The organism is Micromonospora aridisoli, from assembly GCF_056150025.1.
The window spans coordinates 230,687-287,477 of the sequence record NZ_JAXCFK010000008.1 but is presented as its reverse complement, the minus strand read 5'-3'; the positions used below and the strand labels follow the sequence as shown (position 1 = coordinate 287,477).

Genomic DNA, 56,791 nt, shown 5'->3' with positions numbered 1-56,791 from the left:
TTCGTAAGCGTCGTTGGGTGTCTACGTGATCGCTGCTCCGGTTGGTGTCGTTGCCCCTTATGAGGTAAGGCCGGCGTGGTTGGCGAGGCGGGTGAGGTCGGCGGGGGTGGGGCCGGCGCGTAGGACGGTGGTGAGTGCGGCGCGGGCGGTGGGGCGGGCGCGGGTTTCGGCGGGAGCGATCTGGTCGGCGGTGACGAGGATGCGCGCGGCGGCGTGATGGTCGCCAAGCGCCAGGTACGTGTGGCTCATGTCGATGAGGTGGGCGGCACGGTGTTCGGCGGGGAGCCGGTGCCAGCCGTCGGTGCGGGTGGCCGTCCGGTGGATGGCGACGGCGAGTGCGTGGTCGCCGAGGATGGTCGCGGCCAGGGCGCGAGCGAGGTTCACGGCGGTCGGCCCGAACCCGTCGCCGTCGGGGTACCCCTTGGCGAGGTGGGCGGCCCGATCGGTGAGGTTGCCGGCGGTGGTGGCGTCGCCGTGGCTGGCGGCGGCGAGGGCGGCTTCGATCATCAGAGTGCCCGCGAGAGCGGCGTGTTTCGGTGGAGCGTCGGACGACAGTGCCGGGTCGAGGTTGCGCAGTGCTGTGGTGGCCACGGCCAACGCCAGTCGGCCCCGTCGCTGGGCACGTAGGGCTTGAGCGAAGGGGATCACGGCGGCGGCGGTGCGTCGCGGGTCGCCGTGGGCGGTGGTCATAGCGCGGTCGGCGGCGAGCCAGGCCAGGTCGGCCTCGCCGAGCTTGACCAGAACCTGAGCGGTGAGGCGGTACACCCGTACCAGCAGGTCCACAGTGGGAGCCGGCGTGTGGCGGGCGGTGGTGAGCAGGTCCGGCAGCATCCGCAGCACCTGGGGGTGCTGGGCGTGCCGGTAGGCGGTGTACGCGTAGGCAACCTGCTGGTCCAGGTCCGCGGCGCAGTCGCCGGAGGTGTCGTAGCGGACCAGCGCTTCGCGTACCCGTTCCACGGCGGCGGCGACCTCGGTGACGGCCGGCTGGCGCGCCCGGCGGTCGACCAGGAGATCGGGAGTGACCCCGAGGACCCGGGCGACGGTTTCGATCACGGAGAGCCGGTCGAGTCGTCGTACGCCGCGCTCGACCTTGTCGACCCAGCTTTTCGACTTGCCGATCCGGTCGGCGAAGACCTGCTGGTTCATTCCCCGGCGGACCCGCAGTTGCGCGACCCGCCGCCCGATCGGCAGCTCACGCCGCTCCTGCCGGCCGGGATTGGTCACCGCCGCGCGCCCGGCGGTACGGCGTCGGTGGACGCGCCGCAACGCGGGCACCACCGTGACTTGACCTTGAAGGCGAACAACCCGGCCAGAAAGCCCAGCATCACGGCACCGAGCAGCAGCATCACCGACTCCTTCGCAGTCTGGAAGGGGCCGCCCCGGTTGCTCGCCCAGAGGCGGCCCCGACAGCGCGACCGGCGATGGGGGCTCCACCGGCTGACGCCGCCTCCCGGAACACTGCTAAGAGCTATGGGATCAGTACACAGCGTTCATGTATGGTGCCGAGAGGTCCGGGACGTCCAGGTAGGAGGCGGGATGAACCACGTACTCCAAGTTGCGATGACTGAAGCTGGGGAGACTGCGGAGAGTCTTGCAGCTCAGACCGGTGTTGATCCGAAGACGGCAGCGCGATGGGTCTCTCCGGGACGTGTGCCGCAACCACGCCGACGTGTGCAAGTGGCAGCGATCCTTGGACGGGACGTAGGTGACCTATGGCCCGATGTCCTAAAGCGGCGTGAGCCTCAATGGCTGCGGGAATGGGTCGACTGGGAGCGGGAGACGGTTGCGCTGCGATGGTTCGAGCACGCCTGGATGCCGGGTCTGCTGCAAACGGAGGCGTACGCACGGGCAACCCTCGCTGGGGAGGCACTGACTCCCGCCGAAATTGACGAGCTGGTCGCCTCTCGCATCGAACGTCAAGGCGTCTTGCGTCGGGAACGTCCGCCGCTGCTGACTGCCGTCATCTTCGAAGGCGTGCTCTATCAGTCGGCGTACGGCGACCGGGCGTTGATGCGCGAGCAGACCGAACACCTTGCGCAATGCGCGACCCTACCCATGGTGCAGGTGCACATCGTGCCGAAGGATGTCGGCATGTACCCGGGCCTCGGCGGGGGATTCATCCTCGCCGAGTTGCCGGACGGCGAGCACGTAGCGCATGTGGACAGTCAGGCCCCCGCGCAGATCCTCAAGCAGCCTGCGGACGTTGCTACGCTGAGCCGGAGGTGGGAACGTATCAGGGGCGAAGCCCTCTCCCGGACCCAATCCCTAGACCTCATCAGGGAAGCGGCAGGATCATGGACATGACCGGTGCGCGGTGGCGCAAGAGCACGAAGAGCGGCAACAACGGTGGCTCCTGCGTCGAGGTCGCCGACAACCTTCCTGGCATCGTCGGCGTCCGTGACTCGAAGGACCGGACGGGTCCGGCGCTGGTCTTCACACCGGGTGCTTGGCGTACGTTCGTCGCCCGTGTCATCGAGCAGAGCTGACCAACCAGCAGGCACGCAAGCTCTCGCCTCGGATGTTGGGTCTAGTTTCTGCACTGCGCGCCATCTAACGGATGCCGGTAGTCAGGGCCCTCTCGAGTCCCGTTGACGGGGGATGTCCGGCATAGGGCTCAGGCCGAGCCGGCGATCGGTTGTCCATATCACCAGTCACGGCCGGACAGGTCCTGATCGACTGCTGAGTCAAGCTCGCGGCGGAACAGCTCCACGTCGAGTACGGACGCGGTGGCGAAGGCCGTCATCACCTCGGCGTGTGGCACGTAGGTGCGCCGCCGGAACGGGATCAACTTGCCGATCGGCGTGCCGTTGCGCGTGATGATGAAGGAATCGCCGCGTTCCATGCCTCGCATGATCAACCCGAACTCCTTGCGCAACTCCCGCTGCGTGACCTCCCGGGCGCGTGCTCTGCCACGCCCTAACGTTAGGCGAGGAAGCTACGACCCGCCCGGAACGTGGTTCAGGTGGTGCCCGGGGGTTGGCCGTGCCAGCGGGCGCGGTAGGCGGCCTCGTGGGTCTCGTGGGCGGTGCGCTCCTCGAAGACCACGGCGCGCAGCGTGTGCCGGGCCTCGGCCATGAAGATGACCTCGGCGAAGACCAGGCCGACGCAGATCGCGGTGAGCAGAGCGAGAGCGGCCAGCCCGGGCATGGGCATGGCGACCGGGATGCTGGCGAGGAGCACGACCAGCGTGACGACCCGCGTCCAGCTCAGGGTGTGCAGCGTGCGTAGTTGGAAGAGCATGTTCCCGAGCAGGTACAGGAACACCCCGCCGAACAGCATCGGCACGTCCGGCCCGTGGGCCGGCTCGGTGACCGGAACGCCGGGCTCGGCGACGTCGTGCACGATGCCCTCGGCGCCGAGGGCGAACAGGATGATCCCGGCGATCATCGGCAGGTAGAGGTAGGCGTAGGCGTCGCGGGCCATCAGCACCCGGGCGCGGCCCAGGGTGGCGTGCAGGGCGATCCGGGCGGCCGGCCCGATCAGGTCGTAGTGCACCCACCAGAGGGCGGCGGTGAAGAAGATCCCGAGCACGGCGGCGGTCACCCCGGGCCAGGTCGGTGCCTGGCCGAGCAGGTTGCTGCCGACGCCGACGGAGATCACCGATTCGCCGAGCGCGATGATCAGGATCAGGTCGTAGCGTTCGGTCCAGTGTTCCGCCGAGGTCACCTGCCAGCCCCAGGTGCGGGCGAGCAGGCCGGTGCCGTATTGCAGCACGACCACGGTCACCCAGAGCGCGTCCCGGACGAAGGCGGCGGTACCGGCGTCGGCGATGTGGGTGGGTAGCAGTGCTGCCACCAGCAGCAGCATGGTGCTCAGTGCCAGTTCGGGGGCGTACCGGAGCAGTTGTCGGCGCTCCACCGGGTTGTCGCGGACGACGTGCAGGAACAGGACCAGGTGGATGACACGGATGACCACGTAGCTGACCGCGACCACGACCGGCCCGGCCTCGTTCTTGTGGTCCATGAACGCTTGCGGCAGGGCGAGGGCGAAGCAGAACAGCGCGGCCATCCCGGCGACCATCAGCACCGGCACGAAACCCTCACCGATCCGGATGCGGGTGGCCACCACCGTGTGTACGACCCAGCACCACCAGAGCACGGCCAGCACGAGCGCGGCGTGCAGCAGCTGGCGTCCGTTGATGTTGGCGGCGGTGGCGCGGGTGATGATGAAGAACGAGAAGACGAAGACGAGGTCGAAGAAAATCTCGAACTTGTCGACCCGGGTGCCGGGTGCGATGCCGACGGCCGGCCCGAGCCGTCCCCGCCAGCCCACGTCGCCCACGGCCTGAGTCTCGCAGCGCCGACCTGGGCGTAGTGCCCGTTTCGGATCAGTTCGTCCGGTGGTACCGCAGGCCGTCCATCAGCAGGTCGAGCAGGCGCCGGGCCTGGTCACGTTGCTCTCGTCCACCAGCGGCGAGCGAGACCCCGTTGAGGCCGACCAGGACGTCAGCCGGGTCCACGTCCGACCGGATCGTGCCGGCGGTGGCGCCCGCGGTCAGCAGCCGGGCCACGGCTGCGAGCAGTCGGTCCCGGCTCTGCGCGAACGGGTTGGTCCCGGCGGCGATCACCAGGCGCAGCGCGTCGGCCATCTCCCGCTTGGTGGCGAGGTATTCGATGAAGTGGTCCATCCAGGCCCGGGTCGCCGCCTCGGGAGGCAGCCGTTCGAGCAGTTCGGCCGCGGAGTCGCAGAGCCTTTCCAACTCGTTGCGGTAGGCGGCCTCCACCAGTGCCTCCCGGGTGGGGAAGTGCCGGTAGAGCGTGCCGATGCCCACTCCGGCGTCGCGCGCGATCTGCTCCAGCGTTACCTCCGCGCCGGCCTGGGAAAACGCCCGTACGGCCGCCTCCAGCAGCCGCTGTCGGTTGCGCAACGCGTCGGCGCGCAACGGTCGGGATGCCTGCTCCGGCACGTGTCCTCCTGAAAGTCGGTCTCCGTCCCGGGTGGCAAAGCGGAGGTGCCTCCGGTTAGCCTGGGTAACGGAGGAGCCTCCGCTTCTCATCGTAGTGGCGGGCAGACCCGCCGCACAGCTGAGACAAGGATGGATCATGACCATCGGTACACCTGTCAGCACCCCGTACACCGCGGAGTCCACCGCCCTGGAGGTCGTCGCGGGCGTCGACCTCACCGGTCGCCGGGCCGTCGTCACCGGCGGCGGATCGGGCATCGGGGTGGAGACCGCGCGGGCGCTCGCGGCCGCCGGCGCCGACGTCACCCTCGCCGTCCGCAAGCGCGAGCAGGGGGAGCGGGCGGCGGCGGAGATCACCGGTACGACCGGCAACGACCGGATCACCGTGGCCCCACTCGACCTGGCCGACCAGGCCTCGGTGGCCGCGTTCGTGGCGACCTGGGACGGGCCGTTGGACATCCTGGTCAACAACGCCGGGATCATGGCCTCGCCCGAGATGCGTACCCCGCAGGGCTGGGAGATGCAGTTCGCCACCAACCACCTCGGGCACTTCGCGCTCGCCACCGGGCTGCGTCCGGCGCTCGCCGCCGCACCGGGCGCCCGGGTCGTCTCGGTCAGCTCGGCAGCGCACCTGCGCTCGCCGGTCGTCTTCGACGACATCCACTTCGAGCGCCGGGCGTACGAACCGTGGGCCGCGTACGGGCAGTCCAAGACCGCCAACATCCTCTTCGCCGTCGAGGCGAGCCGGCGCTGGGTCGACGACGGCATCCTCGTCAACGCGTTGCATCCCGGCGCGATCCGCACCAACCTTCAGCGGTACGTGACCGATGAGGAGCTGGCCCGGCTGCGCGCACAGAGCGGCCCGACCGTGCCGGCCTGGAAGACCCCCGAGCAGGGTGCCGCCACCTCGGTCCTGGTGGCCACCTCACCACTGCTCGACGGCGTCGGTGGGCGCTACTTCGAGGACTGCCAGCAGGCCGGCCCGAACCAGCCCGGCACCCGCACCGGTGTGGCTGCCTACGCCCTCGACCCCGAGTCCGCCCAACACCTCTGGGAGCTCAGCACCCGCACCCTCACCCCCTGACCGCGATCTCCTCGTCGATCATGAGGTTGTTGTCGCGCGACGCGGCCCAGGCGACAACAACTTCATGATCAACGCGCTGGGGGGAGTACTGGGGGAGCGAGAAGGGTGCCCCGGTCCGGAGGACCGGGGCACCCTTCTCGCGTGCTGGGGTCAGAGACCCAGTTCGGCTTCGAAGTTGCCGGCCTCCAGGCGCTCCTTGACCGCGGTCAGGAAGCGGGCCGCGTCGGCGCCGTCGATCAGCCGGTGATCGTAGGACAGGGCCAGGTAGACCATCTGGCGTACCGCGATGACCTCGCCCAGATCCGGGTCGTTCACCACGACCGGACGCTTGACCACGGCACCCGTACCCAGCATCGCCGACTGCGGCGACGGCACGATCGGGGTGTCGAACAGCGCACCACGGCTGCCGGTGTTGGTCAGCGTGAAGGTGGCGCCGGCGATCTCGTCCGGGCTGATCTTGTTGGTCCGGGTGCGCTCGGCCAGGTCGGCGACCCGCTTGGCGATGCCACCCAGGTTCAGGTCACCGGCGTTGTGGATGACCGGCACCAGCAGGCCCCGCTCGGTGTCCACCGCGATGCCGAGGTTCTCGGCGTCCGGGTAGGTGATTGTCCCGGCGTCGAGGTCCATGCTGGCGTTGACGATCGGGTACGCCTGGAGCGCCTCGATGGCCGCGAGGGCAAAGAACGGCAGGAACGACAGCTTGACGCCGTGCCGCTGCTGGAACGACTCCTTGGCCTGCGCCCGGAGCTTGGCGACCTTGGTGACGTCCACCTCGACCACGGTGGTCAGCTGCGCCATCTCGTGCAGCGACGACAGCATCCGCTTGGCGATGGCCGCGCGGATGCGGGGCAGCTTCTCGGTGGTGCCGCGCTTGACGCTCGGCTGCGGCTTGGCGGCCGGCTTGGCCGGGGCCCCGGCCGCCGCCGGCTGTGCTGCCGCCGGGGCGGGAGCGGCCTTGGCTGCCTTGGCCTTCTCGGCCGCGTCCAGGACGTCCTGCTTGCGGATCCGGCCGCCGACCCCGGTGCCGTTGACCGAGGCGAGGTCCACGTTGTGCTCGCTGGCCAACTTGCGGACCAGCGGGGTCACGTAACCGGCGGCCTGCTCGCCGCCGTTGGACGGTGCCGCCGTACGCTGCGGGGTCGCCGCCGCCGGCTGCGCCGCCTGCTCTGCCTTGACCGGCTCCTGCGCGGTCTCGGCCTCGGCGGCCGGCTCGTTGTACGACATGCCCGGCGTCGGCTCGGACACCTGCGGCTCCGGCTTCGGCTCAGGCTTCGGCTCGGGCCGGGCCTCGGCCTGCGGCTCGGGCTTCGGCTCCGGCTTCGACTCGGCCGGGGCGGCACCGGCGGCACCGACCACGGCCAGGGTCGCGCCGACCTCGGCCGTCTCGTCCTCGGCGACCTTGATCTCCAGGACGGTACCGGCGACCGGCGAGGGGATCTCGGTGTCGACCTTGTCGGTGGAGACCTCCAGCAGCGGCTCGTCCACCTCGACGGTCTCGCCGACCTGCTTGAGCCAGCGGGTGACCGTACCCTCGGTGACGCTCTCGCCCAGAGCCGGCATCTGCACCGGGGTGCCCTCGCCCGACGGCGCCTGGGCAGCCTGCGCCGGCTGCTCGGCCGGCTCCTCGACAGCCGGCTGCTCCGCCTCGGCCTGCGGCTCCTCGGCCGCCTCGGCGGCCTGCTCCGCGGGGGCCTCCTGCCGCTGACCGGCGGCCTCGCCGCCGCCCGCTCCGGCCGACTCACCCTCGCCGGAGATCACCGCCAGCTCGCTGCCGACCTCGGCCGTCTCGTCCTCGCCCACCACGATCCGGGTCAGCACCCCGGCCGCCGGGGACGGGATCTCGGTGTCGACCTTGTCGGTGGACACCTCGAGCAACGGCTCGTCGACCTCGACGGTGTCACCCTCCTGCTTGAGCCAGCGCGTGACGGTGCCCTCGGTGACGCTCTCGCCGAGCCGGGGCATGGTGACCGATACCGGCATGTTCTCCAGACTCCTTCATTTCCCTGGTGGGGGGAGCGTCGCCCGTCGCCGGACGCCGCGGGTACGTCGTGGTCAGGCGTGTGCGTGCAGCGGCTTGCCGGCGAGTGCGAGGTGTGCCTCGCCGAGGGCCTCGTTCTGCGTCGGGTGGGCGTGCACGAGCTGCGCCACCTCGCCCGGGTACGCCTCCCAGTTGTAGATCAGCTGCGCCTCGCCGACCAGCTCGCCGACCCGCGCGCCGACCATGTGCACGCCGACCACCGGACCGTCCTCGACCCGCACCAGCTTCACGAAACCGGCCGTCTTGAGGATCTGGCTCTTGCCGTTGCCGCCGAGGTTGTAGTTGTAGGTCTTGATCTTGTCAGCGCCGTACTGCTCCTTGGCCTTCGCCTCGGTGAGACCGACCGACGCCAGCTCCGGGTCGCTGTAGGTGACCCGGGGAATGCCCGCCTCGTCGATCACCGCCGGGTTCTGGCCGGCAATCTCCTCGGCGACGAAGATGCCCTGCTGGAAGCCGCGGTGGGCGAGCTGGAGGCCGGGCACGATGTCGCCCACGGCGTAGACGTTCGGCACGTTGGTGCGCAGCCGCTCGTCGGTCAGCACGTACCCGCGGTCCATCTTGACGCCCTGCTCCTCGTAACCGAGGTCGGCGGTGTTCGGGCCCCGGCCGACGGCGACCAGCAGCAGCTCGGCCTCGACGGTGTCACCGCCGGCGATGGTCACCTTGACGCCGTTGTCGGTCTTCTCGACCTTCTCGAACGGCTTGCCGACCTTGAAGTTGATCTTCCGCTTGCGGAAGGCCCGCTCCAGCGCCTTCGACGACTCCTCGTCCTCGGCGGCGACCAGCCGGGGCAGCGCCTCGACGATCGTCACGTCCACCCCGAAGGACTTCCACACGCTGGCGAACTCGACGCCGATCACGCCGCCGCCGAGCACGATCGCCGAGGCGGGAACCCGGTCCAGGGTCAGCGCGTGGTCGCTGGTGATGACCCGCTCGCCGTCGATCTCCAGGCCGGGCAGGCTCTTCGCGTACGACCCGGAGGCCAGCACCACGTTGCGGCCGGTGTACCGCTTGCCGTCCACCTCGACGGCGTTCGGGGCGACCAGCTTGCCGGCGCCGGCCACGAACGTGATGTTCTTGGCGCCGCCGACCAGGCCCTGCAGGCCCTTGTAGAGCCGCGAGATGACCCCGTCCTTGTACGAGTTGACCGCCGCCATGTCGATGCCGACCAGCTCGGCCTTCACACCGAACTGCTCCGACTCGCGGGTCTGGTCGGCGATCTCGGCGGCGTGCAACAGCGCCTTGGTCGGGATGCAGCCGTTGTGCAGGCAGGTGCCGCCCAGCTTGCCCTTCTCCACCAGCGCGACGTTCAGGCCCAGCTGGGCGGCGCGCAGGGCGGTCGCGTAACCGCCGCTACCACCTCCGAGGATGACGATGTCGAAGGTTGCGTCGTTCGGCTCGCTCACGTCCAACTCCCAGGTCGCGTCGCTGCATCGGGGGTCACGGCGGGGTAACACGGACACACCCCACCTCGGCCATCTTGTCACCACCGCGCCGCACCCGCGTACCGAGGTGCCCAACGACACGTTGGGGCCACGTACCCTTGGCACCGAATCCTTTTCAACCTGAACCGCGCGGAGTTCGCGCACCGCGTCCGTCCTTGCAATCCGAGGGCCGTGAGGGGAGGTTGAAAAGGGTTTGCTGCCTTCGATGACGCCACGACTGGGGAGACTGCTCGGTGGGACTGTTCCGGCGACGCAAGCGGGCACGTGCGGCCGATCCTGACCGTACGGCCAATCGTGCCGATCTGGAGCACCTTGAGAACTTCGTCCGCACCCGTAAGGGCGTCGAGGCGTACATCGAGCCCCGCACCACGGTCACCGAGACCACCGTCATCCTGATCGCCGACGACGGCGAGTGGACCCGGCGTCGGATCGACGGACCGGACGGTGCGCGACGTTTCGCGTACCGGCTGAGCATCCCGATCTACGACGTGGCGCTGATGGGTTACCCGCAACGCATGCGCGACTACAACGAACGCCGCAAGCGCCGCCCCGAGCTGTACTGAGTGTTAGGAAGGGCCCCCTGCACCACGCCAGGCGTTAACAAGGGGCCCTTCCTTACCCGTCAGCCGTTGGCGGCGACGTCGTCGATCAGGTGCAGCAGGGTGCGGACCGGGACGCCGGTGCCGCCCTTGGTCCAGTAGCCGGTCGCCTCGCCCGAGTGGTACGCCGGACCGGCGACGTCGATGTGCGCCCAGGCGACGTCGTCGGTGACGAACTCGCGCAGGAACACACCGCCCTGGAGCATGTGACCGGCCCGATCCATGCCCGCGTTGACCTGCGAGATGTCGGCGACGTCGGAGTCCATCCCCTTGCGCACGTCGTCCGGCAGCGGCATCGGCCAGGCGGGCTCGCCGACGGCGTCACCGGCGGTGCGGACCCGCTCGCACAACTCCGCCGTGCCCATCACGCCGGAGATCCGCTTGCCCAGCGAGACGACCTGGCCGCCGGTGAGGGTGGAGGTCTCGAAGAGGTAGTCACAGCCGTCGGCGCAGGCCCGGGCCATCGCGTCGCCGAGAATCATCCGGCCCTCGGCGTCGGTGTTGAGCACCTCCACCTTCTTGCCGTTGAACATGGTGATCACGTCGCCCGGTCGGTACGAGGTCCCCGACGGCATGTTCTCCGCCATCGGCACGTACCCGGTCACCGCCACCGACGGCTTCAACTCGGCCACCGCCAGCATGGTGGCCGCCACCGCCGCCGCGCCGGCCATGTCGGACTTCATCTCCCACATGCCCTGCGCCGGCTTGATCGAGATGCCGCCGGTGTCGAAGGTGATGCCCTTGCCGACCAGGGCGACCCGCTTGCCGGTGCCGCCACCCGCCGGGGTGTAGGTCAGTTTGACCAGTCGCGGCGGGGCCTCCGAGCCCTGGCCGACGGCGGTGATGCCGCCGTACCCGCCCTCGCGCAGCGCGACCTCGTCGAGCACCTCGACGTCGAGGCCGACCGCCCGAGCGGCCTCGGCCACGGAGTCGGCGAACGCCGGCGGGCGCAACTCGTTCGGGGCGGTGTTGACCCAGTCGCGGGTACGCCGGACCGCGCCGGCCACCGTCCGCGCCCGGGTCACCTCCGCCTGCGCCGTCTCGTCCGCGGCGTCCGGCACGGCCACCAGCACCTCGGCGACCGGCTCCCGGCGGTTCGGCTGGGGTCGGGTCTTGTACCCGGCGAAGCGGTAACCGCCCAGCAGCGCGCCCTCGGCGACCGCGCGCACCGCGTCGGCGGCGTCGGCGTCGTCGGGCAGCGGCAGCGCCATCGCCACGCGGGACGCGCCGGCCAGGGCGCGTACGGCGGCTCCCGCCGCCCGACGCAGGGTCTCCGGGGCGGGTGCCGCACCACTCGGCTCCGGACCGAGGCCGACGGCGGCGAGCACCGGCGCGGTGACCGTACCCAGCGTCGCCAACTTGATCACCTCACCGGGGCCGCCGGTCGCGCCGAGCAGCGCCAGCGTCTCGGTCAGCTTGCCGTCGAAGGCGGCGGCGATGCTCTCGGCGCCGCTGGCGAGCAGCAGGGTGCCGGCGAGGCCGCTGGCGTCCTGGTCGCCGGTCGTACTGTGCACGCCGATCACGATCGCGTCGACGGCGAGCTCGGCGGGGTCGGTGTCGACCAGGCTCAGGGTGGTGCTGGGCGATGTCACGGAGGCTGCTCCCGGGCGGGCCGGGCCGGTCGCGTGGTGGCGTACCGGCGGTGGAGTTCCCGACGGATGATTTACCCGCCGGACGTCGTTGCTGCCCCGCCGGGTCATCCGGCGGTCCCGCCGATGCTAACCAGCCCGGTGCGTCCCGGTAAGTTGCCACCCATGACCGACGTGACCACCGACGCCGCCGAGACCCGGCTGCGTCGTTCTCCGCTGGGCGAGCGGCACACCGCGCTCGGCGCCAAGTTCGCCCCGTTCGGTGGCTGGGAGATGCCGCTGGAGTACGCCGGCGGCGGGGTGCTGCGGGAGCACACCGCCGTGCGTACCGGGGTGGGTGTGTTCGATGTCTCGCACCTGGGCAAGGTGCGGGTGACCGGGCCGGGAGCGGCGGAGTTCGTCAACGCCTGCCTCACCAACGACCTGGGTCGCATCGGGCCGGGACGGGCGCAGTACACCCTCTGCTGCGACGAGGCGACCGGTGGCGTGGTGGACGACATCATCGCCTATCTGCACGCCGACGATCATGTTTTCCTCATCCCGAACGCGGCGAACAGCGCCGAGGTGGTCCGCCGGCTGCGCGCCGCCGCGCCGCCGCAGGTCACCGTCACCGACGAACACGAGGGGTACGCCGTACTGGCGGTGCAGGGGCCCCGGTCGGCGGAGCTGCTCGGCGCGCTCGGCCTGCCCACCGAGCACGGCTACATGAGTTTCACGTCGGCGACGCTCGGTGCGGTCGAGCTGACCGTGTGCCGTACCGGTTACACCGGCGAGCTGGGCTACGAGCTGGTCGTTCCGGCCGACGACGCGGTCGCGGTCTGGGACGCGTTGTTCGCCGCCGAGCCGGCCCCGCAGGCCTGTGGGCTGGCCGCCCGGGACACGCTGCGCACCGAGATGGGGTACCCGCTGCACGGGCAGGACCTCTCCCTGGAGATCACGCCGGTGCAGGCCCGCTCGGGCTGGGCGGTCGGCTGGGACAAGCCGGCCTTCTGGGGCCGGGACGCGCTGCTCGCGGAGAAGTCCGCCGGCCCGGCGCGTACCCTGCGTGGCCTGGCCGCCGTCGATCGGGGCATTCCCCGGCCCGGCATGGCGGTGTACGCGGGCGACGCGCGGGTCGGCACCGTGACCAGCGGCACCTTCAGCCCGACCCTGAAGCAGGGCATCGCCCTCGCGCTGATCGACACCGCCCCCGCCCTCTCCGACGGCGCCGAGCTGCACGTCGACATCCGCAACCGCCGCACCCCCGTCCGCCTGACCCGCCCCCCCTTCCTCAACCCCTCCGTCAAATAACCCACCCTCCCTCCCACCTCCCACCTCCGGTTGATCATGAAGTTGTTACCCGACACGCCGTGTGGGCCGGACAACAACTTCATGATCAACGGGGACGGGGGCGGGGAGCGGGGGCGGGTGGGGGGTCAGGGGGTGGGGGGTTCGCCGGCGTCGAGGACGGCCTGGGTCCAGCCGCCCTCGATGACGCCGCTGCCGTCCAGGACGGCCCAGTCGACGACGTCGGTGACCTCCACGACGACGGGGGAGCCGATCCGCACGGTGGGGTCGGTGTTGGCGTCGCTGGCGCTGGCACCGACGATCCGCTCCGGTGAGTCCCAGGAGGTCACCCCGGCCCAGACGTACTCCGGCCCGTCGTCGCCCGGCAGCCCGTACTTGACCACCAGCTGCGTCTCGGGCGGCAGCTGCCCGCCGCGGAACCGGGCCCGGATGTCACCCAGCGCGGCGCGGGCGGTGGCGATCGCGCGGCTCATCGCGTCACCCGACCGGGCGTAGCGCACGTCGGGCTGGATGCCGGAGAAGAGGGTTGCGCAGGCGTTGGCGAAGTAACGCCCGGCCGGCCCGGGATGCCCCGCCGGGGGCCGCAGGCTGAGGAAGGAGTCGGCGTCCGGGTCGGTGGCCGGGTCCAGCTCCAGGCGCAGCAGCACCGGCGCGGTGGCCCCGTGCTGTTCCGGATTGCCGTACGCCACCGCGATGTCGTGCCCGGTCACCGTGGCCAGCACCGGTAGCTGCACGAACGCCGGGACCTCCTCGCCGGCCAGTCCGTCGGTCCAGTCCCGCAGCAACCGCCGGGCGGCGCCGGTCATCACCGCGCCCCATGCCCGGGTGAGATGGTCGGGCACCCCCTGGGTCTGCAACTCCAGCAGGCCGAAACGGCGCAGCCCCTTGGTGGTGAACCAGAGCCCCTCGGCATCCGACGAGTAGGGCACCAGCACCCAGTCGACCAGCCGGACCCGGCCCTCGGCGTCGGGCAGCGAGCGCAGTGCCGCGGCCGGCTCGAGGAACTGCAGGCCGAAGACGTCCACCACGTCGCCGCCCACCGTCTCGGCGACCGCCGCGGCCACCGCCCGGGCGGCCCACTCGTGGGCGGGTGGCCAGCCCGGCCGGTACTCCGCCTGCACCACCACCAGATGGGTCGCGGCGGCCAGCCGGTCCAGCTGTTCCTCGCTGGCCCCGAAGGCGGTGAGCAGATCCGGAGGCAGTTCGGGGAACTCGCTGACGGGCCGGACGTCCACGCTCATCAGCGGACTGTCCAACATCTGCCGGGCCAGCCCGTACACCGGCTCGGCGAGCCGACCGGCCAGCCCCTGTACGGCCGTGCGCGCCGTCACCGACGGCAGTCCCGCCGTCGGCACCAGGTAGGTCGCGCTGAGTGATTCCGGAACCGGTACGGGCAGGAAATCGTCGGTGATGAGCATGTCGTCCCCCGGGTGGCCGCGCCGGTGCTGTCGTCGCAGGTACGCTACCCGGCGCCGACCGGCCGGCTCAGCCGGACAGCACCAGTCCCAGGTAGACGAGCGTGGTGACCAGCTCGACGGTCGCGCCGAGCACGTCACCGGTGATCCCGCCGAGCCGGCGTACCACATGACGTAGCAGCCCGGCCGCGACGGCGAGTGCCACCAGGACGACCACCGGGCCCTGCCACGGCCGGTGCGGCACCGCCGCGACCGCCAGCAGCGCGACGGCGGCCGTGGCGGCGGCCAGCGCGACCGGGCCGACGCTGCCGGCGACCAGCGCGCCCAGCCCGTCCGGTCGGGCCGCCGGCACACCTCGCCGGCAGGCCAGCGTCACCCCGAGCCGCCCGGCCGCCGCGGCCGTCAGCACCGCCACGAACACCGCCGGGCCGGACCGGCCGGCCAGCTCGGCCAGCGCCGCGACCTGGACCAGCAGGACGAGCACCAGGGCGACCACGCCGAAGGGCCCCACGTCGGGCTTCTTCATGATTTCCAGCGCGGCGGGTCCGCGCCGGTACGACCCGAGCGCGTCCACGGTGTCGGCCAGCCCGTCGAGGTGCAGGCCCCGGGTGAGCAGGGCGGCCGCCGCGACCGTGACCCCGGCGGCGACCAGGGGCGCGGTGACCGCGTCCAGCAGCAGCAGGACCCCGGCCAGCGGCACGCCGAGCACTGCGCCCACCGCCGGGGCGAGCGTCATCGCCGTACCGGCCGTGGCCCGGTCGATCCGGCCGGCGCGCAGCGGCAGGATGGTGAGGGTGGTCAGCGCCAGCCGCGCCCCGTCGCCGAGGCGGGGCTCAGCCGGCACGTGCCGCGGAACTCTCCGCCGGCTCGGCCGCCGGCCCGGTGGTGGTGGGGCCGGGGCCCTCGGGCTCCGGCTCGTGGAAGTCAGGCTCCGTCTCCTCGACGGAATCCGGCTCGCCGTCGTCGTCGCTGTCGCCGGTTTGGGGGCGGGCCGGCAGGGCGGCGGCCAGCGCCAGCGCCGACCGCAGCAGCGGCAGGATGGTGAGCGCGTTCGCCCCCTCGCCGAGACCGAGCCGCAGCTGCGTCAGCGACTCCAGGCCGAGCACGTCGGCGGCCAGTCGGACGGCCGGGTGACCGCCGTCGTCGGCCAGCAGGCACCAGTGCCGGGCCTGCCCGGCCAGGTCACGGCTGACCAGCGCGGCGGCCACCCCGACGGGACCGTCCAGCAGCACCGGGGTACGGCGGGCGGTCGCACCGAGCAGGACGCCGGTGGCGACGGCGAGGTCACCGCCACCCAGCTCGGCCAGCACGTCCCGGGCGTCCCGGGCGGAACGACGGGTGCGGTGCAGCGCGTCGCGGACCGCGGCGCAGCGGGCCATCCAGGCCACGTCGTCGATCTCGCCACCCCCGGTGACCACCCGGGCGAGCACGGCGGGTGGTTCGGCGCCGGCGGTCGCGGCCAGCACCGCGGCGGCCGTGGCCTCGGTGCCGGCCCCGCACGCGGCCAGCACCAGCAGTTGTACGCCGGCGTCCGCCGCTTCCTCGGCCAGCCGCCAGCCGTAGCGCAGGGCCGACTCCACCTGCTCGGCGCTCAGCGCCGGGCCGTGCTCGATGGGCGCGGCGGCGGGGGCGTCCACCACCTGCAGGCCCGCTCCGCTCTCGGCGGCCAGCCGGGCGAGTACGCCCTGCCCGGCGCGGGCCTGCTCGGCCCGCCGGGCCGACTCACCGGCCACCGTGCCGGCGGCGACACCACCGGCGTGGTCGCCGTGCACCAGCAGCACCCGCACCGACCGCCACGGTCCGGGGGTGGGGGTGCCCTGGGTGGCGGCGGCGAACGAGACCACCTGCTCCAGCACGCCGAACCCGGTGCCCGGCACGTCCAGGGTCGCCAACCGGTCGACCGCCTGCGGGCCGGCGTACTCGTCGGGCATGGGCAGTTCCATGCCGGACTGGATGACCAGGCCGGACGCGGCCACCGGGAGGGCCATGGTCGCTGCCGTCCAGCCGGTGCCGCCGCTGTCGGCGGCGGAGTCGGCCGGTACCTGCGGGGTGGTCACCGGCGGCGAACCGGGCAGCGCCGGAGCGCCGGAGTCGACCGACAGCTCGCCGGCCGGGCCGGCCTGGGCGGGCACCGCCGCCCCGGCGGCCGGCCGGGCGGGCGCGGCCGCGGGAGCCACCGGCGCCCCGGCGACGGGTGTGGGCTGAACCGTGGCGGGCTTCAACCGGCACGGCTGACCGGCAACCACCAGGACGACCGCGTCGCAGGCGTCCGCGACGGCGCGGTTGACCGCGCCGAGGGCGTCGGTGAACGCCCGGCCCAGCGGTGTGGTGGGCACCAGGGAGAGACCCACCTCGGGGCTGACCAGCACCAGCCGCGCGGCGCAGGAGCGCACCGCCGCGGCCAGTTCGTCGATGGTGGCGATGTCGTCGGCCGGCTGGTGGGTCGGGTCGAGCAGCACGGTCACCCACCCGCCGAGGTCGTCGACGAGCAGTGTCTCCTCCGGCCGGGCGGTGGAGATCACGTCGGCGAGCCGGCGCGGGTCGGCCGCCGTTTCCTCGGTGCTCCAGGTCGCCGGCCGGCGGGCGCGGTGCGCGGCGAGACGGGCGGCCCACTCGGGGTCGTCGCCCGCGTCGCCGGCGGTGGCCACGTAGCGGACCGTGGCCGCGTCGGCGACCAGCGACTCGGCGAACTGCGACTTGCCGGACCGGATGCCACCGAGGACCAGAAGCGTGTTCCACCCGTCTAGGGACATGCTGCGTACCTTACGGCCAGGCGGGTGGCCGGGGCACCGCAGGTGCGGCACCCGGGCACCCGCGCGGCGGTGCGGGTCAGCGCCCGTCGGGGGACTGGTACATGAAGTCGTTGGGGTTGACGTCGGCCGGCTTCGGGTCCTCCTGCCAGGCGCCCTCCCCGGGACGGGCCTGCAGGGCGTCGACCAGTTCCTCCCGGTCCATCTCCCGCGCCCCTTCGATTCCGCCGCGTACCGCCATGTCGCGCAGGTCCGCCGTGTCCATCTCGGGGATCGGTGTCGTCATCGTCGCCTCCTGTGCGTCGGGGTCACCAAGGACTTACCCCGCCACGGCAGGGTCAGTCGCGGTGTCCGAAGGGTGCGACCCGCAACCGGCGCGCCGCCCGGTGCCGGTCCTCGATCGACGCCCGTGGCCCGGTCGCCGGACGTGCGGTACGACTACGCTGGCGAAGGTCCGTCCCACGGGACATCAGCGGCGAGGGGAGACGCGCACATGGCGTGGAGCTGGCGGTACGAGGGTGCGAACGGCGAGTCGGTCGACGGGCCGGCCGAGTCGTTCGGCAGCCAGGCGGATGCCGAGTCCTGGATCGGTCAGACCTGGCGGGATCTCGCGGCGTCCGGCGTCACCTCGGTCGCGCTCCTCGAAGACGATCGGGTGGAGTACCGGATGAGCCTGCTGCCCACGGCGGAGTGATGACTCCGCGGGACTCCGAGCCGCTGGTGCTCGGGGTGCCCCGGGCGGCCTTCCGGCTCAGCCCGGTGTTCCTGGCCCTGGTCGCGTTGCTGGTGACCTGCGCCGTGTTGACCTGGCACGGCATCGGCAACGTCCGGTTCACCGCGTTCGGCTTCGTCGTCTCCGGCTGGCTGGTCTCGCTCTGCCTGCACGAGTACGCCCACGCCGTGGTCGCGTACCGCAGCGGCGACCGGGGGGTGGCCCACCGCGGCTACCTGACGCTGAACCCGCTGAAGTACAGCCACCCGCTGTTGTCCGTCGCGCTGCCGGTGGTCGTGGTGCTGCTCGGCGGCATCGGCCTACCGGGCGGCGCGGTCTGGGTGGACCGGCACGTCATTCCGGGGCGGCTGCGGCACACCCTGGTCAGCCTCGCCGGTCCCGCCACCAACGTGCTGTTCGCGCTCGTGCTGGTGGCGGTGCTGCGGCTGGGCGCGGGTGGCGGCGGGCCGGTGGAGTTCTGGGCGGCCGTCGCGCTGCTGGCCTTCCTTCAGCTCACCGCGAGCCTGCTCAACCTGTTGCCGGTGCCGGGGCTCGACGGCGGGAACATGATCCAACCGTGGTTGTCCCCGCAGTACCGGCGGATGTACGACCTGTTCGCGCCGTACGGTTTCATCCTGCTCTTCGCGTTGCTGTGGAACCCGACCATCGGCGGCTGGTTCTTCACCGCCGTCTTCGCGATCGCCGACGTGCTCGGCCTGCCACCGTGGCTGTACGCCACCGGTCTGGAGCTGATCCGCTTCTGGCGGACCTGACCGAGGTACGCGCCCCACCCGCCCGGCCGGCGTACGGCACGCCGGCCGGACGGGGCCGGGTCAGGGCCGCTCGGCCGGCGACTCGGTACGCGCGGGGTCCCGCTCGGTCACCGGGTCGACGATCTCATCGATCGCCTTGAGCAGGCCGGCGTCGAGCTTCACGCCGGCCGCCTTGACGTTGTCGTGCACCTGCTCGGGGCGCGACGCCCCGATGATGGCCGACGACACGTTGGGGTTCTGCAGCACCCAGGCGATGGCCAGCTGGGCCATGCTCAGCCCGGCCTGGTCGGCCAGCGGCTTGAGCTGCTGCACCCGGGTCAGCACGTCGTCGGTCAGCCACTTGGCGATGAAGCCCGCGCCGGACTTCTCGTCGGTGGCCCGGGAGCCGGACGGCGGCGGCTGGCCGGGAAGGTACTTGCCGGAGAGCACGCCCTGCGCCATCGGGGACCAGACGATCTGCCCGATGCCCAGCTCCTCGCTGGTGGGGATGACCTCGGCTTCGATGACCCGCCAGAGCATGGAGTACTGCGGCTGGCTGGACACCAGCGGGATGCGCAGCTCCCGGGCGAGGCTGTGCGCCTCACGGATCTGCGACGCCTTCCACTCGGATACGCCGATGTAGTGCGCCTTGCCGGAGTGCACGACGTCGGCGAACGCCTCCATCGTCTCCTCCAGCGGAGTGCTGTAGTCGTACCGGTGGGCCTGGTAGAGGTCCACGTAGTCGGTCCGGAGCCGGCGCAGCGACCCGTTGATCGACTCCATGATGTGCTTGCGGGACAGGCCCCGGTCGTTGCGACCCGGCCCGGTGGGCCAGTACACCTTGGTGAAGATCTCCAGACCCTCGCGCCGCTCCTGCTGGAGCGCCCGGCCGAGCACGTCCTCGGCGCGGGTGCCGGCGTACACGTCGGCGGTGTCGAAGGTGGTGATGCCGGCGTCGAGGGCGGCTCGCACGCAGGCGAACGCCGCTTCCTCCTCGACCTGCGAACCGTGGGTGATCCAGTTGCCGTACGAGATCTCACTGACCATCAGGCCGGAGCGGCCCAGGTGTCGGAATTCCATGGTCCGACCCTAGCCCGCCCCTGGCCGGCCCGCTCAGCCCGCCAGCAGGGCGTATCGCATGGTCCGGCCGAGCCAGTCCCGGAAGGCGTCCTCGGTCCAGCCGCGCTCCAGCACCAGCGCTCCGTAGTGCGCCGGGTCGTTGTAGAACCACACCTTGTCGACGGCGGCCTCCACGTCGGCGCCCTCGGGCAGCCCCGCGCCCAGGGCACACACCCGCTCGACCACCGTCCCGGCGCCGATCCGTCGGTTGCGCAGCAGTGTCTGCCAGATCTCGGCCACCTCGGGGCTGCCGTCGGCGGCGCGCCGGACGGTCTCGAACACTCGGGTGGTCCGCGCGCCGATCAGGGTGCACACCTCGGCGTACGCGTCGAGGACCGCACCCGGAGTGGTGGCCTCCCAGACCGGTCGGTACCAGGGGCGTTGCGCCACCGGCACCGGTTCGTCGTCGCCGGCGAGTGCCTCGTCGAGGACCTGGCGCAGCAGGGCCGCCTTGGAGCCGAATGCGGCGAACACGGTCGGTCGGGCCACCCCGGCCGCCGCTGCCACGTCGGCAAGCGAGGTCGCCGTGTAGCCCCGGTTCACGAACAGGTCGGTCGCAGCGGCGACCACCGCCTGCCGGGTCCGGCGGGCGTTCTCCTCGCGGATCCGGGAGCGGTACGGCCTGGTCGGTCTTCCGTCCTTGACTTCACCCATGACGTCGTCATACTAGCAATGTATTCACTAAACCGTCGGCTATCGAATAGCAGCCGGCTATCCAATAGTGCGACGTCTGTCGAAGTTCGGCCGACCCCTGGGAGGCACCGTGTCCGTCCACCCGTTCGTACGCCGGCCCGATGAGGGGGAGGCTTTCTGGTTCCTCGGCAACCTGGTCACCGTCAAGGCGACCGGTGCGCAGACCGGCGGGCGGCTCACCGCGGTCGAGTTCGTCAACCCACCCGGCTTCGCCCCGCCCCTGCACCGGCACCAGGTCGAGGACGAGATGTTCTACCTGCTCTCCGGGACCGCGACGTTCTACTGCGACGACGCGGTGCTCGCCGCCGGTCCCGGCGATTTCGTGCTGCTTCCCGTGGGCAGGCCGCACACCTTCGTGGTGGGTCCGGACGAACCGCTGCGGGTGCTGCAACTGACCACCCCCGCCGGCTTCGAGGGGTACGTCGCCGAAGTCGGGGTGCCGGCGACCGAGCGGCGGCTGCCGGACCCGGCACCGATCGATCCGGCCGCTCTCGGGCACGCCTCCGCGCGGCACGGCATCGAGCTGCTGGGACCGCCGCCGGGCCAGCAGTCGACCGCCCCGACCGCCCAACCGGCCCGCCGGCCCGTGCCGTGAGCACCAGCCCGTGCCGGATGGGACCCAAGACCGGGCAGGCCCGGAGGCACCGAAGCCGGTCATCGTCGGCGCGGTCGGCTGTGCCGGCCTGATCTCACACGGACTACGGCGGTGACCAGCCGATGCCGGTGGTGGAGCGCTGGCGGCCCGGTCGGGCGCGTCCTCAGAGCACCGGGTTGGCGTCGGTGAGCAGCCCTTCGATCTCGGCGATCACCGCGGCCGGGTGATGGAACATCGGACCGATCAACGATTCACCGCGCCGGTCCAGCGCACCCCAGTTTCCGGCACTGTTGGTGGCCAGGAAGGCGACCGGGTGGATCAGCAACACCGGGTGCGCCGGTGCGACGATCACCTGACCGCCCCGGTCGACCACACCCTTGCGGCCCGCCAGGTCCACCACGGCCAGCCCCTCCTCGGTGAAGCCGTCGATGTACTGCCCGTCGGCCAGGGCGGTGTGGAATCCGTGGTAGCGGGTCGGCACCACGATCCGGCCGGTTCGGTCGACGGCACCCCAGCCCTCCCGGCGCACCACCGCCACACCCTTGTGGAAGGGCCGTACCTCGGCGAAACCCGGCGGTACCGCCACCTCGCCGGTGGTGTCGACGGCGTGCCAACCGCTTTCGTCCCGCACCACCCAGGCCAGGCCGTCGGAGAACGGCCGAGCCGCCAGGTAGGTCGGCTGGAGCACGGTCTCGCCGGCCAGGTCGATCAGCGACCACCGGTCGGTCTGCGGTCCGCGTACCCACGCCAGGCCGTCCCGGAACGGCTGTGCCTCGGCGTACCGGGCGGGCACCACCATGTCTCCCTCGGCGTCCGCGTACCCCCACAGACCCTGGCCTCCGTCGCGCGCCGGCACCGGCGCACGGTCGCGCTCCAACACCTCGTCCCAACTTCGCGGGTACGGCCCGAAGCCGCTCTCCTCGGCTCGGGTGGCCACCGCGTCCAACCCGGTCCGGACCCGGGCCAGCAGTTCGGCGTCCTGCTCGCCGCGCAGGTCCAGCGCGCGCTCGAAGTGGTGGCAGGCCTCGATCAGGCGGCCCTGGTCGTAGCAGCAGCGGGCGGAGTGTTCGTGCAGGGCGGCCCGCAGCCGATCGGGTAGTTCGACCGAGTTGGCCTCCGCGAACAACCGGTCGGCCTCGGCGAACTCGCCGCGCCAGCGCAGCACGTGAGCCAGCCGGGCCTGGGCGAGCGCCGCCCGGCGCAACTCCCCGGTGGCCTCGGCGTAGGTCAACGCCATCCGGCCGTCGTCCAGCGCATCGTCCAGGTCACCGAGGACCCGCGAGGCCACCGCGCGCAGGCTCAGCAGCCGGGCCCGGGAACGGTTGTCGAGGGCCGAGGCGAGCTTCTCGGTGAGCCGTTCCCGGACGCTCCGCAACTCCTCCGGGTCGTCCACCACCTCGCGCAGGGTCACCGGGTCGAGCTGCCAGCGGTAGCTCGCCAACACCTGTTCGGGATCGGCCGGCGGTTCCGGCACCGGCTCGCCGTCGCCCGGATCCTCGGATCCCTCCTCGCGGTCGGGCCGGTCCTCGGACCCGCCGTCGGCCGGATCCTTGGAGCCCGGCTCGCCGTCGGCCGGGTCCGCAAACCCCTGCTCGCTCTCGGCCGGGGGAGCCGACACGGACGACGCGGACAGCAGTGCCTCGACCGGCTCGGCCACGTCACCGGGCGGTACCGGGTCGCCGGGCTCGCCACGGCCGGGGGGAGGCTCCATGGCGTCACCGGGCTGTCCGGAGTGGCCGGCCTGAGCCAGGTCGTCCGACGGTCCGGCGTGAGCCAGGTCGTCCGACGGTCCGGCGTGAGCCAGGTCGTCCGACGGTCCGGCGTGAGCCAGGTCGTCCGACGGTCCGGCGTGAGGCGGCGCGGAGAGCGGTGGTGCCGATGCCGGCACCGCGGAGACCGGTGCGACGAGGCCGGGCTCGGCGGGTGGCGCGGAGACCGCCGGACCGTACTCCGGCGGTGCGGAGACCGGCGGTGCGGAGACCGGCGGTGCGGAGACCGGCGGTGCGGAGACCGGCGGTGCGGAGACCGGCGGTGCGGAGACCGGCGGTCCGTACCGTGGCCCGGCGGAGACCGGTGGCGTCGGTGGCGTTGCGGCGGGCCGTTCGGGCGGCGGGGATGTCGGCGGTGCCGAAACGGGTGACGCCGATACCGGCCGCCCCTGGACGTCGACCTTGTCGGGAGGCACCGGCCGACCCGGGACCGGCTCGACGAGCGACTCCGTGACGGGTGACGCGAACGCGACCTGCTCCTGTGGTGGCGGTGCGGAGGGCGCGGGTCGCTCCGGGGCCGGCGGCACGGCCGGCTCGGTGGCGGGACCGAACCAGCTCTGCGGGCCATTGGAGGCCGGTCGGGCGGGCGCGGGCGTGGACGGCTCGGGTGCCGGCGGGACGTACCGGGTGGGCTGCCGGGTGACCGGTGCCGGCGCCGCCCGCAGGTCGTTGTCGGTCCGACCGTGTCGAGCTGCCGGCGGTTGGCCGGCCGGCGCCTGGTCGGTGCCGCTCGCCCCGGGCGACCGTCCCGACGTGGGGGAGACCGGCGGTGGGGTGGGTGGTGTCGAGACAGGTCGGTGCGGTGGCGGCGCGGTGACCCGTGGTTGCGACGGTGACGCGGAAACCGGCGGCCGGGTGGGTGGTGGGGAGACGGGCCGGTGGGCGACGGGCGCTGGGGCTGGCGGTGGGGTGGGTGGTGCGGAGACGGGTCGGTGCGGTGGCGGCGCGGTGACCCGTGGTTGCGACGGTGGCGCGGAAACCGGCGGCCGGGTGGGTGGTGCGGAGACGGGCCGGACGGGAGGCGGGGTGACCGGTGGCGTGGCGGCGACCGAGGGCGCCGGCGTCGGCGGTGGCGTGGCGACGACCGGCTGGTCGTGCAGGGGAGCCGGACGGACCTGGTGCTCGTGCAACGGAGCGGGGCGCACCTCGTGCTGGTGCAGTGGTGCCGGGCGGACCGTTTCCCCGGTCGGTGCCCGGTCGGCGCCCGAGGCGACAGCGGGGCGGTCCTGGTGCTGGCCGGGGCGGTCGGCCCGGTCCCGGTCGGGGCGGGCGGTCGGAGCACGATCCGGACCCGGTGGGTGCGTCTCCCGCCGCTCCCCGGCGGCGGGATGTTCCCGGTGCGGGCGGCCGACCTCCGGCCGGTGGTGCTCCGGGGCGGGGGAGACCGGCCGGGCCCGGCCGGCCGCCGGAGAGACGGGACGGTCCTGGTCCGGTGCGGGCGACACGGGGCGGTCCGGCACCACCGACAGATGACGTCGGCGCGGGTCCTGATCGGGTACCGCGGAGACGGGCCGTTCGGGGCCGGGCAGGGTCGCGGCGGGCTGGTCGACGAACCGCTCCGGGCCGGGCGCGTGCGGGACGCCGCTCGGTCGCCGGTCGTCGTCGCGTGGGCGGTCGGCACCCTGCTGCGGCGGGGTGGGCCGCTGGTACTCGCGGTGGTCCCGTCCGCTGCTGGGCCGCAGCGGTCCGGGCGCGGGCCACGGCAGGTCACCGCGCGACGGTGCGCCGTACGCCTGTTGGTCCGGCGTCGGTGGCTCCGGGCGATCCCGCTGCGGGGCCCACTCGTCGGGCGTGGTGCGGACCGGTTCGTCGTCGACGTATCCGTCCGGATACGGGGCGGCCTCCGGGTCCGCGACCACGAAATCGTTGCGGTAACCGTCCACCACCGGACCGTCGTTGCGGGTCGGCTGGCCGGGGTGCTGACTCCACTGGTACCGGGGCCGGCGGGAGGCGTCGTCCGGTGGCCGCCGATCGGCGCCCTCGACCGGTCGCTGCGCAGCGGCGGGTCGACGGAGCTCCTCGTCCGCCTCCGGTGCCCAACCGGGCTCGAGGCGGGCGGCCGGGGAGACCGGCGCCCCGCGTCGGTACTCGTCGCGTCCGGTCGGCTCGGGGCGGCGTGATCGGCCCGCGTGAGGGTCGGGCTCGCGCTGGCCCCGCCGGTCGGGATCGGGTCGCGGGTACCGGCCGTCGCGGCGGTCGGGTTCGCGCCGGGCGTACCGCTCCGGATCGCGTCGCGCGTACCGGTCCGGGTCGCGGCGGTCGGGGTACCGGTCGGGGTCGCGGCGGTCGGTCTGCCGCCCCGGGTCGCGGCGGTCGGGTTCGCGGCGGTCGGCGTACCGGTCCGGGTCGCGTGGGTCGCGGCGGTCGACGGAACGCTCCGGGCCTCGGCGGTCGGCGTACCGGTCCGGGTCGCGGCGGTCGGGGTCACGCTGGTCACGGCGGAAGGGCGCGTCCGTACCGGGGGCCTGCGATCCGAAGTCCGACCAGACGACACCGTCACGTCCCCGGGCGGACTCGCCGTACGGCGAGCGCCGCCCCTCGGGGCGCGACTGCTCCGGTCGAGAGGCGGGCGGCACCGACCGTTCGTACGGCCGCGAACCGTTCGGGCCCTCGGGGTGTCGCCGGTCGGGCATATCGTGTCGGCCTGGCAAGCCGTCCGGTTCCTCGTCCCAGGACCGGCCCACGTACGTGCCGTCCGGCCTGGTCGGCGCGAGCGGGGGTACCTCGGCGCGCCCGACGGCGCTCGCTCGGCCTCGCGCGGGCGGCGGTTGGTGCTCGACGCCGATGTCACCCGGGTAGCGCTGGCCAGGGAACTGCGGCTGCCATTCGCTGGTCGGCTCGGCGGCCCAGGACGGCTCGGCAGGATCGTGCCACCGATCGGCGTAGCCGCGACTCATCCGCCGGACCTGTCGCTGCGGCCGGAACGTCGCGGGTCGGCGCCGCCGGTCGCGACCCGGAGACCCTGCGCCTGCTCGGCGGACCCGTGCCGACCTGACCTTCCGGTCCGGCCCGTGGCGAAACCCAGGGCCGGCGCCCGCTCGCTCACGGTCGCGCCCCGGTGGTCGGCTCGCGTCCGCTCGCTCACGGCGATGTCACCTCGTCGGAAATGGTCGCGCTGGGCAACCCGGGGGCCGGCAAAATCGCTCGTCCGGGCACCGAATGGCTGCGCATGGAGGGTAGCGGCGCGGGCTCGGTCACCGCCACTACGGCACCATCGTCGACCCAAACGTTATCCTATTGATCCGGACATTTGTCTCTATGCCGGTATCGGACTTCCGACGATCCTGCACTCACCGTCAGTCACCCGTCGCCGGGTGCCCGGGACGGACTGAACGGCTCCTCGGCGGCCAGGAAGCTCGGCCGGTCGCGGTGCCGCCGACTTGGCGGTGAGCGGCGTTCGTGCTGGTCGTGCTCGCGGTGGCCCGCACCAACGCGCTGACGCGAGCCTGGTGTGCCTGATTCGCGTCAGATCTTGTCGCCGATGGCGACCCGCGGCTCCGGCGTACGCAGCTTACGGAAGGTGATCGACCGCATGATCGCGTAGACGTACAGCGAGCCCATCCGCTGGGTCGAGTTCGGGAAGCGCTCACGGACCAGCTTCTTGATCCGGCGTGAGATGAGCACGGAGTCGATCACCACGCCCAGGGCCAGTGCGCCCCAGAGCAGGTTGGAGGCCAGCCGGATCACCGGCGGCATCGCCTGGTTCGAGCCGATCAGCACCACCAGTGCGCCGCCGAAGAACCAGGTGCCGACGGTGCGCCGCGAGTCGACCACGTTGCGCGCCAGCAGCCGCTCCGGACCGCGGTCGCGCGGGCCTCCCTCACGCCGGAACTCCGCGGCCGCCTCGGCGCGTCGCTGCCTGCGCAGCGCCTTCGCCTCGTCCTTGCTCAGCGGCTTCGTCGCGCCGGCCGGTCGACGACCGGTCACGGGTCGCTTCGGCGTCTCCCGTCCCTTGGCGGGGGTGTAGGCACGGGAACGGGACGCCTCGGTCGCCTCCTCCTGAGCCGGGGTCAACGGCTCGGTGGCGGGATCGGCGAGGTCGGCGGACTTGCGACGAAACAGCGACGGCACGCGGCAAGGGTAGCCAACGCCGCGCGTCCGCTGCACATCGCGGTGCGGTGGACGCGCGGCGGGCTGGGCCGGTACGCCGTCGTCGGCCGGCTACGGCCGTTCGACCTGCGCGCCCAGGTCGGCGAGCTTGGCCTCGAAGTCCTCGTAGCCCCGGTTGATCAGGTCGACGCCGTAGACCCGGGAGGTGCCCTCGGCCGCCAGCGCGGCGATCAGGTGGCTGAAGCCGGCCCGCAGGTCCGGGATGACCAGGTCGGCGGCGTGCAGTTTGCTCGGTCCGGCGATCACCGCGGAGTGCTTGAAGTTGCGCCGGCCGAAGCGGCACGGGGTGCCGCCCAGGCAGTCCCGGTAGACCTGGATGTTCGCGCCCATCGAGTTCAGCGCCTCGGTGTAGCCGAGCCGCTGCTCGTAGACCGTCTCGTGGACGATGGACAGGCCGCGCGCCTGGGTCAGGGCCACCACCAGCGGCTGCTGCCAGTCGGTCATGAAGCCCGGGTGCACGTCGGTCTCCAGCGCGGTGGCCTGCAGCTCGCCGCCCGGGTGCCAGAAGCGGATGCCGCCCTCCTGGCCCGGCTGCCCGGGCCGGGGCGGACGGGTGTCGGTGACCTCGTACTCGCCGCCGACCGAGCGGAAGACGTTCAGGAAGGTCATCATGTCGGCCTGCTCGGCGCCGAGCACCTCGACGTGGCCCCGGGTGGCCAGGGCCGCTGCGGCCCAGCTCGCCGCCTCGATCCGGTCGGGGATCGGTCGGTGGGTGTAACCGTGCAGCCTCGGCACGCCCTGGATCTCGATCACCCGGTCGGTGTGCACCTTGATGATCGCGCCCATCTTCTGCAGGACGCAGATCAGGTCGATGATCTCCGGCTCCACGGCCGCGTTGCGCAGCTCGGTGACGCCCTCGGCCATCACCGCGGTGAGCAGCACCTGCTCGGTCGCGCCCACGCTCGGGTAGGGCAGCGCGAACTTGGTGCCGTGCAGCCCGTTCGGCGCGGACAGGTGCAGCCCTTCGGGGGTCTTGTCGACGGTGGCACCGAACTCCCGCAGCGCCTGCAGGTGGAAGTCGATCGGCCGCGGCCCGATGTGGCAGCCGCCGAGGTCCGGAATGAAGGCGTGCCCGAGACGGTGCAGCAGCGGCCCGCAGAACAGGATCGGGATCCGGCTGGAGCCGGCGTGCACGTTGATCTGGTCGGTGCTGGCGCTCTCCACGTTCGCCGGGTCGAAGACCAGCTCGCCGTCCTCGTCGCCGTCGGTGACCTTGACGCCGTGCAGCCCGAGCAGACCCCGGACCACCTCGACGTCACGGATCTTCGGTACGTCGAACAGCCGACTCGGGCTGTCGCCGAGCAGCGCGGCGACCATCGCCTTGGAAACCAGGTTCTTCGCGCCGCGTACACGGATCCGCCCTTGCAGCGGCGTGCCTCCGTGTACGACCAGGACGTCGTCGGTCAACGCAACCTCCAGCGCGTGCGTGCTGCCGTTTCGATGAGTGGACACCACCGGGTTCGCTACCCGGGCCGCAGTCGCGCCCAAACGCCCGCGCCCGCGTGTGTTGTCGCCCGGCAGCATAGCCCTCCGTGATGAGAATGGATCCGGTCACACCGCCTTGGAGGGCATTTATCGGTGATCCGGCACTTTCGCGTACCCCAGCTGTCACTCAGGGTGACGCCATGGCGGGTCAGGCGCCGGGCAGCGCGAGCATCTGGTCCAGCGCCACCCGGGCGTGGTGCGCGGTGTCGGCGTCGACCGTGATCTGGTTGACCACCCGCCCGGCGACCAGCTCCTCCAGCGCCCAGACCAGGTGCGGCAGATCGATCCGGTTCATCGTCGAGCAGTAGCAGACGGCGCGGTCCAGGAACATGATCTGCTTGTCCGGGTGGGCCAGCGCGAGCCGGCGGACCAGGTTCAGCTCGGTGCCGACGGCCCACGCGGAGCCGGCCGGAGCCGCCTCGATGGTCCTGATGATGTACTCCGTCGACCCGACCTGGTCGGCGGCCCGCACCACCTCGTGCCGGCACTCCGGGTGCACCAGCACGTTCACGCCCGGCACCCGCTCCCGCACGTCGTTCACGCTGTCCAGGGTGAACCGCCCGTGCACCGAGCAGTGGCCGCGCCAGAGGATCATCTTCGCGTCGCGCAGCTGCTCCGCGGTGAGCCCGCCGTTCGGCTTGTGCGGGTCGTAGAGCACGCAGTCGTCCAGGGAAAAACCCATCTCCAACACGGCGGTGTTGCGCCCCAGGTGCTGGTCGGGCAGGAAGAGCACCTTCTCGCCCTGCTGGTACGCCCACTCCAGGGCCCGCTTCGCGTTCGACGAGGTGCAGACCACGCCGCCGTTGCGTCCGACGAAGCCCTTGATGTCCGCCGAGGAGTTCATGTAGGTGACCGGGACGGTCCGCTCCGCGAGGCCCAGCTCGGTGAGCACGTCCCAGGCGTTCTCCACCTGCGGCAGCGCGGCCATGTCCGCCATCGAGCAGCCGGCGGCCAGGTCCGGCAGCACGACCCGCTGCGCGTCGGAGGTGAGGATGTCCGCGCTCTCGGCCATGAAGTGCACGCCGCAGAAGACGATGTACTCCGCCTGGGGTCGAGCGGCGGCCTCCCGGGCCAGCTTGAACGAGTCGCCGGTCACATCGGCGAACTGGATCACCTCGTCGCGCTGGTAGTGGTGACCCAGCACGAAGACCCGGTCGCCGAGCGCGGCCTTGGCCGCCGTCGCGCGGGCCACCAGGTCGGGGTCGCTCGGTGCCGGCAGATCGCCCGGACACTCCACGCCACGTTCCGTGGCGGGGTCGCTGCCGCGGCCGAGGAGCAGCAGCGCAGTGGCGGTGTTTGAGGGCTCAACCCAGGTCGACGTCACGCCCTCCATGGTCCCACAGCGTGACCGGCCCGCCGCCCGTGCCGGTGTGGGCTGCCACACTGCCAGGCATGCGTGTACTGCTCTGTCCGGACAAGTTCGCCGGCACGCTGCCGGCCCCGCTGGTGGCCGCCGCGGTGGCCGACGGCTGGCGGGAGGTGGCTCCCGGCGACGAGCTGCTGGTCAGGCCGCTGGCCGACGGGGGGCCGGGTTTCCTCGACGTGCTCGCCGAGGCGCTGCCCGGTCGGCGGGTACCGGTGCCGACCACCGATCCGCTCGGCCGCCCGGCCGCCGGTGAGATGCTGCTCACCGACGGCGGTGCGGTGGCGTGGCTGGAGAGCGCGCAGGCGTGCGGGCTGCACCTGCTCGACGCCGCCGAGCGTGACCCGCTGTCCACCACGTCGTACGGCCTGGGCCTGCTGATCGCCGCCGCCGTCGAGGCCGGTGCCCGCACGGTGGTGGTCGGGCTCGGCGGCTCGGCGACCAACGACGGTGGCGCGGGGATGCTGACCGCGCTGGGTGCCGTGGCGCTGGACGGTACCGGTGCGGCCCTGCCGTACGGCGGTGCGGCGCTGGCCGCGGCGGCGACCCTCGACGGGACGCCCCGGCTACGGGAGGCCCGGTTGATCGCCGCCACCGACGTCGACAACCCGCTGCTCGGGCTGCACGGCGCGAGCAACGCTTTCGGTCCGCAGAAGGGCGCCGACCGGGCCGACGTGCTGCTGCTCGACGCCGCGCTGGGGCGCTGGGCCGAGGTGCTGGAGCGGGATCTGCCCGGTTGCCCCAGCGGGCTGGGAGCGCTGCCGGGCGGCGGCGCCGCCGGCGGCATCGGCGCCGCGCTGCTCGCCCTGGGCGGGCGGTGCGAGTCCGGCATCGGGCTGGTGAGCCGGGCCGTCGGGCTGGAGACCGTGCTCGACGAGGTCGACCTGGTGGTCACCGGAGAGGGCCGGTTCGACCATCAGTCGCTGCGCGGCAAGGTGGTCGCCGGAGTGGCCGGCGCCGCCCGCGACCGGGGCGTACCCTGCGTCGTGCTCGCCGGCCAGGTCAGCACCGGGCGGCGGGAGGCGGCGTCGGTCGGGGTGACCGACACGTACAGCCTGGTGGAGCACTTCGGCGGTGAGGAGCGCGGCGGGCTGGCCGCCGCCCTGGAACGTCCGGCGGAAGGGCTGCGGGCGCTCGGGGCGCGACTTGCCCGGCAGTGGAGTCGCTGACCGGGTTCCCACCGAGTGCCTGGTCACGCCGCCGGGTCGTCCGGCCGGCGGCGGCCTACAATCAGGAACTGGACCACTGTGGGAATCGCTGACCGGCGGATGACGTTGGCCAGGGGAGACCACACCGACGCGCGCAGGGAGAATTCCACGTGACCACGCCAGCGCAGACCGAGTCGACCGAGGCCAAGGCCCCCACGTCCGTCGTCCTCACCGACGTCGCGGCGCAGAAGGTCAAGGCCCTGATCGAGCAGGAAGGCCGCGACGACCTGCGGCTCCGGGTCGCCGTGCAGCCGGGCGGCTGCTCCGGCCTGCGGTACCAGCTCTTCTTCGACGAGCGTTCGCTCGACGGCGACGTCGTCACCGACTACGACGGCGTCGAGGTAGTCGTCGACCGGATGAGCGCCCCCTACCTGGCCGGCGCCACCATCGACTTCGCCGACCGGATCGACGCCCAGGGCTTCACCATCGACAACCCCAACGCGGGCAACTCCTGCGCCTGCGGCGACTCCTTCAGCTGAGGTCTCCGGATCTTGACGCAGACGGCGGCGCGGCCCCTGAGGGCCGCGCCGCCGTCCGCGTCTACGCCTCCCCTCACCAAGCACCCTCCCCGTTGATCATGATGTTGTTGTCGCCCCGTCGGCGTGTCGATGACAACAACTTCATGATCAACGGGGGTTGGCGGGTGGGGCGGGGTGGTCGTCCGGGAGGCACGGTGCCGGTAGGCTGATCGGGCTCTGCCGCCGACCCCGAGGGTTGCCATGAAGATCGCCGTGACCGGCTCGATCGCCACCGACCACCTGATGAGTTTCCCGGGCCGGTTCGCCGACCAGCTCATCGCCGACCAGCTGCACAAGGTCTCGCTCTCCTTCCTGGTGGACGACCTGGTGTTGCGCCGGGGTGGGGTGGCGGCCAACATCGCGTTCGGCATGGGGCAACTCGGTCTGCGGCCGGTGCTGCTCGGCGCCGTGGGTGCCGACTTCGCCGACTACCGCTCCTGGCTGGAACGGCACGGGGTGGACTGCGACTCGGTGCACGTCAGCGAGGTCGCCCACACCGCCCGCTTCGTCTGTACCACCGACACCGACATGTGTCAGATCGCCTCGTTCTACGCGGGCGCGATGAGCGAGGCCCGCAACATCGAGCTGCACCCGGTCGCCCAGCGCCTCGACGGGCTGGACCTGGTGCTGATCGGCGCCAACGACCCGGAGGCGATGCTGCGTCACTCCGCTGAATGTCGCGAGCGCGGCTACGCGTTCGCCGCTGACCCGTCCCAGCAGCTCGCCCGGATGGGCGGCGAGGACGTGGTGGCGCTGATCGACGGTGCCGACTACCTGATGACCAACGACTACGAGAAGTCACTGCTGCAGAGCAAGGCCGGTCTCTCCGACGAGCAACTGCTGGACCGGGTGAAGATCCGGGTCACCACGCTCGGCAAGCACGGGGTGGAGATCGCCGGGAGGGAGATCGAGACGATCCACGTGCCGATCGCCCGGGAGACCCAGGCGGTCGACCCCACCGGCGTCGGTGACGGCTTCCGCGCCGGCTTCTTCACGGCGCTGTCCTGGGGGGTCGGGCTGGAGCGCGCCGCCCAGGTCGGCTCCCTGCTCGCCACCCTGGTCCTGGAGACCGTCGGTACGCAGGAGTATCAGGTGCGCCGCGACGTGTTCGTCAAGCGTCTCGCCGAGTCCTACGGCGACCAGGCCGCCAACGAGGTCCGCCCCCACCTGCTGCCCTGACTCCACCCAACCTCCCCGCCCTCCCTCCCACCCTCGCCGATCTTGCACTTTCGGTCGCCTCTTCGAGGCTTGTGCCCGTCATGTGGCGACGAAAAGTGCAAGATCGCGTGGCGCGGGGCGGGGTCAGTGGGTTCGGCGGATGGTGTAGGTGGGGCCGGGGGAGGTGCCGAGGAACTCCTGGTCGCGCATGCGGCACCAGGCCGGGATGTCGACCGCCGCCGCGGGGTCGTCAGCGAGGACCCGCACCAGTGCGCCGACCGGCACCTCCGGCAGGCGGCGGGCCAGGGCGATCACCGGCAGCGGGCAGCGCTGGCCGAGACAGTCGAGTACCTCGTCGGCCGGAGCGCCGGTCTCGTCGTCGGCTGGGCCGCCGCTCGCCTCCGGGATGGTCACAGCCCCGTCACCCCCGCCTGTTCCCGCAGCTCGGCGACGATCCCGGGCAGCTCGGTGAGGAAGCGTTCCACGTCCTCCTCGGTGCTGCCGGCGTGCAGCGAGACCCGGACGTTGCCGTGCGAGAGCACCCCCATCGCCTCCAGCACGTGCGACGGGCGCAGCGTCGCGGAGGTGCACGACGAACCCGACGAGACCGCGAAACCCCGCCGGTCCAGGGCGTGCAGCAGGGCCTCGCCGTCGACGTACAGGCAGGAGAAGGTGACCAGGTGCGGCAGCCGCCGCTCGGGATCGCCGACCACTTCGACGTCTGGTACCTCCGCCGCTACCCGGGCCCGGATCCGGTCCACCAGCGGCGACAACCGCGCCGCCTGAGCGGCCGCGTCGGCCGCCGCCGCGCGCAGGCTCGCCGCCGCCGCAACCACCGCCGGCAGGTTGACCGTCCCCGGTGTACGCCCCGACTCGCGCTCGTCGGTCGGCCAGGGCGACTCCCAGCGGGTGCCCTTGCGCACCACGAGCAGACCGACGCCGGGCGGTCCACCCCACTTGCGGGCGCTGGCGGTCAGCACCGACCAGCCGGCCGGCACCGGGGCCCGGCCCACGACCTGCGCGGCGTCGACGTAGAGCGGCACCCCCGCCTCGGCACAGGCCGCCGCGGCGGCCTCGACCGGCTGGAGCGTGCCCACCTCGTGGCTGGCGGCGATCAGCGCGGCCGACGCCACCCCGGCCCCGGCCACCGCCGTCGACCAGGCGTCCAGATCCAGCCGGCCGAGTCGGTCGACCGGCACCTCCACCGTCGTGCCGCCGCCGGCCACGTGCCGCTCGGCGGCGTACAACACGGCCGAGTGTTCGATCGCCGAGTGCACCAGCACCTCGCCGGACCGCCGGCGTCCGCGCAGGCCACCGAGCACGGCGGTGTGCGCGGCGCTCGTGCCGCTGGGGGTGAAGGAGAGCTCGTCGGGGCGTACGCCGAGGGTGTCGGCCGCGGCCTCGCGGGCGGCGTCGAGCAACTGGCGGGCGCGCCGCGCCTGTGTGTAGAGCCGATCCGGGTCGGCCCAGCCGTCGTCGAGGGCGGCCAGCAGCGCCTGCCGGGCGACCGGATGCAGCGGCGCGGCGGTGGCCGCGTCCAGGTAGACCGGGGAGGGAGTCACGTCTGCCCACGCTATCGCCTCGGCCGGCACAAGATCCCCCGTCGGGTGCGGACAACGACCCCAACCGGGTCCAGCCCGTCATGGTCGAGTAATCTGCGACCGTCGGTGACGCCTTTGCCGCCGGTGCGGCGGCTCCGCTCGGCGGAGCCGGCCGGAACGAGACACCGCGGCGCGCTAGGGAGGCAGGACCAGGTGGTCGCAAGGAGTTCGGAGGTACGGCCGACGGCCGTGCGGCGCAGCGCATCCCCGCGAGCCGGCGGGCGTCGTGCCGGGCGTCTCGCCGGGCTCGGATTCGGTGGGGCGGCGCTGCTGGTCCTGCTCACGGGCTGTGACGTCGGAGCGGCGTTCGGCGGCTTCGGCTGGCCGCAGGGTGGCATCACGCCCGAGGCCCAGCGGATGTACGACCTGTGGATCGCCTCGTGCATCGCGGCCCTCGCGGTGGGCGTCTTCGTCTGGGGCCTGATCTTCTGGTGCGTCGTGCGCTACCGCAAGCGTGGCAACGAACTGCCGGTGCAGACCCGCTACAACCTGCCGATGGAGTTCCTCTACACCATCGCGCCGGTGCTGATCGTCTCGGTGCTCTTCTACTACACCGCGGTGGTGCAGACCGACGTGGTGAAGACCACCAACAACCCCGACGTCACCGTCGAGGTCGTGGCCTTCAAGTGGAACTGGCAGTTCAACTACCGCGACGGTCAGGGTGTCGACGCCAACACCACCGCGTCGGTGCTGGGCACCAGCGAGGTCATCCCGATCCTGGTGCTGCCGACCGGGCGGTCGATCCGCTTCGAGGAGACCAGCCGCGACGTCATCCACTCGTTCTGGGTGCCGGAGATGCTGTTCAAGCGGGACGTCATGCCCGGCAGCATCCGCAACGTCTTCGAGGTCTCCTCGCTGGAGGCCGAGGGTGCCTACGTGGGGCGCTGCGCCGAGCTGTGCGGCAGCTACCACGCCTTCATGAACTTCGAGCTGCGGGTCGTCTCGCCGGAGAACTTCGACCGCTTCCTCGCGGCCAAGCAGGGCGGTGCCTCGACCCAGGAGGCGTTGACCTCCATCGGCGAGGAGCCGTACGCGACCACCACGACGCCGTTCGAGACGCGGCGTACCGAGAGCAACTTCAACCCGGACACTGCTCCGGCCGGCGCGGGAAGCTGAGGCAACCGGCATGAAGACCGAGTGGCGTATCTTCCTGATCATCGCCGCGTTCCTGCTGTTCGCGACCTTCCTGTACGGCGGCTGGACGTGGGCCGACTCGGATGGTCGGGTCGAGTGGATCGGCACCGTGGCCCTGCTGCTGTCGTTCCTGCTCTGCGCGATGTGCGGTGGCTTCTTCTGGTTCGTCTCCCGCCGCATCGACCTGCGCCCGGAGGACCGGCCGGACGCGGAGATCGCCGACGGCGCGGGCGAGATCGGCTTCTTCAGCCCCGGCAGCTACTGGCCGTTCGGCCTCGCCCTGGCCGCCGCGATCGCCGGCCTGGGACTGGTGTTCTGGCAGTTCTGGCTGCTCGGCGTCGGCGCGGTGGCAGTGATCTTCGCCGCCTGCGGCCTGCTCTTCGAGTACTACAGCGGCACCCGGCGTACCGCCGAGCACTGATTCTCGAAGCGACGACGAGGGCCCGCCCCGATATCGGGGCGGGCCCTCGTCGCGTCGTGTGCCGAAGGTGGACTGGTTCAGGCGGCGCGGTGGTGGACCGCGCGGCGGCGGGTCGACAGGCGCGGCGCGTTGCCGACGAAGGTGGCGATGACGACCGCCGCCCCGCAGCCGACGCAGGCTCGGTCGGGGCAGTCGGTGCCGTGACCGTCGACGCAGGGCGGCGCTTCGAACAACTGGACGCTGCCGCAGGTGTCGCAGTGAAGCTCGCGCTCCGACACGGACCTCTCCTCTCGCTCGACGGCCGGTCGGTGGATCTCGCCGGAACTACTCGGTTGTAGTTTCCCACGGCCCTCCGACAGCGCGGGCGGGGTCAGGCGGTGCCGGCGACCTCGATCCAGCGGTCGAGGGCACGGCCGGCGGCTCCGGAGTCGATCGACTCGGCGGCCCGGTCCAGGCTGGCGCGGAGCGCGTCGGTGAGGTCGCCGTCCAGCGGCCCCTGGGTGGCCAGGGCCGCCGCCGCGTTGACCAGGACGGCGTCGCGCACCGGCCCCGGCTCGCCGGCGAGCAGGCGCCGGGCGACGTCGGCGTTGTGGGAGGCGTCGCCGCCGCGCAGGTCGGCGAGGGTGGCCCGGGGTACGCCGAGGTCGACCGCGTCCACGACGGTCTCCCGGACGGTGCCGTTCTGGGCGATCCAGAAGCGGGTCGGCGCGGCGGTGGTGAACTCGTCCAGCCCGTCCTCGCCGCGCATCACCAGCACCGAGTCGCCCCGGGCGGCGAAGACGGCCGCCATCACCGGTGCCATCGTCGCGTCGAAGCAGCCGACGGCACCCGCGCTGGGGCGGGCCGGGTTGGTCAGCGGACCGAGGAAGTTGAACGCGGTCGGCACCCCCAGCTCCCGGCGGACCGGCCCGGCGTGACGCATGCCGGGGTGGAAGCGGGCGGCGAAGCAGAATCCGATCCCGGCCTCGGTCACGCACCGGACCACCTGATCGGGCCCGAGATCCAACGGTATGCCGAGGAACTCCAGCAGGTCCGCCGTGCCGCAGGAGGACGACGCGGCCCGGTTGCCGTGCTTGACCACGCGTACCCCGGCCCCGGCCACGACCAGCGCCGTCATCGTGGAGATGTTGACCGTGTGCGCCAGGTCGCCGCCGGTGCCGACCACGTCGAGCGCCTCGGCGCGTACCTCCTCGGGCAGCTCGACCGGGACGGCCCGGCCGAGCATCGCCTCGACCAGGCCGGTCACCTCGGCCGGGGTCTCGCCCTTGGCGCGCAGCGCCACGGCGAAGCCGGCGATCTGGGCCGGCGTGGCCGACCCGGACATGATCTCGCCCATCGCCCAGGCGGTGTCGGCGGCGGATAGTTCGTCGCCGCGCAGCAGCGCGGTGAGCAGGTGCGGCCAGGTCCGATCGCCCATGGCGGGCCTCCCGAGCAGACGGTTACGGGTGGGGGACCGGCGCCGGCTCGCCCGGCGCCGTGGCGGTGCCGGAGTGGGACGTCAGGCGGGTGCGTTCGTGCGCAGCAGCTCGGTCACGGTGGCGGCGGTGGTCACCGGGTCGAGCGGGTGTACCAGGGTGGCGTCGACCTCGGCGAACGACGCGAGCCAGCGGTCGGCGGCGCGGGCGATCACCACACAGGTCGGGGGAGCGTCGTTCCGGTCGTCCTTGATCTGCCGGGCGATGCCGATGCCGCCGCCGGGGCTGGCCTCACCGTCGAGCAGCATCAGGTCGATCTCGTAGTCGTCGACCAGTCGGATGCACTCGGCGTAGGTGGACGCCTCGACGAACTCGACCCGCAGGTCGGCCGCGGGACGGGTGCCGACGGCCAGGCGCATCCGGTCCCGCACCTGCGGGTCGTCGCTGTAGAGCAGGACGGTGCACAGACGATCGCTCATGCCGACACTCCGCTTCGCTTCGTGCCGTCCTGAGGCGCCACTGCACAGAGCTTGATGATCCGCTCGCTGTGCTCGCTCATGGCTTCCAACGGCTCCCACTTCGTAGCTGCGTGGCTGATCGTACCGGTCGGTGTGGTGCCCGTGACACGCCGCCCCGCGCGTGCCTCAGGCCGTGGATTCCGCGGCGCGTTGACGGGCCTCCTGGCGGTCCAGCTCGCGGTCGACCCGGCGGGCCTCCCGCTCGGCGTGGCGCATCCACTGCACCACCAGGACCGCGAGCATCGTCACGCTGACGAACTCGCCACCGGCCCACAGGATCCCGCCGGCGAGCACCTGGTCCTCCCACGGGTCGGCCCAGCTGAGCCCGAGGGAGGGGTACCAGTCGCCGCCGAACAGGGTGGTGCTCTGCATGATGGTCAGCCCGAGCACGGTGTGGAACGGCACCGACAGCAGCATCAGCAGTGCCCGCCCGGGGTACGGCCAGCGTCCCGGCAGCGGATCCAGACCGAGCAGCGGCCAGAAGAAGACGCAGCCGGTCATGATGAAGTGCGCGTGCACCAGCTCATGTGCCCAGGCGTGTTCCAGCGTGTAGCGGTACAGGTCGGTGAAGTAGAGCGCGAACGGGTTCACCACGAAGATGGCGAACGCCACCAGCGGGAAGGTGTAGATCCGCGCGATCCGGCTGTGCACCACCGCGAGCAGCCGCTTGCGCGGGCCGGTCGGCAGCGTACGCAGGGCCAGCGTCACCGGCGCGCCCAGCGCCAGAAAGATGGGGGAGACCATGGAGAGCACCATGTGCTGCACCATGTGCACCGACAGCAGCGTGGTGTCGTACGCGTGCAGTCCGCTCACCGTCACCGAGGCGATACCGCCGAGGCCCGGGCCGAGGAAGAAGATCGTCCGGGCGACCGGCCAGCGGTCGCCGCGCAGCCGCAGCCGGTGCACCCCGTAGAGGTACAGGCCGGCGGCGAGGACCAGTCCGACGGCGAGCCAGCTGTCCAGCCGGGCCTCGGTGACCACGGCGGTGATCGAGAACGGCGGTGGGGCGGCCTCGGCCGCCAGCGGCACGGAGCTGGTCGTCACCTCGGTCGCGGCCGAGCCCGTCGCGGCCGCGGTGAGCAGCGGCGCGGCCGGGCCGGCCAGGGAGATCGGATCGACGTGCAGCACGCCAATCAGCCTAGGTCAGGCGAACCGGACGGTACCGATCGGGCCACACCTGGGCCGGGTTTCACCCCCCGCTGATCGCCGGCCGTGGTCAACGGCAATAATGACCGCGTGACTGCGGCCCCAGCCATTGACAAGAGCCGGATCCACTCACTGACGCGCCCCAACATGGTCAGCGTCGGGACGATCGTCTGGCTCTCCAGCGAGCTCATGTTCTTCGCGGCGTTGTTCGCGATGTACTTCTCCATCCGCGCGGCGGCGCCGGAGCAGTGGGCGGAGCACACCGAGGTCCTCAACATCCCGTACGCGACCACCTTCACGGTGATCCTGGTGTTGTCCTCGGTGACCTGCCAGATCGGTGTGTTCGCCGCCGAGAAGGGTGACGTCCACGCGCTGCGGCGCTGGTTCACGATCACCTTCGTGATGGGTCTGATCTTCGTGCTCGGCCAGGCGAACGAGTACCGCGAGCTGGTGCACGAGGGCATCAAGATCAACAGTGACGGCTTCGGGTCGATGTTCTACCTGACCACCGGCTTCCACGGCCTGCACGTCACCGGTGGTCTGATCGCCTTCGTGATCTTCATGATCCGCACCACCATGGGCCGGTTCACCCCGGCGCAGGCCACCGCGGCGATCGTCGTGTCGTACTACTGGCACTTCGTCGACGTCGTGTGGATCGGGCTGTACGCCATGATCTACTGGCTTCAGTGATCTTGGCGCGCGCCAGGCGCCTTGCCGCTGCTTCACCCCCGCAAGACAAGGTCCAACCGGTTAAGGACACAGGTCATGACTTCTGACAACGACCGCCGACGCGGTCTGCTCGCGCGGCTGCGCGGGCGGCCGGGGGCGCCCGGCAGGGGCCGCCGCCGGCTGGGTGCCGCGGTCCGACTGGTCGCCGCGTTGATGCTGGCCGGCGGTGCCTACACCGTCCTCGCCCCCGGCGCCGCGGCGCAGGAAAACCCGCCGCTGAGCAGCGCCGCCGCGGACGGCAAGGCGCTGTTCGACGTGAGCTGTGTGACCTGTCACGGTCGCAACGCCCAGGGGGTCGAGGGACGCGGACCGAGCCTCATCGGCGTCGGCGCGGCCTCGGTGGAGTTCCAGGTGAGCACCGGCCGGATGCCGATGGCCCGGCAGGAGGCCCAGGCGGCGCGCAAGCCCGAGCTGTTCACCCGCGACGAGATCGACCAGTTGGCCGCGTACGTCCAGGAGCTGGGTGGTGGCCCGATCGTCCCGCCCGGTGACAACCTGCACGCCGACGGCAACCTCGCGCTCGGCGGTGAACTTTTCCGGATCAACTGCGCCCAGTGCCATCAGTTCGCTGGTAGCGGCGGTGCCCTCTCCTCCGGCAAGTACGCGCCGAGCCTCGGGCCGGCCACCGACCGGCAGATCTACGCGGCCATGCTCAGCGGCCCGCAGAACATGCCGGTCTTCGGCGACAACCAGATCACGCCGGAGCAGAAGGCGGACATCATCGCCTACATCCAGCAGACGTTGAACGAGGACGGTGACCCGGGCGGCTTCTTCAACCTGGCCCGCTACGGCCCCTCGACCGAGGGTGTGACGATCTTCCTGTTCGGTATCGTCGCGCTGGTCTTCGCCAGCCTGTGGATCGCGGGCAAGTCGTGAGCGGAGGGACCATGAGCAGCCACACCGGGCAGCCGGCCCGGACGGGCGGGGAACCGCTCGACGTGAACGACCCCCGGCTCAGTCGGTTCGACATCGTCCGCGAGGGTGCCCGCCGGGACGACATCGAGATCGTCCACTACGAGCCGCAGGTGGCCCCGGGCAGCAAGGCGGAGCGGCGGCTGGTCCGTACGGTCGCCGGGTTCTTCCTGCTGACCGGCCTGGCCTCGACTGCCTTCCTGGTGATCTACATCTGGTGGCCCTGGGAGTATCAGCCGGGCCGTGGCGGCGACAAGCTCTACACCCCGCTGCTCGGCGTGACCCTCGGCATCGCCCTGCTCGCCATCGGCTTCGGCATCCTCACCTGGGGCAAGAAGCTGCTGCCCAAGGAGGTGTCGATCCAGGATCGGCACGAGGGCGCCGTGCCCGCCGAGGACCAGCGGATCACCGGCGAGACCATGGCCTACATGGCCGACGAGCTGGGGGTCCGGCGCCGGCCGCTGCTCGGCGTGTCGCTGCTGGCCGGTCTGGTGCCGGTCGGCGCCGTCGCCGCGGCGCCGCTGGTCGGTGGGCTGATCTCCGACCCGCACAAGGACAACCAGATGATGACCACCGGGTTCTCCCCCCGGGACGGTCAGCGGATCCGGCTGGTCCGTGAGGACGGCCGGCCGATCCGGCCGGCGGACATCAGCGCCGGTGGCCAGATCACCGTCTTCCCGGGTGTGGAGCACGGGGTGAGCAACCGGTACGCCGACTCGCCCACCCTGCTGATCCACCTGCGGGACGCCGACGCCGAGGAGTCGCGCCGCAACAACGAGCGGGAGGGCCACGGCGGCTACATGTGGGGCAACTACGCCGCCTACTCGAAGGTCTGCACGCACGCCGGTTGCCCGGCGAGCCTGTACGAGCAGCAGACCAACCGGTTGCTCTGCCCGTGCCACCAGTCGCAGTTCCTGATCACTGACAACGCCAAGCCGATCTTCGGTCCGGCCAGCCGGCGGTTGCCGCAGCTGCCGATCGAGGTGGACGCTGAGGGCTACTTCGTGGCGAAGTCCGACTACACCGAGGCTGTCGGGCCCGACTTCTGGGAGCGGCCGTGAAGCGGCGCAAGTTTGACGTGGCAGCGGTGCCGGGCAACACCGCGCGGGCGGTCGACGACCGCTTCCAGGTGGCGACTCCGCTGCGCCGACTGCTCAACAAGGTCTTCCCCGACCACTGGTCCTTCCTGCTCGGCGAGATCGCGCTCTTCTCGTTCATCGTCCTGCTGCTGACCGGTGTCTTCCTGACCTTCTTCTTCGAGCCGACGATGACCGAGGTCATCTACAACGGCAGCTACGCCCCGCTGCGGGGTACGCCGATGTCGGCCGCGTACGCCTCGACGCTGGACATCTCCTTCGACGTCCGCGGTGGCCTGATCATGCGCCAGATGCACCACTGGGCGGCGCTGCTGTTCATGGCCGCGATCGTGGTGCACATGCTGCGGGTCTTCTTCACCGGCGCGTTCCGCAAGCCGCGGGAGACCAACTGGATCATCGGTTCGCTGCTGTTCTGGGTCGGCTTCCTGGCCGGCTTCACCGGCTACTCGCTGCCGGACGACGGTCTCTCCGGCACCGGTCTGCGGATCGCCTCGGCGATCATGCTGTCCATTCCGGTCATCGGTTCCTGGGTGACCGCGGCAGTGTTCGACGGCGAGTTCCCCGGCACGATCATCATCAGCCGGTTCTTCATCGCCCACGTGCTGCTCATCCCGGCGCTGCTGGTCGCGCTGATCACCGTCCACCTGGGGCTGGTGTTCAAGCAGAAGCACACCCAGTGGCCGGGGCCGGGTCGGACGAACGGCAACGTGGTCGGCGAGCGGATGTTCCCCCGCTACGCGATCAAGCAGGGCGGCTTCTTCATGGTCGTCTTCGGCGTGATCGCGCTGATGGGCGGTCTGTTCCAGATCAACCCGCTCTGGTTGTTCGGCCCGTACGAGGCGTGGGTGGTCTCGGCCGCGAGCCAGCCCGACTGGTACGTCATGTTCCTGGACGGCTCGACGCGCCTCATGCCGGACTGGGAGATCACCATACCCATCGGCGACGGATACGTGATTCCGCCGCTGTTCTGGCCGACCGTGGTGCTACCCGGCATCCTGGTGATGATCTCCCTGTTCTATCCGTTCATGGAGGCACGCCACCTGAAGGACTACCGCAGCCACAACCTGCTCCAGCGTCCCCGCGACGTGCCGTTCCGTACCGGCCTGGGCGCCATGGCCGTCACGTTCTACGTGATCCTGACCCTCTCCGGCGCGAACGACGTCATCGCCGACAAGTTCCACATCAGCCTGAACGCGATGACCTGGGCCGGCCGGATCGGTCTGCTGCTCCTTCCGCCGCTGGCGTACTACGTCACCTACCGCATCTGCCTCGGGTTGCAGCAGCACGATCGGGAGGTGCTGGCCCACGGCGTGGAGACCGGCATCATCCGCCGCCTGCCCGACGGCCGGTTCGTCGAGGTGCACCAGCCGCTCAGCCCGGGCGACGGGCACCGTGAGCTGGAGTACGTCGGTTGGGTGGTACCGAAGAAGATGAACCGGCTCGGTGCTCTCGGTCCGGCCATCCGGGGCTTCTTCTACCCGATCGAGCGGCCGGCCGAGGCGCCGGTCTCGCCGGGGCACCCGCCGGTCGAGCCGCGTGCGGAGCGCGAGGAGATCGGCAGCGGGGAGCCCCGCTCCTGAGAACCACCGCAACGTGACGTGGCGCCCGCCGGACTCCTCCGGTGGGCGCCACGCCCGTTCCGGCCCTCGCGGACCTCGCCCGCCGCTTCCCGCCGTCGGCGGATCGCAGGAATAACCCCGGTCAGCCGGGTATCCGTGCGGTCCAACGTCTCAACGGGGAGGAAGCATGTTGGGTATCAAACGCCTCGGCCTGCTGGCCGCGCTGGTGCTGGTGGGCGTCGCACCCGCCGCGGCGGCCCAGGCGGCGGCGCAGCCGTCGGAGCAGGACACCCAGTATCTGCAGGCGATCCACCAGACGAACCTGTACGAGATCGCCGCCGGTGAGCTGGCCCAGGAGAAGGGCCAGAACCAGCAGGTCAAGGAGTTGGGGCAGCAGTTCGTCACGGACCACACCGAACTGGACCAGTCGGTGCAGGAGCTGGCCGGCCAGCTCAACGTCCAGCTGCCCAGCGAGCCCACCAATGATCAGCAGACCGCTCTCGACCAGCTGAACAACGCCAGTGGCGAGGAGTTCGACCGGCTCTGGGTGACCCAGGGTCTGGCCGGCCACGTCCAGGCCATCCAGGCGACCCAGACGGAGATCTCGCAGGGTACCGAGCCGCAGGTGGTCCAGCTGGCCCAGACCGCGCTGCCGGTCCTGCAGGCGCACTACGACGCCCTGGTGCAACTGGCCGAGGAACTCGGCATCCCGGTCCCGGAGACCAGCCCGACCGGTACGCCCAGCCCGGGTGGCACCGTCCCGGCTCCGGGGGTGACCACGCCGACCCCGGGTGACACCGAGCCGGCCCCGGGTGGCACGGTCACCGAGGAGGCTCCGGTTCCGGGCGACACCGAGGTCCCGGTGCCGCAGCAGAGCTGACCCGGCGGTACGAGGCGAGCCGGTCCACCCACGGGTGGGCCGGCTCGTGCGTGTCCGGGTGGGCGTCCGGGTGGGCATTCCGGTGATCTGAATGTCCGGTGCCCGCGAGCCGACGACTCAGTCGGCGCTGCCCAGCCCGATGGCGAAGGCCTCCTCCAGATCGTGCCGGGAGTACGCGCGGAAGGCGATGTGCGACTCGGTGTTGAGCACGCCCGGCACCTTCGAGATGCTGCCCGCGATGATCTGCGCGATCTCGTCGAACTCGCGGACCCGGACCATGGCGATCAGGTCGACGTGCCCGGCCACCGAGTAGACCTCGCTCACCCCCGGCAGGTCGGCCAGTGCCTCGGCCACCTCCGGAATCGAGTCGGTGGCACAGTCGATCAGCACGATCGCGGTGATCACAGGGCTCTCCGTTCGTCGACGTCGCAGCCCATGCTAGTCGCGTGCCACCCCGGTGGTGCGTTGTGTGGGTCCGCTGCTCCACCCGGGACATTGACTCTCGGTGACTACTACGCACGGTGACGCTGAAGCCTGCCTCGCGCCGCCCAGCCGGTCTCCCCTGTCGACACTTTGCTCTGCTTCACCCGACGCAACGGCCACCTTGCAGGGACGATGGCAGCACGATTTGTCGTGGTCGCCGCCGTTGGTAATGCGAAGAGTGACTGTTGCGTATGGTGAAGCAGAGCAAAGGGCGCGTGGGGGTGTGGTGCTCGCCGGCACGATCCTTACTCGCGGTAACGTCTGATCCTGGTCGTGAACCGACAGCGGAGCGGTGGGTCGCGGGGGTGGTCGCCGCCGGATCAGACGACCGAGCGGCCCACCGACCCGGCCCACCGACCCGGCCCACCGACCCGGCCCACCGACCCGGCCCACCGACCCTTGCCGCCGAATCAGCGGGCCGGGACGGTCAGGTGGGCGTCGACCCGGATCACGTCCCCCAGGTGTTCCTCGGGTCCGACGGTCGCGTTCGGCCAGACGACACTGCGGCTGACCGTGCCCCGGACGGTGGCGCCCGCGCCGACGACCGAGCGGTGGCAAACTCCGGTGACTGTGGCCGCCGGGTCGATCAGCGACCCGCCACCGGCGGCGTGCAGGTTGGCGGCGAGGTAGTCGGCCGGGGTGCCGGTGTCGATGAAGGTGCCCCGGTAGGCCACCACGCTCAGCCGGCCGGCGGCCTCGGCCGGGCGCCAGACCGCGCGTACCAGGTCGCCGAAGGAGGCGGGCAGGTCGCGCACCAGCCGCCACGGCAGCAGCGAGAAGCCGGTGAAGACGTGCCCGTCGAAGGTGCCCGGCGCCTCCGGGTCGGCGGCCGGCTGGCCGAGCAGCCGTACCGAGTCACCGTCCCAGCCGTCCAGCAGCGCCGCGATGTCCGGCCCGGGCGGCGCTGCCGGGTCGGCCAGGTACGCGTCGGCGTTGCCGACCAGCACACCCCGCCCGCCGATCCAGTCCCGCAGCCGTCCCACACCGCCCGCGGTGCCGAGCGGGCTGCCCGGTTCCACCGAGAGGTGCGCCCGGTCACCCACCCGCTCCACCACCTGGTCGCCGAGGTAGCAGGCGTTGACCGCGACCGTGGCCGGCCCGGCCAGACCGAGACCCGCGAGCCGGGCCAGCGCCCGGTCCAGCAGTGGCACGTTGCCCACCGGGCAGAGCGCCTTCGGCACCCGCTCGGTCAGCGGGCGCAGCCGGGTTCCCTCACCGGCGGCGAGCACCACCGCGCAGAGCCCGTCGGACGGCAGGTCGGTCCCACGTCCGTTCGGGCCGCCGTCGGGCCGGCTCACGCCGTCGTGTCGGGCAGTGGCGGCGGGAACTGCCCGGCCAGCGGACCGATGTCGTAGTAGGCCAGCAGCCGGGCGGTCGGCCAGGTCAGTTTCGGTAGGTCGTCCAGCGGGTGCCAGGCGGCCTCGAACACCTCCGCGCCGTCGACGGTCAACTCGGTGCTCGACGCCGGCACCTCGGCGGTGAACACCACGTCCACCCATCCCTTGGCGTGCACGATGGCGTTGGGCGTCGCCGGGGTGAGTCGGGTGGGGGAGAGCCGCACGCCGGTCTCCTCGAACAGCTCCCGGGCCGCGCCGACGGCCGGGTTCTCCCCGCGTTGCAGCAACCCCGCCGGGAGGGTCCACCCCCGGCCCGGAGGCTGCCGAAGCAGCAGCAACCGCCCCGCGCCGGTGGCTTCGCTGTCGCGGAGCAGGGTGACGGCCCCGACGATGTACTTGGGCACGGCCATCCGCACCAGCCGACGGCGTACCGGTAGTGGCAGTCGGTAGAAGACCTGGTACGCGACGGCGCGTCCGGTGCGACGGGTGCGGGGGATCATGGCTCCAGGCTAGTGGCCGTGAGGCGGGCTCGCGCCACGAGGAGCACGCCGATCACCGCCTGACCGTCCCGGTGGTCACTGACGGTGGTCGACCAGGTCGATGAGTTGGCGTACCACGGCGTCCGGCTCGATCACCCGGTCGAAGACCGCGACCAGCAGCGTTTCCAGGTCCGGGTAGCCGAGTTCCTCCGACAGCCGCAGCAGCGGCAGGTCGCTGGCCAGCCCCCGGTTGTGCTGACGTAGCGCCAGCCCGATGGTGGCGCGGCCGAGGCGTACCTTGTCGCTGATCGAGATGCCCGGCTCGCTGTGCTCGGCGAACCACCGGTTGATCTGCATCTGCGCGTGCGGCGACTTGACGAACCCCAGCCACTCGCGCCGCGGTCCGCGCGGAGCGACCTCGGCGTCGAGGCTGCTCTCTTCGTCCGTCTCGGTGAAGATCTCGACCACGTCGCCCTCCTCCAGCTCGGAGGAGAGCGGAACCAGCCGGCCGTTGACCCGTGCCGCGAGGCACCGGTCGCCCCGGTCGGTCCCCAGCTCGTACGCCAGGTCGACCGGGGTGGCGCCGGCCGGCAGGACGATCTGCCGACCCTCGGCTACCACCTGGATCTGCGCCTCGGACAGGTCGCAGCGCAGCGAATGGAGGAACTGCGCCGGGTCGGCCGTGCCCTGTTCCCAGTCCAACACCCGGCGCAGCCAGTCGAGCTGCCCCGAGCGGGTCGCCGTGACACCGCCCGAGCGGGGAAAGCGGAAGTCGGCGGCCACCCCGTACTCGGCCGAGCGGTGCATCTCCGACGTGCGGATCAGCACCTCGACGGTGCGGTTCTTCGGGCCGCAGACACTGGTGTGCAGGGAGCGGTAGAGGTTGTTCTTCGGCGAGGCGATGAAGTCCTTGAAGCGTCCGGGTACGGGCCGCCAGAGACCGTGGACCGCGCCGAGTGCCGCGTAACAGTCGGTCGCCGGACCGTCCACCACGATCGTGATGCGGGGCAGGTCGAACGGGACGGCATGGCCGCCGGCCACGGTGTCCTTCCAGATCGAGTAGAGGTGCCGTGGGCGTGGGGCCACCTCCGCGTCGACCCGGCTGCGTCGCAGCGCCACCCTGGCCTGCGCGACCACCTCGGCGAGGTAGCTGTCCCAGCCGGGCCGGTCGTGCACGTGCCGGGCGATGCGGGCGTGCTCGTCCGGCTCGAGGTGCAGCAGCACCACGTCGTCCAGCTCCCGCTTGAGGGTCTGGATGCCCAGCCGGTCACAGAGCGGTACGAGCACCTCCTGGGTCTTGCGGGCGATGCGTTCGCGGGAAGCGGCCGAGCGTACGCCGAGGGTGCGCATGTTGTGCAGCCGGTCGGCGAGCTTGATGATGAGCACCCGGACGTCCTTGCCGGCCGCGATGATCATCTTGCGGATGGTCTCCGCCTCGGCGGCCTGCCCGTAGAACGTCTTGTCGAACTTGGTCACCCCGTCGACCAGGTGGGCGACCTCGTGGTCGAAGTCCTCCGCGAGCGCCTGCAACGTGTAGCGGGTGTCCTCCACCGTGTCGTGCAGCAGCGCCGCGACCAGGGTGGTGGTGTCCATGCCCAGTTCCGCGCAGATCTGGGCGACCGCGAGCGGGTGGGTGATGTACGGCTCCCCGCTCTTGCGGAACTGGCCGCGGTGCATGTTCTCGGCGATCGTGTAGGCCCGGCGCAGCACCGCAGGGTCGGCTCCGGCGTGGATGGCGCGGTGGGTGCGTACCAGTTGGCCGACCGGTTCGGTCTCGGCGGTCGGCCAGGTCAGCAGCGATCGCAGTCGCCGGGTGAGGGGCAACTCGCCGGGCTGTGTCGGGAGCGCGCCGCCCAGGGCACCGCCGTGTCCGGCGTTGACGTCCACCTCGGACACCCCCTCACGCCTGCTGCGCCACCACCGGAATCCGGCAAGCGGGAGCAGACCCTCGAAACGGGCAGGACTGCACTTCCTTAACAGAGTAAGTGAGTCGACGTAGTCCGATCGGACAGTTGCTCATGAGCGTTCGGACCAGAGTTGCCGGGACGCCGCGCTCTCGGCCTTGGTCAACAGGTCGCGGAACCGGGCCGCACCGGCCACCGGGGAGGCCCAACCGGCCGACATCTCCACCAGCCGGGTCTCCGGTCGCTCCAACCAGGACAGGATCCGCTCCGACTCCTCCGGGCTGGCCGCCGGGACCGGCCCGTGTCCGGGCGGCACCGTCTCGGCGGTGGCCCGGATGGCGGCCAGCGTGGGTCGAGGGTGGACTCCCGGCGGGGAGACCCCGGCCCCGGCGAGCCGGCCGTGCCGCACCAGCGCCAGCTCCCATCCGCCGCCGGCCGCCGGATGGGCGGCGGCCACCTCGGCGAGCCCACTCAACGCGGCGAGACGCTGCATGCGTACGGCGGCCCGCAGCACCGCCGCGAGCCGGGAGCGCAGCACCGCGGCCTCCTCGTAGCGCTGGCCGGCCGAGAGCGCCTCGATCCGGGCGAGCAGGGCGTCCACCACCGGTTGCGGATCGCTGGTGGTGGCATTGGTGAACGGCGTGACCGCTCGGGCGTCGTACTCCTCCGGGGAGATCCGGTGCTCGCAGGGCGCCGGGCACCGACCCAGCTCGGCCAGCGCGCAGGCCGGCGTGACGGTGCGCAGCGACAACCGGTGGGTGCACTGGCGCAGCGGCACCGCGTCGTGGAAACCGGCGGCGGCCAGCTCGGCGGCGCGCCGCGAGGTGAACGGGCCGAGGTAGGCGCGGTCGTTCGGGGAGATCTCCCGGACCACCGACAACCGGGGGTACGGCCCGTCGGTCAGCTTGAGCCAGACCACCCGCTCCGGGAACTTCGACCGCCGGTTGTACGGCGGCGCGTGCGCCGCGATCAGCCGCAGTTCGCGCACCTCGGCCTCCAGCGAGTGCGCGCACTCCACCGCCTCGACCCGTTCGGCGGCGGCCAGCATCTCCGAGATCCGGGCGCGTTTCTCCGCAGCGGTGAAGTAGCTGCGTACCCGGGTGGCGATGTCCCGCGAGGTGCCGACGTAGAGCGGCCGGTCGTCGGCGGCCCGGAAGATGTAGACCCCGGGGGAGCGGGGCAGGCCGTCGGCCAGGTGCCGCTTGCGACGCTGGGTCGGGGTGACCGCGCGGGCGAACTCGATGGCGTCGCCGATGGTGTCGACCCGGTGCCCGCCGAGCCGCCCGATGAGTCCGTGCAGCACGTCGACGGTCGCCCGGGCGTCGTCCAGGGCCCGGTGCGTCGGTTGCGTGGCCGCCCGGAAGTAGGCGGCGAGGGTGCCGAGCTTGCGGTTGGGTACCTCGTCGCGCAGCAGCACCCGCCGGGCCAGCGCGGCGGTGTCCAGCACCCGTGGGTTCGGCCAGCGGTAGCCGTGCTTCGCGCAGGCGGCCTTGAGGAAGCCGACGTCGTAGGGCGCGTTGTGGGCCACCAGCACGGCGTCCGACACGAACTCCAGGAAGCTCGGCAGTACCTGCTCGATCGGCGGCGCCGGCAGCAGCATCGCCTGGGTGATGCCGGTCAGCACGGTGATGAACGGTGGGATCGGCATCCCGGGATTGACCAACGTGGCGAGCACTCCCAGCTCCTCGCCGCCACGCACCTTGACCGCGCCGATCTCGGTGATGCCACCGCCGTCCGGGGCGCCTCCGGTCGTCTCCAGATCGACCACGACGAACGTCGTCGCGTACAGCGGCAGCGCCGGGTCGACGCCGTCGACGGTCGGGTCGAGCCCGGCCAACGCCGGTTGCAGGAATTCCTGTGCTGCCATCCGCGGCACCGTAACGGTCCGGTCCGACACTCCCGCCCCATCGGCCCCAACTGTCACCACAAGCCCTAGGATGAGAGATCGGCTCACTCACCGGGCGGTGGGCCCGCCAGCGGTGGGAGACTTGCCACATGCCCCTCACCGAGCCGCACGACGACAATCTCCCGCAGGAGGAGCAGGTTGTCGCGGTGCCGGCCGCCGGTGACGTGCCGACCGTCGACGCGGCGGCGGGCGCCGGGTCGGCGGACCCGGTCCAGGCGGAGCCCGTCCAAGCGGAGCCCGTCCAAGCGGAGCCGGAGCCGAGCCTGCCCGAGCCGGTCCGGCAGCGAATCGTCTCGCTCACCGCCGCCGTGCTGCCGGGCCTGCCCGGCGACGAGGTTCCCGTGCCGCTGCGCCGGGTCGCCAAGTTCGCGCCGAACCGACGGGCCCGGCTCGGCGCGCCGGCGATCGCAGCCCAGCTCGCCGCCGATCCGCTGTTCCGGCAGCGGGTCACCGCCCGGGTCCTCGCCGACGCCGGTGACCTGGGCACCGCCGTGGTGGAGGGCACCGCTCCCGCCGCCGCCGACCCCGTCGAGGTGGCCGCCCTGGCCTACCTGGCCCGCCCGCGCGGTTGGCGGGAGCTGATCGACGCCAGCGGGGCGGCGGTCCGCGCCGAGGCGGACACGGCGGTCGTGGCCGAGCTGGTCCGCCAGGCCGAACAGCGGGCCACCCGGGCCGAGCACGACCGGGCCGTGGCCCGGGTCGAGGCCGACAAGCTGCGCGACGAGCTGGCCCGCGTGCGCGAGGAACTGGGCCAGCTTCGTGAGGAGGCCCGGCAGTTGGCCCGTACGCTGCGGGAGAGTCAGGCCCGGGAGCGCAAGGCGACCGAGCTGCTGGCCACCGAGCGGGGCCGGGCCGCGCGGGCGGCCGCCGACGCGGACGCCGAGCTGCGCCGCGCCCGGGCCCGGCTGGCCGAGGCGGAAGCGGCCGCCGGGGTGGCCCGCAGCAGCGCCAAGGAGGCACGCTCGGTCGACGACGCGCGGTTGTGGCTGCTGCTGGAGACGATCGGCCAGGCCGCCCTCGGGCTGCGCCGGGAGCTGGCCCTGGACCCGGTCGACAAGCTGCCGGCGGACTTCGTGGCGGATACCTTCGCCGAGTCGCCCAGCGGCACCGCCGCCGCGGCGCGCGCCCGGGACACCGACGACCCGGCCCGGCTGGACCAGCTGCTGGCCCTGCCCCGGGCGCACCTGGTGGTCGACGGGTACAACGTGACCAAACGCGGCTTCGGCGAGATGTCCCTGGAACAGCAACGCAAGCGACTGGTCACCGGTCTCGGCGGGATCGCCGCGCAGACCGGCGACGAGGTCACCGTCGTCTTCGACGGGGCCGAACGGGTGCACGGCCTGCCGCCCACCCCGCGCGGGGTCCGGGTGCTCTTCTCCCGCAAGGGCGAGACCGCCGACGAACTGATCCGCCGGCTGGTCCGCGCCGAACCACCGGGCCGTCCGGTGGTGGTGGTCTCCTCCGACCGCGAGGTCGCCGACGGGGTACGCCGGCACGGGGCCTACCCGCTGGGCGCCGATTCCCTGCTGCGTCGGCTGTCGCGGTCCTGAGCCGGCCGGCCGGGCGGCGTGCCGACGGGCGCGGGCCGGGCGTGGCCGGGACATAGGATGGGCGCCCATGGCGACAGGAGCGGCGGTATGAGGCGTACGGCGGACGACGCGTGGGCTCGCGTTCGCTGCGGCGGTGGGCCGCCGACGCACCACGGGCAGGCGTGGTGAGCCCGCGGGGCTGGGCGCTGCTGACCCTGGCGGGTCTGGGCGTCGCGCTGGTCCTGGCGGCGTTGGTGCTGATCCCGTGGCAGCGGCCGCCGGCGCCCCGGGCCGACCAGCTCGCCGCCCTGCGTGACCTGCCGGCCGAGCAGGTGGAGCGCGCCCGGCAGTTCCGGTCCGCGTTGCGTCCCGGCGGATGGGCGGCCCTCGGCGTCGGGCTGCTGGTGGCGCTGGCGCTCGGGTTGACCCCGCTGGGCAGCCGCCTGATCGAGCTGGCCGGGCGCCCCTTCGGCGACCACTGGATCGCGCAGGCGGTCCTCGGTGGTCTGGCCGTGGTGCTGGTCGCCGACCTGGTGACGCTGCCGTTCTCGGCGTGGCGGCACAGCGTGCTCACCCGCTACGGGCTCGCCACCAACGGCTGGAGCGGCTGGGCGGTGGACCTGCTCAAGTCGTACGCGGTCAGCGCCGTCATCGGCGCCGTGGCCCTGCTCGGCTTCTACACCGTCGTGCGGCTGGCCCCCCGCTGGTGGTGGGCGTTCGGCGCGGCCGGTGCCGCCACCCTGGTGGTGCTGCTCTCCTTCGTGCTGCCGGTGCTGGTCGAACCGGTCTTCAACCGGTTCAGTCCGATGGAACCGTCGCCACTGCGCACGCAGCTGATGGAGCTGGCCGAACGGGACGGCGTGCCGGTACGCGACGTGTTGGTCGCCGACGCGTCGCGGCGTACCCGGGCGGTCAACGCGTACGTCTCGGGACTGGGGCCGACCCGCCGGGTGGTGGTCTACGACAACCTGCTGCGCGAGGCGACGCCGGCCGAGGTGACCGCGGTGGTGGCGCACGAACTGGGCCACGCCCGGGACCGCGACGTACCGGTCGGCACGCTCACCGGCGCGCTCGGTGCGGCCGCCGCCGTGGTGGCGCTCTACCTGATCGGCTCCTGGCCGCCGCTGCTGCGCCTGGCCGGCGTCGACTCGGTGGCCCAACCCCGGGCGTTTCCGTTGCTGCTGGCCCTGGTCACCGTGGCCGGGCTGGTCTTCGCCCCGGTGCAGGCGCTGATGTCGCGGCGGGTCGAGGCCCGCGCCGACGCGCACGCGCTGGCGTTGACCGGAGACCCGGTCGCGTTCGAGTCGATGCAGCGTCGCCTCTCCGCGGTCAACCTCGCCGACCCCGACCCGCCCCGCTGGGAGTACCTCTACTCGGCGTCGCATCCGTCCACCGTGGAGCGGATCGCCGCCGCCCGCGCCTACGCCAGGGAGGGTGGCCGGTGAGCGAGCGTCAGCGAGCGAATCATCAACGCAGCGTCCTGGTGCCTGATGGCGGCCCGCAGCGTAGCGGCGGGCCGGCATGAGCCGCACGTTGCTGGTCACGAACGACTTCCCGCCCCGGCCGGGCGGCATCCAGTCGTTCGTGCACAACCTCGCGGTCCGTCAGCCGGCCGGTGCGGTGGTCGTCTACGCGTCGAGCTGGGCCGGAGCGGAGAAGTTCGACGCCGACCAGCCGTTCGAGGTGGTGCGTGAGCGCACCAAGGTGCTGCTGCCCACCCCGCTGGTGGCCCGCCGGGCCGCCCGGTTGGCCCGGTCGTACGGGTGCGACACGGTCTGGTTCGGCGCGGCGGCACCGCTCGGGCTGCTCGCCGCCGGGCTGCGCCGGCGGGCCGGCGTCCGGCGGGTGGTCGCCCTGACCCACGGGCACGAGGTCGGCTGGGCGGCGCTGCCGCTGGCCCGGGCCGCGCTGCGGCGCATCGGCAGGGACACCGACGTGGTCACCTACCTGGGGGAGTACACCCGGACCCGGCTGGCCCGGGCGCTGGACGGCCTGACCGAGCTGCGGCGGCTCGCGCCCGGCGTGGACACCGACGTCTACCACCCGTCCGTCGACGGCGGCGCGGTGCGGCACCGGCTCGGCCTCTCCGACCGACCGGTGGTGGTCTGCGTGTCCCGGCTGGTGCCCCGCAAGGGTCAGGACATGCTGATCCGGGCGATGCCGTTGATCCGCCGCCGGGTGCCCGACGCCGCGCTGCTGGTGGTCGGCGGTGGGCCGTACCGGGCGACGCTGGCCCGGCTGGCCCGGCAGCACGGGGTGGAGCGGGACGTGGTCTTCACCGGTTCGGTGCCCGCCGCCGAACTGCCCGCGCACTACGCGGCCGGCGACGTGTACGCGATGCCGTGCCGCACCCGCAACCGGGGACTGGACGTCGAGGGGCTCGGCATCGTCTACCTGGAGGCGTCGGCGACCGGCCTGCCGGTGGTGGCCGGCGACTCCGGCGGTGCCCCGGACGCGGTGCGCCAGGGCGAGACCGGGTTCGTGGTGGACGGTCGGGATCTCGCGCAACTCGCCGACCGGGTGGCCACCCTGCTGGCCGACCGAGATCTCGCCCGCCAGTTCGGCGCCGCCGGCCGTGCCTGGGTGGAGCGGGAGTGGCGCTGGGAGACCCAGGCGCAGCGTCTGGCCGCCCTTCTCGCCGGCTGACCCCGCCCGGTGTTAACAGGGGCCCCCTGCTATACGCCAGGCGTTAACAGGGGGCCCTTCCTTTCACGTCAGCGGATGCGGGCGAGGATGTGGTCGGCGGGGGCGGGACGGCCGAAGTGCCAGCCCTGGCCCGCGTCGCAACCGATCGCCCGCAGCCGTTCGGCCTGCCCGCCGGTCTCCACCCCCTCGGCCGTCACCGTCAGGTCAAGCGCGTGCGCCAGCGAGACCAGCGAGGCGAGGATCCGTTCGTCGGCGCGGGCCTCGGGTGCCCGCAGGCCACGGACGAACTCGCCGGCCACCTTCAACTCGGTCACCGGCAGGTCCCGCAGGTAGGCCAGGTTGCTGTAGCCGGTGCCGAAGTCGTCGATGGCGATCCGGATACCCAGGTCGGCGAGGGCCCGCAGGGCACGCACCGGCTCCTCGGAGGTGGTCATCATGGTGCTCTCGGTGATCTCCAACTGGAGCCGGTTCGGCGGTAGGCCGGTACGCCGCAGCAGTGCGCGTACCTCCTGCACCAGACCGGGCCGGCGCACCTGACGGACGGCCAGGTTGACGCTGACGTACGGCGCCTCACCCGACGGTGACGTCCAGCCCACCGCCTCCCGGCACGCCTCGGCGAGCACCCAGCCGCCGAGCTGCACGATCAGCCCGGTCTCCTCGGCCAGACCGATGAAGCTGTCCGGGCGCAGCACGCCCAGCCGCGGGTGACGCCACCGGACCAGCGCCTCCACCCCGAGCAGGGTGCCGTCGTGCAACGAGGTCAGCGGTTGGTAGTCGAGGAAGAACTCGCCGCGTTCCAGGCCGGCCGGGATGGCCGCGCTCAGCTCCTGGCGGGCCTGTTCCCGGCCGTCGCGCTCGGCGTCGTACAGCGCCCAACCGGCGCCTCCGGCCGCCTTGGCCCAGTGCAGGGTGCTGCCAGCGGCACGCATCAGGTCGTCCGGTGAGGTGCCGGCGACCCGCCGCTCCACGATGCCCACGCTGGCCGTGACCGTCACGTCGTGCCCGTCGACCACCACCGGCTCGGAGAGCGCGGCGAGCGCCGCCTCGGCGACGGCGACCACGTCCCCGGTACCGGTGGACCGCTCGACGAGGATGACGAAGGCGTCCCCACCGAGCCGGGCGACCAGGTGCGGTTCGACCGCCCGACGCAGTCGCCGCGCCGCCGCGACCAGCGCCCGGTCGCCGATCTGATGTCCGTACGAGTCGTTGACCCGCTTGAACCGGTCCAGGTCGAGAAAGCACAGCCCGACCCGGCGGCCGTTGCCGGCCGGCCCGTCGATGGCGGCCGCGAGACGCTCGGCGAAGAGCGTGCGGTTCGGCAGATCGGTCAACGGGTCGTGGGTGGCCTGGTGCCGGAAGCGGGCCTCGCTGGCGCGCAGCGCCTGCTCCGCCTCGGCACGGGCGGTCAACGCGGCCCGCCGGATCGACTCCTGCTCGTCGAGGGTCCGGTCACGCAGCGCGCGAGCGTAACCGGTGGCGACCGCGCCCAGCAGCCGGGCCATCCGGTCCTCGATGTCGTCGGCGACCAGGTCGAGGTCGCGGATCAACCGGAGCTGGATCACCTCCACGGTCCGGCCGAGCGCCTCGGCGGAGGCGATGTGCGCGGCGACCAACTCGTCGGCGACCCGGTGCCCCACCCGCAGGTCGAGCGGCTCCGCCCGCAACGCCTCGGCCAGCAGGTCGGTGAGTCGCTGGAGCAGCATCTCCAACTGGGCGTGGGTCATCGGCAGATAGCTGGTGCCCGCGACCGCCTTCGCCCAGGCGCGGGCGAACACTCCCGCGCATGGCCGGCTGTCCGGGGGCTCACCCACCGAGTCGCCCGACCCCGCCGAGAAACACCGCCCGTTCGGCGTCCTCGGCGCTCTCCGGCGTCTCCGGACGCCACTGCGGCACCCACACCACGCCGGGCTCGACCAGCTCGAATCCCTCGAAGAAGCCGGTCAGCTCGGCCCGGCCGCGCACCCACAACGGGTTGTCGGTGCGCCGGTAGACCTCCTCGGCCTCGGCCCGCTCGGCTTCGTCCCGACCGTCGTCGCTGGCCTGGGACAGGACCAGGTAGCTGCCGGGGACCAGTGCTTCGCGCAGGGTCCGCAACACCTCGGCCGGCCGGTCGTCGTCGGAGACGAAGTGCAGTACCGCCACCACCAGCACGGCCATCGGCTGGGTGAAGTCGAGCATCGCGCGTACGTCGGGATGGGCCAGGATCCGGTCGGGGTGGCGCAGGTCCTCCTGGATCACCGCCGCGCGGTCGTTGCCGGCCAGGATCTCACGGCTGTGCGCCACCGCGACCGGATCGACGTCGACGTAGACCACCCGCGAGTCGGGGGCGTGTCGCTGCGCGATCTCGTGCACGTTGCCCACGGTGGGGATGCCGGAGCCGATGTCCAGGAACTGCCGGATGCCGGCGTCGGTGAGGAACTGCACGGCCCGGCGCAGGAAGGCGCGGTTGGCCTGGGCCATCAGCGGCGCCTGGGGAACCGCCGCCACCATCGCCCGGGCGGCG

General features: G+C 72.3%; 52 protein-coding genes and 1 pseudogene (2 of these 53 cut by a window edge). 22 read left to right on the top strand and 31 right to left on the bottom strand.

Annotated elements, in window-relative coordinates; all coding sequences use genetic code 11:
- Window positions 1–7: the end of a hypothetical protein gene (locus SM447_RS19050; RefSeq protein ID WP_474574162.1), read on the top strand. 425 nt of this gene lie to the left of the window's left edge; only the last 7 of its 432 coding nucleotides appear in the window; the start codon falls outside the window, past its left edge; the stop codon is at window positions 5–7.
- A gap of 50 nt (window positions 8–57) precedes the next feature.
- Here SM447_RS19050 and SM447_RS19045 read toward each other — a convergent pair whose 3' ends face one another.
- Both SM447_RS19045 and SM447_RS19040 read right to left on the bottom strand, forming a co-directional pair.
- Window positions 58–1,224, bottom strand: a complete 1,167-nt coding sequence (locus SM447_RS19045; RefSeq protein ID WP_474574161.1) for a helix-turn-helix domain-containing protein — start codon at window positions 1,222–1,224, stop codon at window positions 58–60.
- Window positions 1,221–1,346 carry a hypothetical protein gene (locus tag SM447_RS19040; RefSeq protein WP_474574160.1) on the bottom strand — a complete coding sequence of 42 codons (126 nt, stop codon included), beginning with the start codon at window positions 1,344–1,346 and terminating at the stop codon, window positions 1,221–1,223. Before SM447_RS19040 ends, SM447_RS19045 begins: the two co-directional genes overlap by 4 nt.
- A gap of 190 nt (window positions 1,347–1,536) precedes the next feature.
- Here SM447_RS19040 and SM447_RS19035 point away from each other — a divergent pair, with 190 nt between their 5' ends.
- Together SM447_RS19035 and SM447_RS19030 are read left to right on the top strand one after the other, a co-directional pair.
- Entirely contained in the window at window positions 1,537–2,304 is a 768-nt protein-coding gene (locus SM447_RS19035) for a DUF5753 domain-containing protein (RefSeq protein ID WP_474574159.1), read from the top strand.
- Window positions 2,295–2,486, top strand: coding sequence for a DUF397 domain-containing protein (locus SM447_RS19030; protein ID WP_474574158.1), 192 nt, complete (start codon window positions 2,295–2,297; stop codon window positions 2,484–2,486). The genes SM447_RS19035 and SM447_RS19030 overlap by 10 nt, the downstream gene beginning before the upstream one ends.
- 158 nt (window positions 2,487–2,644) lie before the next feature.
- On the opposite strand, the pseudogene SM447_RS19025 reads toward SM447_RS19030, so the two are convergent.
- The 3 genes and pseudogenes from SM447_RS19025 to SM447_RS19015 form a co-directional block, all read right to left on the bottom strand.
- Window positions 2,645–2,878 (bottom strand): annotated as a pseudogene (locus SM447_RS19025) (type II toxin-antitoxin system Phd/YefM family antitoxin); the annotation flags it as partial.
- 80 nt (window positions 2,879–2,958) lie between these two features.
- Window positions 2,959–4,281: a low temperature requirement protein A gene (locus SM447_RS19020; protein WP_474574157.1), complete on the bottom strand. Its 1,323-nt coding sequence runs from the start codon at window positions 4,279–4,281 to the stop codon at window positions 2,959–2,961.
- Between the two features lie 46 nt (window positions 4,282–4,327).
- Window positions 4,328–4,906: a TetR/AcrR family transcriptional regulator gene (locus tag SM447_RS19015; RefSeq protein WP_474574156.1), complete on the bottom strand. Its 579-nt coding sequence runs from the start codon at window positions 4,904–4,906 to the stop codon at window positions 4,328–4,330.
- Between the two features lie 136 nt (window positions 4,907–5,042).
- On the opposite strand from SM447_RS19015, the gene SM447_RS19010 reads away from it, so the two are divergent.
- Window positions 5,043–5,987 (top strand): SDR family NAD(P)-dependent oxidoreductase, encoded by a 945-nt coding sequence (locus SM447_RS19010; protein ID WP_474574155.1) that lies wholly within the window; start codon window positions 5,043–5,045, stop codon window positions 5,985–5,987.
- 150 nt (window positions 5,988–6,137) lie between these two features.
- On the opposite strand, the gene sucB is transcribed toward SM447_RS19010, so the two are convergent.
- Both sucB and lpdA read right to left on the bottom strand, forming a co-directional pair.
- A complete protein-coding gene (gene sucB, locus SM447_RS19005) occupies window positions 6,138–7,967 on the bottom strand; it encodes a 2-oxoglutarate dehydrogenase, E2 component, dihydrolipoamide succinyltransferase (protein ID WP_474574154.1) in 1,830 nt (609 codons plus the stop codon).
- 72 nt (window positions 7,968–8,039) lie between these two features.
- Complete coding sequence (lpdA, locus tag SM447_RS19000; protein ID WP_474574153.1) at window positions 8,040–9,431, bottom strand: dihydrolipoyl dehydrogenase; 1,392 nt, start codon at window positions 9,429–9,431, stop codon at window positions 8,040–8,042.
- A 272-nt stretch (window positions 9,432–9,703) separates the two neighbouring features.
- On the opposite strand from lpdA, the gene SM447_RS18995 reads away from it, so the two are divergent.
- Entirely contained in the window at window positions 9,704–10,033 is a 330-nt protein-coding gene (locus tag SM447_RS18995) for a hypothetical protein (protein ID WP_474574152.1), read from the top strand.
- Between the two features lie 59 nt (window positions 10,034–10,092).
- Here SM447_RS18995 and SM447_RS18990 read toward each other — a convergent pair whose 3' ends face one another.
- Window positions 10,093–11,661 (bottom strand): leucyl aminopeptidase, encoded by a 1,569-nt coding sequence (locus SM447_RS18990; protein WP_474574151.1) that lies wholly within the window; start codon window positions 11,659–11,661, stop codon window positions 10,093–10,095.
- A 162-nt stretch (window positions 11,662–11,823) separates the two neighbouring features.
- On the opposite strand from SM447_RS18990, the gene gcvT reads away from it, so the two are divergent.
- Window positions 11,824–12,948 (top strand): glycine cleavage system aminomethyltransferase GcvT, encoded by a 1,125-nt coding sequence (gcvT, locus tag SM447_RS18985; protein ID WP_474574150.1) that lies wholly within the window; start codon window positions 11,824–11,826, stop codon window positions 12,946–12,948.
- Between the two features lie 125 nt (window positions 12,949–13,073).
- Here the strand turns inward: gcvT and SM447_RS18980 are convergent, their stop codons facing one another.
- The 4 genes from SM447_RS18980 to SM447_RS18965 all read right to left on the bottom strand — a co-directional run bounded on the left by SM447_RS18980 (window position 13,074) and on the right by SM447_RS18965 (window position 17,396).
- Window positions 13,074–14,363, bottom strand: a complete 1,290-nt coding sequence (locus tag SM447_RS18980) for a DUF2314 domain-containing protein (protein ID WP_474574149.1) — start codon at window positions 14,361–14,363, stop codon at window positions 13,074–13,076.
- Between the two features lie 67 nt (window positions 14,364–14,430).
- Complete coding sequence (locus SM447_RS18975; RefSeq protein ID WP_474574148.1) at window positions 14,431–15,204, bottom strand: adenosylcobinamide-GDP ribazoletransferase; 774 nt, start codon at window positions 15,202–15,204, stop codon at window positions 14,431–14,433.
- Window positions 15,194–17,113, bottom strand: coding sequence for a bifunctional adenosylcobinamide kinase/adenosylcobinamide-phosphate guanylyltransferase (gene cobU / locus SM447_RS18970; protein ID WP_474574147.1), 1,920 nt, complete (start codon window positions 17,111–17,113; stop codon window positions 15,194–15,196). The genes SM447_RS18975 and cobU overlap by 11 nt, the downstream gene beginning before the upstream one ends.
- 76 nt (window positions 17,114–17,189) lie before the next feature.
- Window positions 17,190–17,396 (bottom strand): hypothetical protein, encoded by a 207-nt coding sequence (locus SM447_RS18965; protein ID WP_474574146.1) that lies wholly within the window; start codon window positions 17,394–17,396, stop codon window positions 17,190–17,192.
- A 207-nt stretch (window positions 17,397–17,603) separates the two neighbouring features.
- Here SM447_RS18965 and SM447_RS18960 point away from each other — a divergent pair, with 207 nt between their 5' ends.
- A complete protein-coding gene (locus SM447_RS18960) occupies window positions 17,604–17,804 on the top strand; it encodes a hypothetical protein (protein ID WP_474574145.1) in 201 nt (66 codons plus the stop codon).
- Window positions 17,804–18,595, top strand: coding sequence for a site-2 protease family protein (locus SM447_RS18955; protein ID WP_474574144.1), 792 nt, complete (start codon window positions 17,804–17,806; stop codon window positions 18,593–18,595). Before SM447_RS18960 ends, SM447_RS18955 begins: the two co-directional genes overlap by 1 nt.
- A 60-nt stretch (window positions 18,596–18,655) precedes the next feature.
- Here SM447_RS18955 and SM447_RS18950 read toward each other — a convergent pair whose 3' ends face one another.
- A complete protein-coding gene (locus tag SM447_RS18950) occupies window positions 18,656–19,654 on the bottom strand; it encodes an aldo/keto reductase family protein (protein ID WP_474574143.1) in 999 nt (332 codons plus the stop codon).
- 33 nt (window positions 19,655–19,687) lie between these two features.
- Window positions 19,688–20,347, bottom strand: a complete 660-nt coding sequence (locus tag SM447_RS18945; protein ID WP_474574142.1) for a TetR/AcrR family transcriptional regulator — start codon at window positions 20,345–20,347, stop codon at window positions 19,688–19,690.
- 109 nt (window positions 20,348–20,456) lie between these two features.
- On the opposite strand from SM447_RS18945, the gene SM447_RS18940 reads away from it, so the two are divergent.
- Entirely contained in the window at window positions 20,457–20,981 is a 525-nt protein-coding gene (locus SM447_RS18940; protein ID WP_474574141.1) for a quercetin 2,3-dioxygenase, read from the top strand.
- 163 nt (window positions 20,982–21,144) lie between these two features.
- Here the strand turns inward: SM447_RS18940 and SM447_RS18935 are convergent, their stop codons facing one another.
- The 4 genes from SM447_RS18935 to nadA all read right to left on the bottom strand — a co-directional run bounded on the left by SM447_RS18935 (window position 21,145) and on the right by nadA (window position 29,669).
- A complete protein-coding gene (locus SM447_RS18935) occupies window positions 21,145–25,647 on the bottom strand; it encodes a WG repeat-containing protein (RefSeq protein WP_474574140.1) in 4,503 nt (1,500 codons plus the stop codon).
- Window positions 25,648–26,215: 568 nt separating this feature from the next.
- Window positions 26,216–26,821: a DUF3043 domain-containing protein gene (locus tag SM447_RS18930; RefSeq protein ID WP_474574139.1), complete on the bottom strand. Its 606-nt coding sequence runs from the start codon at window positions 26,819–26,821 to the stop codon at window positions 26,216–26,218.
- Between the two features lie 90 nt (window positions 26,822–26,911).
- Window positions 26,912–28,384 carry a UDP-N-acetylglucosamine 1-carboxyvinyltransferase gene (gene murA / locus SM447_RS18925; RefSeq protein ID WP_474574138.1) on the bottom strand — a complete coding sequence of 491 codons (1,473 nt, stop codon included), beginning with the start codon at window positions 28,382–28,384 and terminating at the stop codon, window positions 26,912–26,914.
- A 109-nt stretch (window positions 28,385–28,493) separates the two neighbouring features.
- Window positions 28,494–29,669: a quinolinate synthase NadA gene (gene nadA, locus SM447_RS18920; protein ID WP_474574137.1), complete on the bottom strand. Its 1,176-nt coding sequence runs from the start codon at window positions 29,667–29,669 to the stop codon at window positions 28,494–28,496.
- Window positions 29,670–29,737: 68 nt separating this feature from the next.
- Here nadA and SM447_RS18915 point away from each other — a divergent pair, with 68 nt between their 5' ends.
- The 3 genes from SM447_RS18915 (at window position 29,738) to SM447_RS18905 (ending at window position 32,613) form a co-directional block, all read left to right on the top strand.
- Window positions 29,738–30,877, top strand: a complete 1,140-nt coding sequence (locus SM447_RS18915) for a glycerate kinase family protein (RefSeq protein WP_474574136.1) — start codon at window positions 29,738–29,740, stop codon at window positions 30,875–30,877.
- Window positions 30,878–31,026: 149 nt separating this feature from the next.
- Window positions 31,027–31,395 (top strand): iron-sulfur cluster insertion protein ErpA, encoded by a 369-nt coding sequence (gene erpA, locus SM447_RS18910; protein WP_013735179.1) that lies wholly within the window; start codon window positions 31,027–31,029, stop codon window positions 31,393–31,395.
- Window positions 31,396–31,635: 240 nt separating this feature from the next.
- On the top strand, window positions 31,636–32,613 hold the full coding sequence (locus SM447_RS18905; protein WP_474574135.1) for a carbohydrate kinase family protein: 978 nt from the start codon (window positions 31,636–31,638) through the stop codon (window positions 32,611–32,613).
- Between the two features lie 123 nt (window positions 32,614–32,736).
- Here the strand turns inward: SM447_RS18905 and SM447_RS18900 are convergent, their stop codons facing one another.
- Both SM447_RS18900 and SM447_RS18895 read right to left on the bottom strand, forming a co-directional pair.
- Window positions 32,737–33,000: a sulfurtransferase TusA family protein gene (locus SM447_RS18900; RefSeq protein ID WP_474574234.1), complete on the bottom strand. Its 264-nt coding sequence runs from the start codon at window positions 32,998–33,000 to the stop codon at window positions 32,737–32,739.
- A gap of 2 nt (window positions 33,001–33,002) precedes the next feature.
- Complete coding sequence (locus SM447_RS18895; protein WP_474574134.1) at window positions 33,003–34,154, bottom strand: cysteine desulfurase family protein; 1,152 nt, start codon at window positions 34,152–34,154, stop codon at window positions 33,003–33,005.
- Between the two features lie 192 nt (window positions 34,155–34,346).
- Here SM447_RS18895 and ctaC point away from each other — a divergent pair, with 192 nt between their 5' ends.
- Window positions 34,347–35,309 (top strand): aa3-type cytochrome oxidase subunit II, encoded by a 963-nt coding sequence (gene ctaC, locus SM447_RS18890; protein WP_474574133.1) that lies wholly within the window; start codon window positions 34,347–34,349, stop codon window positions 35,307–35,309.
- Between the two features lie 10 nt (window positions 35,310–35,319).
- Entirely contained in the window at window positions 35,320–35,748 is a 429-nt protein-coding gene (locus SM447_RS18885; RefSeq protein WP_474574132.1) for a cytochrome c oxidase subunit 4, read from the top strand.
- Window positions 35,749–35,825: 77 nt separating this feature from the next.
- On the opposite strand, the gene SM447_RS18880 is transcribed toward SM447_RS18885, so the two are convergent.
- The 4 genes from SM447_RS18880 to SM447_RS18865 all read right to left on the bottom strand — a co-directional run bounded on the left by SM447_RS18880 (window position 35,826) and on the right by SM447_RS18865 (window position 38,809).
- Complete coding sequence (locus SM447_RS18880; protein ID WP_474574131.1) at window positions 35,826–36,026, bottom strand: hypothetical protein; 201 nt, start codon at window positions 36,024–36,026, stop codon at window positions 35,826–35,828.
- A gap of 92 nt (window positions 36,027–36,118) precedes the next feature.
- A complete protein-coding gene (gene trpD, locus SM447_RS18875; protein ID WP_474574130.1) occupies window positions 36,119–37,165 on the bottom strand; it encodes an anthranilate phosphoribosyltransferase in 1,047 nt (348 codons plus the stop codon).
- 81 nt (window positions 37,166–37,246) lie between these two features.
- Complete coding sequence (locus tag SM447_RS18870; protein ID WP_474574129.1) at window positions 37,247–37,642, bottom strand: response regulator; 396 nt, start codon at window positions 37,640–37,642, stop codon at window positions 37,247–37,249.
- Between the two features lie 165 nt (window positions 37,643–37,807).
- Window positions 37,808–38,809: a cytochrome c oxidase assembly protein gene (locus SM447_RS18865; protein ID WP_474574128.1), complete on the bottom strand. Its 1,002-nt coding sequence runs from the start codon at window positions 38,807–38,809 to the stop codon at window positions 37,808–37,810.
- Window positions 38,810–38,917: 108 nt separating this feature from the next.
- On the opposite strand from SM447_RS18865, the gene ctaE reads away from it, so the two are divergent.
- The 5 genes from ctaE (at window position 38,918) to SM447_RS18840 (ending at window position 44,004) form a co-directional block, all read left to right on the top strand.
- Window positions 38,918–39,517, top strand: a complete 600-nt coding sequence (gene ctaE / locus SM447_RS18860) for an aa3-type cytochrome oxidase subunit III (RefSeq protein WP_474574127.1) — start codon at window positions 38,918–38,920, stop codon at window positions 39,515–39,517.
- A gap of 75 nt (window positions 39,518–39,592) precedes the next feature.
- Window positions 39,593–40,432: a cytochrome bc1 complex diheme cytochrome c subunit gene (gene qcrC, locus SM447_RS18855; protein WP_474574126.1), complete on the top strand. Its 840-nt coding sequence runs from the start codon at window positions 39,593–39,595 to the stop codon at window positions 40,430–40,432.
- Between the two features lie 11 nt (window positions 40,433–40,443).
- Window positions 40,444–41,529, top strand: a complete 1,086-nt coding sequence (qcrA, locus tag SM447_RS18850) for a cytochrome bc1 complex Rieske iron-sulfur subunit (protein ID WP_474574125.1) — start codon at window positions 40,444–40,446, stop codon at window positions 41,527–41,529.
- A complete protein-coding gene (qcrB, locus tag SM447_RS18845; protein ID WP_474574124.1) occupies window positions 41,526–43,145 on the top strand; it encodes a cytochrome bc1 complex cytochrome b subunit in 1,620 nt (539 codons plus the stop codon). The genes qcrA and qcrB overlap by 4 nt, the downstream gene beginning before the upstream one ends.
- Before the next feature lie 166 nt (window positions 43,146–43,311).
- The gene (locus SM447_RS18840) at window positions 43,312–44,004 is read left to right on the top strand and encodes a DUF4142 domain-containing protein (RefSeq protein ID WP_474574123.1); all 693 of its coding nucleotides are present in this window, start codon (window positions 43,312–43,314) and stop codon (window positions 44,002–44,004) included.
- Window positions 44,005–44,121: 117 nt separating this feature from the next.
- Here the strand turns inward: SM447_RS18840 and SM447_RS18835 are convergent, their stop codons facing one another.
- The 5 genes from SM447_RS18835 to SM447_RS18815 all read right to left on the bottom strand — a co-directional run bounded on the left by SM447_RS18835 (window position 44,122) and on the right by SM447_RS18815 (window position 50,074).
- Window positions 44,122–44,409 (bottom strand): Lrp/AsnC family transcriptional regulator, encoded by a 288-nt coding sequence (locus SM447_RS18835; RefSeq protein WP_474574122.1) that lies wholly within the window; start codon window positions 44,407–44,409, stop codon window positions 44,122–44,124.
- A 488-nt stretch (window positions 44,410–44,897) separates the two neighbouring features.
- Window positions 44,898–45,743: a nucleotidyltransferase family protein gene (locus tag SM447_RS18830; protein ID WP_474574233.1), complete on the bottom strand. Its 846-nt coding sequence runs from the start codon at window positions 45,741–45,743 to the stop codon at window positions 44,898–44,900.
- Between the two features lie 38 nt (window positions 45,744–45,781).
- Complete coding sequence (locus tag SM447_RS18825) at window positions 45,782–46,324, bottom strand: NUDIX hydrolase (RefSeq protein WP_474574121.1); 543 nt, start codon at window positions 46,322–46,324, stop codon at window positions 45,782–45,784.
- 75 nt (window positions 46,325–46,399) lie between these two features.
- Complete coding sequence (locus tag SM447_RS18820; RefSeq protein WP_474574232.1) at window positions 46,400–48,190, bottom strand: RelA/SpoT family protein; 1,791 nt, start codon at window positions 48,188–48,190, stop codon at window positions 46,400–46,402.
- Between the two features lie 129 nt (window positions 48,191–48,319).
- Complete coding sequence (locus SM447_RS18815) at window positions 48,320–50,074, bottom strand: DEDD exonuclease domain-containing protein (RefSeq protein ID WP_474574120.1); 1,755 nt, start codon at window positions 50,072–50,074, stop codon at window positions 48,320–48,322.
- Between the two features lie 128 nt (window positions 50,075–50,202).
- Here SM447_RS18815 and SM447_RS18810 point away from each other — a divergent pair, with 128 nt between their 5' ends.
- The 3 genes from SM447_RS18810 (at window position 50,203) to SM447_RS18800 (ending at window position 54,288) form a co-directional block, all read left to right on the top strand.
- The gene (locus SM447_RS18810) at window positions 50,203–51,663 is read left to right on the top strand and encodes an NYN domain-containing protein (RefSeq protein WP_474574119.1); all 1,461 of its coding nucleotides are present in this window, start codon (window positions 50,203–50,205) and stop codon (window positions 51,661–51,663) included.
- Between the two features lie 164 nt (window positions 51,664–51,827).
- A complete protein-coding gene (locus SM447_RS18805; RefSeq protein WP_474574231.1) occupies window positions 51,828–53,087 on the top strand; it encodes a M48 family metallopeptidase in 1,260 nt (419 codons plus the stop codon).
- 76 nt (window positions 53,088–53,163) lie between these two features.
- The gene (locus SM447_RS18800; protein WP_474574118.1) at window positions 53,164–54,288 is read left to right on the top strand and encodes a glycosyltransferase family 4 protein; all 1,125 of its coding nucleotides are present in this window, start codon (window positions 53,164–53,166) and stop codon (window positions 54,286–54,288) included.
- 68 nt (window positions 54,289–54,356) lie between these two features.
- Here the strand turns inward: SM447_RS18800 and SM447_RS18795 are convergent, their stop codons facing one another.
- Together SM447_RS18795 and SM447_RS18790 are read right to left on the bottom strand one after the other, a co-directional pair.
- Window positions 54,357–56,012, bottom strand: a complete 1,656-nt coding sequence (locus SM447_RS18795; RefSeq protein WP_474574230.1) for a putative bifunctional diguanylate cyclase/phosphodiesterase — start codon at window positions 56,010–56,012, stop codon at window positions 54,357–54,359.
- Between the two features lie 79 nt (window positions 56,013–56,091).
- Window positions 56,092–56,791 carry the 3' portion of an SAM-dependent methyltransferase gene (locus SM447_RS18790; protein WP_474574117.1) on the bottom strand. 110 nt of this gene lie beyond the right edge of the window, so the window shows 700 of its 810 coding nt (coding positions 111–810); its start codon lies beyond the right edge, outside the window — the gene reads right to left on this strand; it ends in the stop codon at window positions 56,092–56,094.

Coding starts and splice junctions, on each gene's coding strand:
- SM447_RS18795 (WP_474574230.1), bottom strand. CDS start 56,012: ATGACCCACGCCCAGTTGGAGATGCTGCTCCAGCGACTCACCGACCTG.
- SM447_RS18950 (WP_474574143.1), bottom strand. CDS start 19,654: ATGGAATTCCGACACCTGGGCCGCTCCGGCCTGATGGTCAGTGAGATC.
- SM447_RS18915 (WP_474574136.1), top strand. CDS start 29,738: ATGCGTGTACTGCTCTGTCCGGACAAGTTCGCCGGCACGCTGCCGGCC.
- SM447_RS18810 (WP_474574119.1), top strand. CDS start 50,203: ATGCCCCTCACCGAGCCGCACGACGACAATCTCCCGCAGGAGGAGCAG.
- SM447_RS18825 (WP_474574121.1), bottom strand. CDS start 46,324: ATGATCCCCCGCACCCGTCGCACCGGACGCGCCGTCGCGTACCAGGTC.
- SM447_RS19030 (WP_474574158.1), top strand. CDS start 2,295: ATGGACATGACCGGTGCGCGGTGGCGCAAGAGCACGAAGAGCGGCAAC.
- SM447_RS18885 (WP_474574132.1), top strand. CDS start 35,320: ATGAAGACCGAGTGGCGTATCTTCCTGATCATCGCCGCGTTCCTGCTG.
- sucB (WP_474574154.1), bottom strand. CDS start 7,967: ATGCCGGTATCGGTCACCATGCCCCGGCTCGGCGAGAGCGTCACCGAG.
- SM447_RS19010 (WP_474574155.1), top strand. CDS start 5,043: ATGACCATCGGTACACCTGTCAGCACCCCGTACACCGCGGAGTCCACC.
- SM447_RS18905 (WP_474574135.1), top strand. CDS start 31,636: ATGAAGATCGCCGTGACCGGCTCGATCGCCACCGACCACCTGATGAGT.
- gcvT (WP_474574150.1), top strand. CDS start 11,824: ATGACCGACGTGACCACCGACGCCGCCGAGACCCGGCTGCGTCGTTCT.
- SM447_RS19040 (WP_474574160.1), bottom strand. CDS start 1,346: ATGCTGCTGCTCGGTGCCGTGATGCTGGGCTTTCTGGCCGGGTTGTTC.
- qcrA (WP_474574125.1), top strand. CDS start 40,444: ATGAGCAGCCACACCGGGCAGCCGGCCCGGACGGGCGGGGAACCGCTC.
- trpD (WP_474574130.1), bottom strand. CDS start 37,165: ATGGGCGATCGGACCTGGCCGCACCTGCTCACCGCGCTGCTGCGCGGC.
- SM447_RS18965 (WP_474574146.1), bottom strand. CDS start 17,396: ATGACGACACCGATCCCCGAGATGGACACGGCGGACCTGCGCGACATG.
- SM447_RS19035 (WP_474574159.1), top strand. CDS start 1,537: ATGAACCACGTACTCCAAGTTGCGATGACTGAAGCTGGGGAGACTGCG.
- SM447_RS18870 (WP_474574129.1), bottom strand. CDS start 37,642: ATGAGCGATCGTCTGTGCACCGTCCTGCTCTACAGCGACGACCCGCAG.
- cobU (WP_474574147.1), bottom strand. CDS start 17,113: ATGTCCCTAGACGGGTGGAACACGCTTCTGGTCCTCGGTGGCATCCGG.
- SM447_RS18980 (WP_474574149.1), bottom strand. CDS start 14,363: ATGCTCATCACCGACGATTTCCTGCCCGTACCGGTTCCGGAATCACTC.
- SM447_RS18955 (WP_474574144.1), top strand. CDS start 17,804: ATGACTCCGCGGGACTCCGAGCCGCTGGTGCTCGGGGTGCCCCGGGCG.
- SM447_RS18840 (WP_474574123.1), top strand. CDS start 43,312: ATGTTGGGTATCAAACGCCTCGGCCTGCTGGCCGCGCTGGTGCTGGTG.
- SM447_RS18935 (WP_474574140.1), bottom strand. CDS start 25,647: ATGAGTCGCGGCTACGCCGATCGGTGGCACGATCCTGCCGAGCCGTCC.
- qcrC (WP_474574126.1), top strand. CDS start 39,593: ATGACTTCTGACAACGACCGCCGACGCGGTCTGCTCGCGCGGCTGCGC.
- SM447_RS18800 (WP_474574118.1), top strand. CDS start 53,164: ATGAGCCGCACGTTGCTGGTCACGAACGACTTCCCGCCCCGGCCGGGC.
- SM447_RS18815 (WP_474574120.1), bottom strand. CDS start 50,074: ATGGCAGCACAGGAATTCCTGCAACCGGCGTTGGCCGGGCTCGACCCG.
- SM447_RS18960 (WP_474574145.1), top strand. CDS start 17,604: ATGGCGTGGAGCTGGCGGTACGAGGGTGCGAACGGCGAGTCGGTCGAC.
- murA (WP_474574138.1), bottom strand. CDS start 28,384: ATGCTGCCGGGCGACAACACACGCGGGCGCGGGCGTTTGGGCGCGACT.
- SM447_RS18945 (WP_474574142.1), bottom strand. CDS start 20,347: ATGGGTGAAGTCAAGGACGGAAGACCGACCAGGCCGTACCGCTCCCGG.